The 44,896-nt window shown below is 46.2% G+C and carries 46 protein-coding genes, 1 tRNA gene and 2 pseudogenes (1 of these 49 cut by a window edge); 28 read left to right on the top strand and 21 right to left on the bottom strand.

The features are described 5' to 3' along the window. The first annotated feature begins 551 nt into the window (after positions 1-551). The 4 genes from HZB31_06180 to HZB31_06165 all read left to right on the top strand — a co-directional run bounded on the left by HZB31_06180 (position 552) and on the right by HZB31_06165 (position 2,754). On the top strand, positions 552-1,571 hold the full coding sequence (locus HZB31_06180) for a P63C domain-containing protein (protein ID MBI5847527.1): 1,020 nt from the start codon (positions 552-554) through the stop codon (positions 1,569-1,571). A 237-nt stretch (positions 1,572-1,808) separates the two neighbouring features. Continuing rightward, complete coding sequence (locus tag HZB31_06175) at positions 1,809-2,150, top strand: type II toxin-antitoxin system RelE/ParE family toxin (protein MBI5847526.1); 342 nt, start codon at positions 1,809-1,811, stop codon at positions 2,148-2,150. Further along, on the top strand, positions 2,128-2,433 hold the full coding sequence (locus HZB31_06170; GenBank protein ID MBI5847525.1) for a helix-turn-helix transcriptional regulator: 306 nt from the start codon (positions 2,128-2,130) through the stop codon (positions 2,431-2,433). The genes HZB31_06175 and HZB31_06170 overlap by 23 nt, the downstream gene beginning before the upstream one ends. A 12-nt stretch (positions 2,434-2,445) precedes the next feature. After that, positions 2,446-2,754: a helix-turn-helix transcriptional regulator gene (locus HZB31_06165; GenBank protein MBI5847524.1), complete on the top strand. Its 309-nt coding sequence runs from the start codon at positions 2,446-2,448 to the stop codon at positions 2,752-2,754. A gap of 48 nt (positions 2,755-2,802) precedes the next feature. Here HZB31_06165 and HZB31_06160 read toward each other — a convergent pair whose 3' ends face one another. The 8 genes from HZB31_06160 to HZB31_06125 form a co-directional block, all read right to left on the bottom strand. After that, positions 2,803-3,318: a hypothetical protein gene (locus HZB31_06160; protein ID MBI5847523.1), complete on the bottom strand. Its 516-nt coding sequence runs from the start codon at positions 3,316-3,318 to the stop codon at positions 2,803-2,805. Positions 3,319-4,067: 749 nt separating this feature from the next. After that, complete coding sequence (locus tag HZB31_06155) at positions 4,068-4,385, bottom strand: SET domain-containing protein (protein MBI5847522.1); 318 nt, start codon at positions 4,383-4,385, stop codon at positions 4,068-4,070. Between the two features lie 43 nt (positions 4,386-4,428). Then, positions 4,429-5,028 carry an SET domain-containing protein-lysine N-methyltransferase gene (locus tag HZB31_06150; protein ID MBI5847521.1) on the bottom strand — a complete coding sequence of 200 codons (600 nt, stop codon included), beginning with the start codon at positions 5,026-5,028 and terminating at the stop codon, positions 4,429-4,431. 29 nt (positions 5,029-5,057) lie between these two features. Then, positions 5,058-5,507, bottom strand: coding sequence for an SET domain-containing protein-lysine N-methyltransferase (locus HZB31_06145; protein MBI5847520.1), 450 nt, complete (start codon positions 5,505-5,507; stop codon positions 5,058-5,060). Further along, entirely contained in the window at positions 5,504-6,145 is a 642-nt protein-coding gene (locus tag HZB31_06140) for a YkgJ family cysteine cluster protein (GenBank protein MBI5847519.1), read from the bottom strand. Before HZB31_06140 ends, HZB31_06145 begins: the two co-directional genes overlap by 4 nt. Before the next feature lie 8 nt (positions 6,146-6,153). Beyond that, a complete protein-coding gene (locus HZB31_06135) occupies positions 6,154-6,912 on the bottom strand; it encodes a hypothetical protein (GenBank protein MBI5847518.1) in 759 nt (252 codons plus the stop codon). Positions 6,913-6,921: 9 nt separating this feature from the next. Beyond that, positions 6,922-7,470: an arginine decarboxylase, pyruvoyl-dependent gene (locus tag HZB31_06130; GenBank protein ID MBI5847517.1), complete on the bottom strand. Its 549-nt coding sequence runs from the start codon at positions 7,468-7,470 to the stop codon at positions 6,922-6,924. 508 nt (positions 7,471-7,978) lie between these two features. Continuing rightward, entirely contained in the window at positions 7,979-8,392 is a 414-nt protein-coding gene (locus tag HZB31_06125) for a helix-turn-helix transcriptional regulator (protein MBI5847516.1), read from the bottom strand. Positions 8,393-8,543: 151 nt separating this feature from the next. Between HZB31_06125 and HZB31_06120 the strand changes: the two genes are divergently transcribed. The 12 genes from HZB31_06120 (at position 8,544) to HZB31_06065 (ending at position 17,573) form a co-directional block, all read left to right on the top strand. Beyond that, positions 8,544-8,963: a hypothetical protein gene (locus HZB31_06120; protein ID MBI5847515.1), complete on the top strand. Its 420-nt coding sequence runs from the start codon at positions 8,544-8,546 to the stop codon at positions 8,961-8,963. Positions 8,964-8,976: 13 nt separating this feature from the next. Further along, positions 8,977-10,284, top strand: coding sequence for a hypothetical protein (locus HZB31_06115; protein ID MBI5847514.1), 1,308 nt, complete (start codon positions 8,977-8,979; stop codon positions 10,282-10,284). Between the two features lie 483 nt (positions 10,285-10,767). After that, positions 10,768-11,049 (top strand): hypothetical protein, encoded by a 282-nt coding sequence (locus HZB31_06110; protein ID MBI5847513.1) that lies wholly within the window; start codon positions 10,768-10,770, stop codon positions 11,047-11,049. 14 nt (positions 11,050-11,063) lie between these two features. Then, positions 11,064-11,267, top strand: coding sequence for a hypothetical protein (locus HZB31_06105; GenBank protein ID MBI5847512.1), 204 nt, complete (start codon positions 11,064-11,066; stop codon positions 11,265-11,267). Between the two features lie 299 nt (positions 11,268-11,566). After that, positions 11,567-11,866 (top strand): hypothetical protein, encoded by a 300-nt coding sequence (locus HZB31_06100; GenBank protein ID MBI5847511.1) that lies wholly within the window; start codon positions 11,567-11,569, stop codon positions 11,864-11,866. Positions 11,867-11,989: 123 nt separating this feature from the next. Then, positions 11,990-12,418, top strand: a complete 429-nt coding sequence (locus HZB31_06095) for a hypothetical protein (protein ID MBI5847510.1) — start codon at positions 11,990-11,992, stop codon at positions 12,416-12,418. A gap of 132 nt (positions 12,419-12,550) precedes the next feature. Further along, positions 12,551-13,369 carry a putative metal-binding motif-containing protein gene (locus tag HZB31_06090; protein MBI5847509.1) on the top strand — a complete coding sequence of 273 codons (819 nt, stop codon included), beginning with the start codon at positions 12,551-12,553 and terminating at the stop codon, positions 13,367-13,369. Next, the gene (locus HZB31_06085; GenBank protein MBI5847508.1) at positions 13,366-14,274 is read left to right on the top strand and encodes a hypothetical protein; all 909 of its coding nucleotides are present in this window, start codon (positions 13,366-13,368) and stop codon (positions 14,272-14,274) included. Before HZB31_06090 ends, HZB31_06085 begins: the two co-directional genes overlap by 4 nt. Before the next feature lies 1 nt (position 14,275). Continuing rightward, positions 14,276-14,602, top strand: a complete 327-nt coding sequence (locus HZB31_06080) for a hypothetical protein (GenBank protein ID MBI5847507.1) — start codon at positions 14,276-14,278, stop codon at positions 14,600-14,602. 10 nt (positions 14,603-14,612) lie between these two features. Next, positions 14,613-15,215, top strand: coding sequence for a hypothetical protein (locus tag HZB31_06075; protein MBI5847506.1), 603 nt, complete (start codon positions 14,613-14,615; stop codon positions 15,213-15,215). Further along, positions 15,182-16,318 (top strand): hypothetical protein, encoded by a 1,137-nt coding sequence (locus HZB31_06070; protein ID MBI5847505.1) that lies wholly within the window; start codon positions 15,182-15,184, stop codon positions 16,316-16,318. Before HZB31_06075 ends, HZB31_06070 begins: the two co-directional genes overlap by 34 nt. A gap of 178 nt (positions 16,319-16,496) precedes the next feature. Next, positions 16,497-17,573, top strand: coding sequence for a site-specific integrase (locus tag HZB31_06065; protein MBI5847504.1), 1,077 nt, complete (start codon positions 16,497-16,499; stop codon positions 17,571-17,573). 24 nt (positions 17,574-17,597) lie between these two features. On the opposite strand, the gene HZB31_06060 is transcribed toward HZB31_06065, so the two are convergent. Beyond that, positions 17,598-17,673: transfer RNA gene (locus HZB31_06060), tRNA-Lys, on the bottom strand. Positions 17,674-17,743: 70 nt separating this feature from the next. After that, positions 17,744-19,687 (bottom strand): aconitate hydratase, encoded by a 1,944-nt coding sequence (locus tag HZB31_06055; protein ID MBI5847503.1) that lies wholly within the window; start codon positions 19,685-19,687, stop codon positions 17,744-17,746. Positions 19,688-19,810: 123 nt separating this feature from the next. On the opposite strand from HZB31_06055, the gene lysA reads away from it, so the two are divergent. Genes lysA through HZB31_06040 form a run of 3 tightly spaced genes read left to right on the top strand, consistent with a single transcriptional unit; the run spans position 19,811 to position 22,801 of the window. Further along, a complete protein-coding gene (gene lysA, locus HZB31_06050; protein MBI5847502.1) occupies positions 19,811-21,067 on the top strand; it encodes a diaminopimelate decarboxylase in 1,257 nt (418 codons plus the stop codon). After that, positions 21,064-21,894 (top strand): diaminopimelate epimerase, encoded by an 831-nt coding sequence (locus HZB31_06045; protein ID MBI5847501.1) that lies wholly within the window; start codon positions 21,064-21,066, stop codon positions 21,892-21,894. The genes lysA and HZB31_06045 overlap by 4 nt, the downstream gene beginning before the upstream one ends. Before the next feature lie 31 nt (positions 21,895-21,925). Beyond that, the gene (locus HZB31_06040) at positions 21,926-22,801 is read left to right on the top strand and encodes a 4-hydroxy-tetrahydrodipicolinate synthase (protein ID MBI5847500.1); all 876 of its coding nucleotides are present in this window, start codon (positions 21,926-21,928) and stop codon (positions 22,799-22,801) included. An 82-nt stretch (positions 22,802-22,883) separates the two neighbouring features. Here HZB31_06040 and HZB31_06035 read toward each other — a convergent pair. The 9 genes and pseudogenes from HZB31_06035 to cdhC form a co-directional block, all read right to left on the bottom strand. Continuing rightward, positions 22,884-23,069: pseudogene (locus HZB31_06035) on the bottom strand (short-chain dehydrogenase). Between the two features lie 155 nt (positions 23,070-23,224). Then, a complete protein-coding gene (locus HZB31_06030; GenBank protein ID MBI5847499.1) occupies positions 23,225-23,848 on the bottom strand; it encodes a DUF3786 domain-containing protein in 624 nt (207 codons plus the stop codon). A gap of 39 nt (positions 23,849-23,887) precedes the next feature. Beyond that, the gene (locus HZB31_06025; GenBank protein MBI5847498.1) at positions 23,888-24,541 is read right to left on the bottom strand and encodes a DUF1638 domain-containing protein; all 654 of its coding nucleotides are present in this window, start codon (positions 24,539-24,541) and stop codon (positions 23,888-23,890) included. Between the two features lie 116 nt (positions 24,542-24,657). Next, the gene (locus HZB31_06020; protein ID MBI5847497.1) at positions 24,658-26,124 is read right to left on the bottom strand and encodes a radical SAM protein; all 1,467 of its coding nucleotides are present in this window, start codon (positions 26,122-26,124) and stop codon (positions 24,658-24,660) included. Positions 26,125-26,259: 135 nt separating this feature from the next. Then, complete coding sequence (locus tag HZB31_06015; protein MBI5847496.1) at positions 26,260-26,739, bottom strand: PaaI family thioesterase; 480 nt, start codon at positions 26,737-26,739, stop codon at positions 26,260-26,262. Positions 26,740-26,763: 24 nt separating this feature from the next. Beyond that, positions 26,764-28,104, bottom strand: coding sequence for an SCP2 sterol-binding domain-containing protein (locus HZB31_06010; protein MBI5847495.1), 1,341 nt, complete (start codon positions 28,102-28,104; stop codon positions 26,764-26,766). A 51-nt stretch (positions 28,105-28,155) separates the two neighbouring features. Continuing rightward, the gene (locus tag HZB31_06005) at positions 28,156-28,605 is read right to left on the bottom strand and encodes a winged helix-turn-helix transcriptional regulator (protein MBI5847494.1); all 450 of its coding nucleotides are present in this window, start codon (positions 28,603-28,605) and stop codon (positions 28,156-28,158) included. 149 nt (positions 28,606-28,754) lie between these two features. Beyond that, positions 28,755-30,725 carry an anaerobic carbon-monoxide dehydrogenase catalytic subunit gene (cooS, locus tag HZB31_06000; protein ID MBI5847493.1) on the bottom strand — a complete coding sequence of 657 codons (1,971 nt, stop codon included), beginning with the start codon at positions 30,723-30,725 and terminating at the stop codon, positions 28,755-28,757. A gap of 9 nt (positions 30,726-30,734) precedes the next feature. Beyond that, the gene (cdhC, locus tag HZB31_05995) at positions 30,735-32,939 is read right to left on the bottom strand and encodes a CO dehydrogenase/CO-methylating acetyl-CoA synthase complex subunit beta (GenBank protein ID MBI5847492.1); all 2,205 of its coding nucleotides are present in this window, start codon (positions 32,937-32,939) and stop codon (positions 30,735-30,737) included. A gap of 330 nt (positions 32,940-33,269) precedes the next feature. Here cdhC and HZB31_05990 point away from each other — a divergent pair, with 330 nt between their 5' ends. Beyond that, positions 33,270-34,013, top strand: coding sequence for a TetR/AcrR family transcriptional regulator (locus tag HZB31_05990; GenBank protein MBI5847491.1), 744 nt, complete (start codon positions 33,270-33,272; stop codon positions 34,011-34,013). Between the two features lie 83 nt (positions 34,014-34,096). Here HZB31_05990 and bioD read toward each other — a convergent pair whose 3' ends face one another. Continuing rightward, positions 34,097-34,804: a dethiobiotin synthase gene (gene bioD, locus HZB31_05985; protein ID MBI5847490.1), complete on the bottom strand. Its 708-nt coding sequence runs from the start codon at positions 34,802-34,804 to the stop codon at positions 34,097-34,099. Positions 34,805-34,847: 43 nt separating this feature from the next. Next, positions 34,848-35,570, bottom strand: coding sequence for an SDR family NAD(P)-dependent oxidoreductase (locus HZB31_05980; protein MBI5847489.1), 723 nt, complete (start codon positions 35,568-35,570; stop codon positions 34,848-34,850). A 105-nt stretch (positions 35,571-35,675) separates the two neighbouring features. Between HZB31_05980 and HZB31_05975 the strand changes: the two genes are divergently transcribed. The 8 genes and pseudogenes from HZB31_05975 to HZB31_05940 all read left to right on the top strand — a co-directional run. Further along, positions 35,676-36,323 carry a winged helix-turn-helix transcriptional regulator gene (locus tag HZB31_05975; protein MBI5847488.1) on the top strand — a complete coding sequence of 216 codons (648 nt, stop codon included), beginning with the start codon at positions 35,676-35,678 and terminating at the stop codon, positions 36,321-36,323. Between the two features lie 119 nt (positions 36,324-36,442). Further along, complete coding sequence (locus HZB31_05970) at positions 36,443-37,324, top strand: ABC transporter permease (GenBank protein MBI5847487.1); 882 nt, start codon at positions 36,443-36,445, stop codon at positions 37,322-37,324. After that, positions 37,321-38,613 (top strand): ABC transporter ATP-binding protein, encoded by a 1,293-nt coding sequence (locus HZB31_05965; protein ID MBI5847486.1) that lies wholly within the window; start codon positions 37,321-37,323, stop codon positions 38,611-38,613. Before HZB31_05970 ends, HZB31_05965 begins: the two co-directional genes overlap by 4 nt. After that, positions 38,610-39,710 (top strand): FkbM family methyltransferase, encoded by a 1,101-nt coding sequence (locus tag HZB31_05960; protein MBI5847485.1) that lies wholly within the window; start codon positions 38,610-38,612, stop codon positions 39,708-39,710. The genes HZB31_05965 and HZB31_05960 overlap by 4 nt, the downstream gene beginning before the upstream one ends. Before the next feature lie 85 nt (positions 39,711-39,795). Beyond that, the gene (locus HZB31_05955; GenBank protein MBI5847484.1) at positions 39,796-40,920 is read left to right on the top strand and encodes a DegT/DnrJ/EryC1/StrS family aminotransferase; all 1,125 of its coding nucleotides are present in this window, start codon (positions 39,796-39,798) and stop codon (positions 40,918-40,920) included. A 9-nt stretch (positions 40,921-40,929) separates the two neighbouring features. Further along, positions 40,930-41,796 (top strand): sulfotransferase, encoded by an 867-nt coding sequence (locus HZB31_05950; protein MBI5847483.1) that lies wholly within the window; start codon positions 40,930-40,932, stop codon positions 41,794-41,796. A gap of 41 nt (positions 41,797-41,837) precedes the next feature. Further along, complete coding sequence (locus HZB31_05945; protein ID MBI5847482.1) at positions 41,838-42,872, top strand: glycosyltransferase; 1,035 nt, start codon at positions 41,838-41,840, stop codon at positions 42,870-42,872. 92 nt (positions 42,873-42,964) lie between these two features. Continuing rightward, positions 42,965-44,896, top strand: a pseudogene (locus HZB31_05940) (glycosyltransferase); it runs 81 nt beyond the window's last position.

Here is a 44,896-nt window from a genome sequence, read left to right as displayed (position 1 = left end):
CCTTATAATTGTTGGCGTCCCCAGCGGGATTCGAACCCGCGTTACCGCCTTGAAAGGGAACTGATCGGGTTTATTAACAATGGCTCTGGTAACGGTTTTAGCATAACACATTGATTTAATATAATTCTATGCCTTCTATTGTTTCTCTCAATTCTTGCTTTTCTCTCCTTTACGCAGAAAACTACGACAATTCTACGACAGTCGGCTAAGGCTTTGGCATCTGTTTTGCGATTCTTTTTTTGAGGGAAAGTAACGAAAATCTCTATGTCTTATCGGCATAGCGGAGCAAATCTTTTATGCCGATACCGCTATATTTTCGTTATAAACTCAAATTGCCTTCAGTAGGATCACACTGACCGCCAAAAAGAAAAAGGGCTGTTTGTAAGCTGTGCATAGTCGATGTCTTTGCTGAATGCATCTTCTACGGCCCACAGATAAGCGTTTTGGCCGTCTATTGTCAAGTTCCTTTGCAAGGAATAATGACAAACATGCTTGCATTTTATCTGACCTGCCTGTATAATGCAAGCATAATATTAAAAAGGAGTGCAAGCATGGAAAATGAAGGCAAGGCAAAAGGCGGTTATGCAAGGGCTGAGAAACTTTCAGCCGATCAACGATCCGAAATAGCTAAAAAGGGGGCATCAGCGCGATGGAATCCAAATGAGAAAATATTAAAGGCGACATGGGGATCAACTGACAGGCCCCTGAAAATAGGTGATCTTGAAATACCGTGCTATGTGTTAGAGGACGGGACAAGAGTATTGTCAGGTAGAGGCATGCAAACTGCTCTCGAACTCGGCCAAACACGTGGGCAAAAGCTTAATAAGCTAATAAATCATCCTGGCATAAAACCTTTTATTAGCAAGGAGTTATCTTTGGGCATTTCTGAGCCTATAAAGTTTACTGTAAAAAATATTCCAAGAGTAGTTTTTGGATATGAAGGGAATGTATTAGTTGATATCTGTGATGCTGTTCTTCAGGCAAGAAAAGAAAATAAAGTTCCAGCGAAATATTCACTGGTAGCAGAGCAATGTGAAATTTTGGCGAGAGCATTAGCAAAGACGGGAATTATTGCCCTCATAGATGAAGTAACTGGCTATCAAGCCGTTCGACCACAAGATGCCCTGCAGAAATATTTAGAAATGCTTGTGCGTAAAGATCTTGCAGCGTGGGCGAAAAAATTTCCTGATGAATTTTACGAAAACATATATAAACTGAAGGGATGGGTTTGGCCCGGGATGAAAAAAAATAGATTTAGTGTTGTTGCTCATTATACGCGTGATTTGGTCTATGAAAGAATTGCTCCTGGGTTATTGCATGAACTGGAAACAAAAAGTCCTAAGGATGAAACTGGGAATAGGAAAAATAAGTTTCATCAATGGCTAACAGAGGATATTGGTGATCCGATGCTATCGCAACACTTACATTCTTTGATTATGTTTCAAAGGTTGGCATTGTCGAGCGGTTACGGTTGGCATAGGTTCGTTAAAATGGTAGATAAAGTATTGCCAAAAAAAGGAACGAATCTCGAATTTTCTTTTATGAACGAGACTGAGCCCAACGAGCCTTAGCCGCTTGCTTACGGTAATATGCTTTTCTTGGATGTATCTTTATTGTGGTAATGTCTGTGCACTCTTGAGCTGTGGCCGAAAGTGTGATTTCATTAATTTATGAATAGAGACGAGGCGGGAGCTTTAGCCCGGAAGCCCTTAGCCCTCCCGCAACGAAAGTGAGGACAGTGCGATATCGTTAATGTGATTTCTTTTAAAGAGATTGCTTCAATATAGCAAATACGCTATAATATCAACGTGACCTGGACAATCGCCTATTACAGTGAATCCGTGCAAGAAGAAATCCTTGCCCTTCCCGCAGGCTTTCTTGCTCGGTATCTTCGATATACTGACAGGATGGAAGTTTTTGGTTCGGATTTAGGCATGCCTCATACTCGGCCAATGGGTGAAGGACTTTTTGAGTTGCGGCTGAAAGCCTCAGAAGGAATTGCACGTGTCTTTTACTGCACGATGGTTGGCAAAAAGATCATGATGCTTCACCAGGTCGTTAAGAAAACAGAGAAAACACCGCCCAGGGAGCTTGCAACAGCTCGCCGGCGTATGAAGGAGGTAAAAAATGCTCACACACAAAGAACTTAAGGCTCGTGCTCTCAATCGTGTAGACGTTAAAGCTGAATATGCCAAACTTGATGAAGAGTTTTCTCTTCTCGATGAATTTCTGAAGGCACGTTCTTCAGCCGGTATCACTCAGGCCGAGGTTGCAGACCGTATTGGTACAACTCAGTCCGCAGTTGCACGTCTGGAATCCGGAAAAGGAAAACACTCGCCATCACTGGCCACATTGCAGAAATATGCTCATGCTCTCGGTTGTCGTCTTGAGTTGCGTTTGGTCAATGAAACTGTAAAAGCAGGGCGTAGGTAAAAGGAGTTCGTTATGAAAAAGGCTTATGTTAGAGGAAGAACATTGGATGAACACATTGCTGAATACATGAAAGTCCCTGATTTCAAGAAGGCTTGGGATGACCTTGATCCTGAATTTCAGGTATTGAAGGCCATGATAAAGGCTCGCGAAAAGTCGGGGGTCTCCCAGGCTGAACTTGCCAGACGGTGCGGGACTAAGCAGAGTGTAATTTCAAGGCTCGAACGCGGCGCATTCAGCAAGGCCACGCTTGAGACGATCAAGAAAGTTGCAGATGCTCTTGATATGCAGCTTGAAATAAAACTTCATCACAGGAAGGCGTAATCTATGATGGTAATTCTATTTTGAGCCCAGCGCAGGTTCCGTCTTCTGCTATCCTGCAACAGCCTTCCAGACCCACTCAAAAAGTGATATACCCATAAAAACTGCGAGAGTCCAGTACACATTACCTACAATCACACTTGATATGAAAATCAGCCAGTCCCTTTTACCCATACCGCCATAATTATTTCTGCCATGTCGCATGTATGTGGTTGTGATAAAGGGATCAAGGTTTATGCATAAAAAAAGGAAGATAATAAAATCCCCTTTAGTCAGGACCCAGGCAGTCAACTTGCCAAGGCGCTTAGTTCCTTCGTATTCCCTCAGCCCCTTCATTGCCTCTATTCCAAGCCAATCCCGCTTTGACCAATCATAGAATTTCATCATTCCAATGCAGGCCAGCATTGAGAGAAGGGTCATAACAACGCCGCCTTTAACAGGCCCAAGCCAATAAATCACGGCGGGATAAAGAAACCAGTCAAATGATCCGCTTATCAGGCTCTTTGCCGAAACACCAATGGCAAGTTCTGTGGCCCTTTCTTTGTAATGGTATTGTTTTATTGCCATACCGTTGCTGTCAAACTCATTATTTGCCATCCTCATGCTGAAGGCAAAGCTTCCGCATGTCTAACGACATAATATGCAGGTTCTTTTTCCTAAATTCCGGATCTTTCCAGTCATTGCCGGTTATTGTACCCCGGCAGCCCGGCGAGCCACATTTGCACTCAAGCATGAAAGCTGGGTTTGTTATGATAAGACCATAATCGAAGCACAGCTCTTCGCCAGCGCTCACACTCTTGATTGTTGTGAAATTGTCTTCCGCATCGAAGGCAACGTTTCCGCGACAACAGTGGTTCAAGTGGTACGCTGGCGGGATATGGTTTATGTCATCGGGGTACCAAAAACCGTGCTCTGTGCTCGCACAGAATTTATCCACTTGCCTCTTTGTTACCTTATCGAGCTTTGCATACTCAGCCCATGTATGAAATGTATCACCAAATTTCTCCGTATGACCCACAATCGTTCCCTTTTTTAAATGGCGAACAGCAAACACACCGATTTCTCCCTTAAGTAATTTTGAACATCGTATTTCAATTAGGGCAGGAGGTAGTTCTCTGTTCTCTGTTCTCTGTTCTCTGTTTCATGGCTATCTCCGTTTTCGTATTCTTTCTATCTTGTCCTGCAAATACCATTGGAAGTATCCGTCATATTTTTTTTGCAATTCCGGTTTCTTCCAGTCATTATCCGTAATAACCTTGCGACAGTTTTTTGCGCCACATTTGCACTCCAGACGATATGGTGTAGCACCCTTTGTCTTATCCCCCCCCCCCCCCCCCCCGAATTTTTTGCATGGCAACCAGAAATATCTGCCCTTTGAATCCAGCGTTAGGAGAACAGCTGTGATTGATATAGTCAGCTGGCTCAATCTGGTCTCGGCTGATTTTTCCGAGACACAACTCTTCGCTGATCATCACACCAGCGTCACGAAAATCTTCGGGAAGCGTTTCTTCCTCAAGTCTGGTCATGACATACCCACCGAATACTGAAAGCAACTCTCCTTTGCGAATATCTGCTTTCGTAAATAAGCCCCTTCCATAGCTGCCGGTATCTCTTATTTCGAGCTTCGGATTCATCCAGCTATGATATTGACGTTCCGCTACGCTTCTCAGCATGCACTTATAATCCATACCCTATCGCTTTTAGTTGAACCTTGATATAGTCCTGCAGCGCACCCTGCTGTATATAGTTTCCTATTTGATCTTCAGGAATTGATAAAATATTGCCAATACGTTTTCTGCAATTCTTTGCCCCGCAATTACATTCCATTGTCCACATATCAGGAGTGATATTGATGCCGACAACAGCAGAATAGTCAAAAGTTATTTCTTCGCCAGGCATGATATCTCTGAGAGCAAAAAGCTCGCTCTTTTTCCGCATGCCTGAATTAGGATCGCAGCTATGGTTAAAAACCCTTGATAATTCATCTAAATCTAAAAAAAGATCATCCTCAATCTGCAGCGGATCATCTATATTTTCTGCGCCGGATTTTATTCTTTCCGTACATTCCGCAAAGGTCAACACCTCTCCATCAAGCACTTTAATCACCTGCCCTTGCGCAATTTGTTGGCAGGCAAAGGAACCCATGTCGTGCCTTGCAGTTTCCCTGATTTCGAGAATAGGGTTATCCATGGCGAACTCTTGAACTCTTGAACTCTTGAACTCTTGAAGTTCCGCAAGCAAAGATGCAGATGTCTTGAATATTAAATTGGGATTCATTGAATTATGCCTTTCCTCTTAAGAATTCCTCATTTAGGGATTGCGTAATTTCTTTCTGTTAGTTGTACTTTGATATAATCCTGCACAGCACCTGCCTGAATGTAGAACCTTAACTGGGCCTCTGTGATTGATAAAATATTGCTGAGGAGTTTGCGGCAGCCGCTGGCCCCGCAATTACATTCCATTGTCCACATATCAGGCGTAATATTTATTCCGACCACTGACGAATAGTCATAGGTTATTTCTTCGCCAGGCATGATATCTCTGAGAGCAAAAAGCTCACTCCTCTTTCTCATGCCTGCATTAGGTTCACAACTATGATTAAATGTCCGCGATAATTCATCAAGGTCCAGAAAAAGCTGATCGTCAATCTGTAGGGGATCATCAATATTTTCCGCACCGGCGGTGACACGTCTCATACATTCATCAAAAGTGACCACCTCTCCATCAAGCACCTTAATCACCTGCCCTTGGGTCATTTTCTGACACGCAAAAACGCCTCGGCCGTGTTTTTTGTTTTCCCTGATTTCGCGCTTAGGGTTATGCACGCTGAGTCCTGAGGCATAAGCCCTGAAGCCACATATTTCTGAATGCTTCTCTGATAGATATGGAACGGCTCATTGCCATAAACATGCCGTTCTCCACGCACAATCTCGGCGAAGACTTTTCTTTGCTGCAAAGTGAATATAATTTCGTCTATGATTTCTGGGGCAATTTTCATGCTCTTGCACATTGCAGGACAGATTTCTTTTGAGACCACTATTAGCGCCACGTCTCTGTCCCTCTGTCCCTCTGTCCCTCTGTTGGCATATGCTATCCTGAAAGGCCAAAGTTCGCAGTCCAATGGCCTGACGCCATAGATTCCGCATTCATGAGACTTCTCTATGAGAAAAGCACACGAGCTATATTCATTATTCTTCTGAGGTGACTGTAATAAAGGGCGATAGTAGCCTGTGTCATCCATTTTCAGTTTTTCTTGAAGCTGCGGAGCAATGGCTTCATACTCTTTCTGGGTAAAGCATGGCGTGCAATCTGCTTCATCCTGATCGAAATAACAGCAAATATCACACTTAATACAGTCTGCGCTATGGACAATGTTGTTAATTTTATAGGTCAAGGTCGCTCCTATTCATCCTTCAACAAGAGCGCCTGACATTGGAGAACTTCCTGCTTAATATTACTGTGATAACATATCCAATATTTGCTGGATTGTTCACTTTCGTCGCCGAGCAGCACGATAAGCGGTTTCAGACCAAAATGCTCGCGCACTTTTTCGATGGCCGGGGCCACAACGCTCTGAGCAAAAGCTTTTTCTTCGTCATTGGTTATAAAGTTTTCGAATAGAATGCCATGGCAGATAAAAAATGCCAGGTAATAGGGGTAGTAATGTTTGGCGGAATTCCCGTTAAATTTGTGCCATAAGGAGATATCAAACAACTCAATGCCCTCGGAATGCAGCGGCAACAGCCTGTGATGAAAATCAATGAGCTGCTCTCCCCATAGGGTCTTAATCTCATTAATCTGTCTGTTTTCGCAGCCCATCAGGTCAAGAATGCGGTTGTACTGAATAACATCACGGTCGTTCTTATCTTTTTTCTGAAAAATAGGCAGCCGTCCTAAACTGACCTTATCCATATTCCGTGTGCAGAAGCGATCTGTAACATATTCCAGACCCAGCGGACTAAGATTGATCTTCTTCGCCGACTCAAGAAACTTCAGATACTCAAAATTCGGCGTCATGATATTTCTAAATAAAACAGCACGAGGTTTTTCTTCAAAGACTACAGGTAATTCTCCTATAAACTGCTGGACTTCCCGGCGAAGGACTGGATTGTTCCATCTTGACCAGAGTTCTTTTTCTGCTTCTTCAAGGGGCGTATACATAGAGCTAATTCAGTCCATGACAAAGACGGCAGTAGACAACACAGTGGTCCAGAGGCCGTCTTTATTTCCTTCCGCTGACTGGCAGATGTTCTGAGTTCTGAATATATGCCCGCTCGCTGTATATAGCTGTTTGCGTTCATCCCACGCCTGATCCGGGTCAAACGGAATGCCCAGCGTTGTCGCAAGCATTGTTGCAGCAAGATCCTCCGCGTATTCCCCGGAGATTATGGCCTTTTCGCCATAGGCATGGTGTTCAGAGAGATACCCGTAATTGGAACAGTCCTTAGGCATGGCCACACCGACAGCCGCAGAGATGAGCCTGTTAGGCTCATTTGTCTCATTCCGGGACATTACGCAATAGGTAATCTGTCCGGGACTCAGAAGTTTTAGACCAGCAGATTTTGAAAGGATCTTGCACTCAGGCGGAAATATGCTTGACACATAAACAAGATTGCATTTTTCTATACCTGCACTCCTTAATGCAACCTCGAAAGATGATAACTTGTCTTTATGGACACCAACCCCTTTTGTAAAGAAAACTTTTTTTGGTGTCAATATCCCCCCCCCACATTCAGAATATGTCGTTATAAAACAATCTGTTGCGCTATGAAATCATAAGGCAGGCTCTACACCTCTGTCAATCCTTATTTTGATCACGAGGCGAATGCAGCAAATTTCCACGCACATGTCAGTTGGTATCTGGAGATATTGAGGGTCACGATGACATTAAACGTTTAACACCTCAACAGACATCAACACAATTGACGATTTGCCAGTTTCATTGACTTGTGTAGACAGGGATGCTGCATAGATGCTGGGAATGCACTCATTCCAGGGTAAAAGTGAGAATCAATCAATCCGCATGCAGGTAGTAGAAATTGACGGCGCTTTCCTTTTCTTCCGTTTTCGTAGTAATCAACTACGAAAGCGAGGCACCTTCTTTGTCATTGTGATTCGGACAGATATTTATGCTTCTTCAAATGCATCGATCGTTCTCATAGTCGCTTTCAGAATTTTTTTCAATTGTTCATATTTGCTCTTGTAAAAACATTGGTTGCATTTGTCATTAAGCGCTTTTGAGTCTTTTTTTTGTCTCCCCTTTAACTGCAGTATTACTGCCATGCTTGGTTTCCCCTGTGCTATTTTTTTTGTCCCCTAATTCATATGCTTCTGATATTTTGATCAAAACTTCTTTGCTTTCTGGTTGTTCTCTTAATGTTTTGATGATTTTTAATTCATCTGAATTGTTGATTATCGGCGTATCAGATTCAAGGTAAAATTCTGCTGGTTTTACTTGTAATGCAGTGCAAAGTTTTGCCATTAATTCTTTGCCAAGTCCTTCTTTACCATTTTCAAGAGCGCTAATTTTTGTTTTGGCGTTATTGATTAGTTTTCCAAGCTTTTCTTGGGATAGGCCTTTCTCTGTTCTGATTCTTTTTAAATTAATTCCGATCAAAACATCGATATCGTGCGGGTTCATGGTTAATTATATTTCCTAAGTTACCTATTTTAATAGATGCTCATAATGATTAACAATAGTATAACATATTACTTACTATAAGATATTGCGACGTAAGCTATAATAATTTACTATTAGACAGTTGTTAGTCATATCTGGTAACTTGCCTTTAATGAAAAATATTTTATTAAGGCGTTTACCGAAAAATGATTTCATCGGTATTCGTGTAAGTAAGCAGCTCAAAGAGCGTATTCGGCGTGAAGCCTGGAAGCGCCGAGTTTCGCTTTCTGATTTAGTTGAATCTCTTTTTCAGGATCGTAAGGTCAAAGTTTCTACTGAAAGCGCCTTATCGCTTCGTATTTCTTCTGTTGAATCCAAGCTTGATCAAGTTCTTTCCTTTCTCCAGGCACCTCAAGGATCGCTTGTAATCAATCCCGATGTTATGCAGGACGCTATTCGTGCTCATATCATGGGAGATCGTGGGCCGATAGATGCACTTGAGAAAATTTGTCAGCTTCAGGAGAACGCTTCAAGAACTCCTATTAGTAACACAGTCGGAACGTCTACAGGTGTAGACAAGAAAACGGTATAGGAAAACCCCTTAAATGCTTGATACGGTTGGATTTTACGTTCCAATAAGTGAGGAAATAGCCTTGATGATAAAAAATTGTGGAATTCGGACATCAAAAATAGACCATTTGACCGGTGAAATTCACTATGAAAAGTCCGGGCTGGTCTATTCCGCGTCTTGGTCTTCGAAGATCAACATACAGCTTCTTGAGGAAAAATATCAAAAAGACCTTCGAACAAACAAATCCTATCTCAGTGCCTGCCCTCCGTATCTCAAGATTGAGTTTTCAGCCTGTAAATACTTGCTTGGTCATAACATCGAGTCTATTCACTTGGGCTTGATAGTCGATGTTGTATTCAAGCTGCGTGCCGATCTTAATACTCATTTCGGGTTTCAATTGCCAGGCATTAAATCTTGGTATGTGTATCGTCTTGATACCTGCGTGAATTACGAAATGCCTTCTTTGTCGGCTGTCACCAATTATCTGACCTATATTAAGCGCCTTGACTATGGCCGTAGAAAAAAGACTGAGCATCGTCAGCTTGATTATGCAGAGCAAGATATGGTGGGTTCTGGCTTCTACTGTTCCTCTTCATACGATACCTTCAAGGTCTACTCCAAAGGCCTCGAATTCAAAAAACACGATATGCTGAAGTTTCGTGATCCGAAGCTTGCTTCTGAACTGCAGGCTAAGGCCGATAGAATCCTCCGCTTTGAAGTTGAAAACAAAAAGTCCCTTCTCGAAGTTCGTCGTAAGGCTCAGGGTCGGGATCGTCGTCAGCACTTCAACGAAAAGATCAAAGAGTATACCCGCTATCTGAAGAGTGGTACGCGTGCTGGCGTTGCTCTTGGCAAAGAGGAATTGCAAAAAATAGGCGATAAGCTGATGGTTGCGAAAAATCGTCTCAGTGAAATAAAGATTCAGTATTTTGTGCTCTTTAATGGCTATCTGAATGTAATGGACTTGTTAACGCATTTTGACTTTTATGAGGTTATGACAATGAAAATGAAAAAGTTTCTCAATGGCACTGAATCAAGGGTTATGAAATCTGCGGATGTGGAAAGAATCCTTTGTGAGAAGCACGGAGATACATCAGGCCGATATTATTTCTCCATGTATATGCTTCTGATCACTCAGGGTCAGAATTACGTTAAAACGCGATTCCCTCGCGCAACATATTACAAGGGCCTGAAGGTATTCCGGGAACTTGGCATTTCCTTCTTTGCCTCCGACATCAAGAAAATTGATCTCGGCATTGACCGGGGATTTCCGAAAGACTTTTCTCTTTTGATCTCTCCTGAAAATAAATATTATCAGGTTCCCTTGGACTTGGCGGCTTGATTATGGATATGGAATTGAAGGCAAAAGTTTGTTCTTTGTGTGATTGCTATTACATTGCGTCTGGTGTTGTTGCTTGTCCGCACTGTGGCGCTGATCATACATACCAGATGCTTGAGGAAGAGGAATTATGATGAAGACTGATTTGGATTGCAAGCGTTGTTATGCATATAAACAGTGCATGCCTCTCTCTGGTCAGATAGATACATGTAAGGGGCCGTATAAGTCCCTTGCTCATTATCTGGTAGTTGCTCAGAGGGTAACGAATAGAAGTGGATGTAAGCGAGTCTGGCGAACGAGCAAATGAGTATCAGTGAGATGAATATAAAGTGCCGCTGCTGTTATGCCTTTGCTACATGCATGTTAACGGAGATCATGACGATCAATTGTATTGGTCCTTTTAAGGACCCTCTGGATTGCATGAGAAAGATTAATAACTCGTCTTTAGGGCGACTCAAAGTCACAAATAAAGGGAGGTGAACAAAAATGAGAAGAATACCTAATGCGGTGATTTCTGGTGTGGTTATGAGTGTGTCTGACAAGCCTGCTGATCCAGAGAAGGACAAAAAAGCTTTCAGGCTGGTGAAGCTTTCACAGATCGGCAAAGAGGGTGACGCTGAAACAATCGAGATCAAGGTTTTCAACGGTATGAAGGTCGAGACCGGTAAAGCGCAGACTTTTAACTGCGAGTTGCGTTCGTGGATGATGAAGGGAGATCGCGGAGATTATCTTTACGGTCTGACTGCAACAGCTATCGAGGGCAAGTAAGAGGGAGGTGTGTTGTGCAGTTCATTATTGCTGTATGGTTCGCAATCGTAGCACTTTTTCAGGTGCCATCACAGGCCTTAGCAGCCTGGACACCGATGATTACATCATCGATGTTTGATGGCATCATGGCTGACGTTCAAACTACGGCGGGCGGTATTGTCTCTGTGTTGCTGATCATTGTTGGCCTTAGTTTGCTTGTGCGGGCTTTCTCGCGCTGATCTTAAATCTATACAAAGGAGGAAACCAAAATGGATGCTCTCTTTACTGCAGTGGACATCAGTACTCTTTCGGGTAATGTCTCTACGCTGCTTATCGGCTTCATTGGTGTGGGTCTGCTTTTCCTTGGCTGGCGCTACATCAAGCGTTCAGGCGTGAGGTAGACGGTCTTTCAGGGGTTGGGAGCGTGGGCGCTACCGGTAAGGGCAAGGAAGTCTCTCAGAGACAAAATCAGCCACGTAAAACTCCGGGATATCCCGCGCTCCCTTCTTAACTTAACGGTAATTGGAGGTTGCAGCAAATGAATCCATTAAATATCATTTTTCAATCTGTTTCTACCCTGACCGGTGGTTTGGTCAATGATGTTACCTCCTTGATTGTTGCCATGGTTTCCATTTCATTTGTGCTTATGGCTCTGGATTTGATCAAGGATGCCTTGGATAACAGCATTTCAAGTCATAACGAGAAAGCGAGAAGAGAGGAAATTGAAGAGGAAGCGGAAGCACGGTATTTGGATGTCATGGCTGCTGAAGGCAAGGGAGATGTTGTTGCTATCGATCTTGCGAAAAGCCGTTATAAAAAAGTAATCAGGAAGGCGTGAGGATCATATGAGCTATTTTGATTTGACGTATTTTCAGTATGGTGTCGGCCTGGTTGTGATGGGCTGGTTTATCGGTGTTGTTATCGGAATCGCTTTTGATCTTGTTCGGCGCGTGGGTTCGATATGAAATCAATAATCATATTCATGATATTTTTCTTGCTCTGTCTTTGCGCGACTGCTTTTGCAACTCAGTTTGACAGCATTGTTGTTTGTCCTGTTGCTGGTGAGCTTGGTCAAATTAAATTCACTGTTCGCTCTGCAGGTAATCCGGCAAATGATCGCATGTTGATTGCAACGAACGTGGAAAGCCGGGAGATTGCATTTATCAATGGTGTTGATCGTGTTTTTTATTTTGATGCTTTTTGTGAATCGTCGTTGAATGCGCGATTGTCGGCGAGTTATTCATATGCAGGAGCTATGACTGTGCTTACTTCGTGGGTGCCTGCTGTTATTCCTGCCGATGTCTCTGGCAATAAACAAATCGTCTCCTTGATGGTTGGTGCTTTAACGGGTATTGCTTTTTCGTTGGCAGTATCTAAGGGGGTTTCGTGATGCAAATACCTCCGGGTTTTAATGTATCTGCTTTGTTCGCTGATTTTGTTCGTGTGTCTGCTCCACTGATCGGCATTGTTTTTATTGTTGCCGTTTTCAGTTTGATAAATAGAGTTTTGAAAAGAGGATGATATGAGATCAAGGCTTCTTTATTTGGTTGTTTCTTTGGCTGTAGCCCTGTTTTATGTCTTTCTTTTAGCTGTTCCTTGCCATGCTTATACCAATCTCTGTTTTCTTGAGTATGGAAGCGTTGACTCTCTTTACGCTCGTATTCGTTATACGTGCGCCGCTGCTCCTACATCCGGCAGTCTGGGAGGTGGCTATAATTATTTACGTGATGATTGCACTTATCAGGCTCAGTATCAGGCTTTCGGCACAACGTCATATATCCCATATGCTGATCTTGGTGGCGGGGCTGCGATATGTGGAACTGCAACGGAGACATACGCGGGTAAACCGCTTGTTCGTTATTACTTTACGCGGGCTAATTGGTCAAATGTTTTGAAGTGTAATACGTATACGAATCTCGGAGACATGCATTGTCCTTTGGTTCCCAATATTTGCAATGCTAACAGTTTTGATACTTCACGCCTGATTATCTCAAGTTGTGGGCCGATTGTTTTAAACCGTAGTGATGCGACATTGCAGTATATGGGTTGTTTTGCCGGTGCTCTACACACTGTTGACTGTCCGGATTATGATTGTGACGGCTCTCCTAATTCTTTAGATTGTGCCTCTTGCGATGCTAACCGTTATCCAGGTGCTGTTGAGATTTGCGGTAATAGTAGGGATGAAGATTGTAACGGCTCTGATCTGTCTTGCAGTGTTTTCAATCCTAATGCCGGTACAGGAACTATGGGTATTCGGGCAAAGGGAACTGCTCAATTTAAAGAGGGGCGAAAAGGACGCGGGGCAGGTGGTTATCAAATTTTGAAGAATATGCAGCCATGAAGGTAAATATGGCACAAAACAGTAACAGCGGAATGCGTGTAGTTCGATTTGCGGGGCTTTTAGCGTCTGTCCTTGTCTGTGGTATAGGGCTGTTTTGCTCCTTTGCTGAGGCCGTGGACGTTTGCGGAGATAAGATATATCTGAACATCACAGCAACGAAAGAATGCGGCCCCACTGGTGGAGCGTATCCAGGCACCTTGTCTGCTGGTTGCACGGCTCCAATTTTAGAGGAAACTTGCGGTATGGTGGTTTACCATGTTTGCTGTCCGATAGATGTAATTGTTGAGTATGCTGACGCTTCGCGGGCGAGTGTTACCGTTACCAATGTTGTCTTGGGTAATGAACAGGCTACGGCTGATACTCTTTGGAATCAGTTTGATGCTGGTACTCCCTATAAGACGCCTGCAGAGGGCTTTGTTGTCAGCGGTTATATTGATGGTTCTGTTTGGGTTGATGAACCCGGAACAGTTCCAGGCACAGTCAATGTGAAATGGTCGGGTTTCAAGAATGGCATCTTTAAAAAGCAGGGTGCGCCCGGTGGTGATCTTGTCCCTGTTGAAAATATTGGCGGCGGTGCAGCGGGTAATTTTACGGGTGGTTATGGAGTGAATACTGATTTTAATTTTGCTCCTTCTGCTGATCACAATAAAGACCTCGGCACGTCGCTGACGCAGTTTAGAAATGATGTGCTTGCTACGGGTGCAGGTAGCATGATGAATGTATTTGCGGGTGGCATTCCTTCTGCTTATGGCAAGTCAACTGTGGTTTCTTTTAATGCCGGGAGCCTCGGTAGTCATAGTTTTGATTTTTCTCAATATGCTACGTTGTGGGCAACTCTTGGCAGCATTATTATGGTGATCACGTCTTTTATCTGCGTCAAAATCATTTTTAATGGGGGCAGTTGATATGCAGGCATTAATTGATTTCATAAATAATTTTTGGGAGTCTTGCAAGAATTTTATTAATTGGATTTTTGAGCTTCTTATTCCGGTTCTTGCAAAGGTTTTCCAATTCATTATGGATATCGTTTTTCGTGTTGTGAAGGAATTTCTATCTGCTCTTGATTTTGGTAGTTACGGTCTTTCTTATGCCTCGCATTGGCTGTCTCTTCCTGATCAGCTTATCTATCTTCTTAATGCTTGTATGGTTCCTCAAGCCTTAACGCTTTTGGCGGGTGCGTATACGCTTAGGTTCGTGCTTAATTTGATTCCTGCGTCATTCACGCGGGTATAGAAGGGATATCATGAAAATTAAACGATGCTTTGCTTTTTTGCTTTTTTTTTCATTCTTGTTTTCTCCTATTATGGCTTCTGCGGAAGTAAGTATTACTTACCCTTGTGATTTTAATTATTTCGGGGTTGTTCTTTCAGGCTGTGGTGTTCAAATAGTCGGACTTGATGCAGGGCTTTTGAATTATCGTTTGACTGCGGAACTGCCTTCGGGTCAAATAGTTTTGCCTACTCAGTCCGCTGAGAATAGTAATGTGGGCTTTGTAACCTATTCATTTGGCGGTGTCGAATTAACTGGTGCGGTTTTTACTTTTAGTACTGGCTATGCGGGTGCTGATGCTCCTTATAATCTGGTAACTCACAGTTTTGGTTATGGTTCAAATGGGTTCAATCCTCCTGTAATAAATCCCGTTGATAGTATGTTTGCAAGCACGACGCTTCTTGGTCTTAATACAAATCTTCTTGCGTTGCTTCTTGCTTTTGTTGGTATCGGTCTGCTGTTTCTTGCTTATCGGTATATTTCCCGCATTTTGCGTTGGAATGCGATGATCGAGAGACGCAATAAGGATATGGGGTCTGACGGTTGGAAATATGGGAAAAGGGGTTTTTGGAATTAGTCATGTTCATTATGTTCGAAGGAACTCCCGGAAGTGGTAAGACATATGAGGCGATAATACGTCTTGTTGATAATCTGCGTCTCGGTCGAACTGTCTGGACGAATATTGAGGGTGTGAATGAGAAGCCTCAGAGAGAGCAAATCAAATATCTTGCCGGTCTTTCCGATTATGAGCTTGAAACGCAATTGCACTTTATCCCTGAGCATGAAATATATACCTTTTATAAAACCCTGAAGAATGGGGCTTTTATCATTCTTGATGAAGTTCATAAGTATTTCGGTAATCGGGATTGGGCCTCTGGTGAAAACAAGGCATTTAATTCTTGGGGCTCAACTCATCGGCATCATGGCCATGATGTGTTGTTGCTTTCCCAGGGCATAGAAAAGCTTGATACTCATGTTCGTGGCCTTATTGAATGGACCTATCGTTTCAAGAAAAACAATATGTTTGGTTCTGCTGCAGAACGTAGTTATCGCATGACCGCTTTTTATCAGGATGATACCACTAAGGCTATTGACCGTCCGAAGATAAAGACCTATAAAAAGAAATACTTTGGCTGTTATAAATCCTACATTGGCGCTGATGTTAAGGAACTCAAGATTATGCCGAATATCAATATATTGAAACATCCGATCTTCTATCTTATTCCTTTGGTTCTTCTTTTCACGCTCTATATGTTTTTCTTCAAGAGCTCTATTTCAAGCGGGGATCTGTTCGGTGCTCAGAAGACGTTATCGAAATATACGCAGTCGGCGAAGGATTTAAAGGCTGGTGTTGCCCCTGTAGGGCTCCCTAATATTAAGCAGCAGATTAAGACGGTTCCTGCTGAGAATATTTTTGCAGGAGGGCAAAAACAGGTTTCTGTGCATCCTGAAGGGGTGTTGCCTGTTCATGCAGATGTTATTTCTTTGGGAAAGATTGTTCCTGGTGGCGAAGACCGGAAATTCTGCGGTTTTGTTGTTATTGATGATGTTCGTAAGGATATTTTGTGTAAGCCTGTAGCTAACAAAAAAAGCGGTGTTCTTTCTTCTTTTGTTGATACCCCTGGAGAGGCTTCCGCTGCCCGTGAAACGGGTGCGGTAGACTCTCCGGGTGTATTGTGATGTTTCTGCCTGAGTATTTCAAAGGAGATGTATGATGGAAAATCTTATTACAGATAGAGGCGTTGTCTCAGTGGATTAAAGAGAAGAGGCAGGGGTATGATAGAACCGCTAAAACCGTTACCTCGAAGCCCAAGAAAGGAAGGTGATTTTCACTATGGGCATTTTCAAGAAAGGTAACATGTACTGGTTCATTAAGCAGCACAAAGGCAAGAGGGTTGAAGAGTCTCTTAGTACCGACAATAAGCGACTGGCAGAGAAGTTTTATGCCGAGAAACTTACCGCAATCTTGGACGGGTCCTATTTTGTGAGGAAGGAAGATCCTAAAATGAGCGAGGTCATAGATCGTTATATGACAGAGGTTTCACCATTCCAGAAGAGCCACGAGCGCAATGCCGAGATTGCCGAGAAGTTTAAAATCTTCTTTGCTGATACTCCTCTTTCCGAAATCTCCGTATCGTTAATGTCTTCTTACAAGACCCGTCGCCTTACTGGCGACATTAAACACGGGCGAGGGAAGGGCAGGACAGCAGGAGAAAGCACTGTCAAAAAAGAGCTTTCGTTTCTTCGTCAGGTGTTCGCTCGGACAATCGAGGAATGGGAACTTTGCGAAACCAACCCGGTAAGGAAGGTGATCAAGGGTCTTAAGGACACTAAGCGCGTCCGCTATGTCCTGGCTGACGAGGCTGTGAAGCTCTCAGCAGCGCTTTCACAATCGAAGATGTCCTGTCTTAAGGATATGGTTGTAATCGCCTGTTCTACGGGACTACGTGAAGGTAAGATCGTCAATCTTACCGTGTCGCAATGTGACTTTCACCGGGACCAGATCAACATTGCCGGAGACGAGATGAAGAACGAGCAGCCCTTTTCTGTCAAAATGACGGCAGAGGTAAAGAGCACCCTGCAAAGAGTCATAAAGGAAAGAAAACTGATAAGCCCCTTTATCTTCGTCAATGAGCAGGGAAAGGCCTTTACTGGTGAAACCGTCTCTATGTCCTTTAAGAGAGCATGTGAAAGGGCAGGAATCCGCGATCTGAGATTTCACGATCTGAGACATGACTTCGCAACGGTTCTGATCAACAACGGGGCTTCCCTTTATCAGGTTCAGCATGCCCTTGGACACAAAGATCAGAGAATGAGCGCGCGGTACGCTCATCTGATGCCAGAGATGCAAAACGTCGTAGAATTCGTAGAGGGTAAGGAAGGTATTACGACGACTTCGAACCCGCGTTACCGCCTTGAAAGGGCGATGTCCTAGGCCAGGCTAGACGATGGGGACATCTGGTGAGCCGCGTTGGACTCGAACCAACGACCCACGCCTTAAAAGGGCGTTGCTCTACCAACTGAGCTAGCGGCCCTGACACATTAGGAAGTAATAAAATACACTGAAATAACCCCTGTTGTCAATTCAGGGGAGGGTGGTCCTTGCTATGCTGTCTGCTCCCTGGTATAGGGCAAAAGGCCTCCTTTTATGACAACATCCCTCTCCCGATCGTTCAGCGTGGACGTAACCGTAAAGGTAAAGCCCTTTGTCGTATTCTCGACCCGATATGTCTGCGTCCCGTTGATGGTCCCGAGGATGTCACTGATGCGCAGCCGGTCGCCTTTTTCGATCTTCTCATAATCAGCGCTGTTTTCAAACAGCAGCGGCAGTATACCGAAATTGATCAGGTTTGAACGGTGTATCCGTGCAAAGGATTTTACGATCACCGCCTGAACGCCGAGGAACATCGGCGCTATGGCCGCATGCTCCCGTGACGAGCCCTGGCCGTAGTTCTCTCCGCCGACGATGATGCCGCCGCCATGTCCTTTTGCCTCCATTGCCCTTGCGCTGAAGGTATTGTCTAAATTCGTGAAGACGAATTTAGAGATCGCAGGGATGTTCGACCTGAAGGGCAGGACAGCAGAACCGGCAGGCATGATGTCGTCAGTCGTTATATTGTCGCCAAGCCTCAGCAGCACCTCTGCTTCGATCCTGTCGGTCAACGGTCCTTTGACAGAAACCTCCTTGATGTTCGGGCCTTTGATCACCTTACCGTCACGGGTATCGGCCTTGGGTGCGATGAGGAAGTTCCTGTTGATCAGATAGGCTGACGGCTCCTTGAATTTCTTTATGGTGATGCCGGATTCGCGCGGATCGATGATTTCTCCCTTGAGTGCAAAGACCGCGCAGGAGACCGGGCTTGCAAGATAGACTGACGCATCCTTGGTACCGCTTCTGCCCTTGAAGTTACGGTTGTACGAGCGGACAGAGACCTGGCCGCTGCCCGGAGCGCTTCCCATGCCGATACAGGGCCCGCAGGACGATTCGAGCATGCGCGCGCCGGCAGCTATGATGTCAGTGACAAGGCCTTCTTTTGCGATCATCTCGTACACCTGCTTTGACCCCGGATTGATGAGGAGATTTACTTTTTCGTCGACAATGTTTCCTTTCAATATGGCAGCAACAGACTTCATTGCCTGATATGACGAGTTTGTGCAACTGCCGATACAGACCTGGTTCACCTTTGTTCCCGCAAGGCTTTTGACCGTGACGACATTGTCAGGGCTGTGCGGCTGCGCGATCATCGGTTCGACTTTGCTCAGATTGATCTTGATCACCTCTGCGTACGAGGCATCTTCATCCGCAACCAGTTCAACCCAGTCAGCTCCTCTGCCCACAGCCTCAAGATAGAATTTTGTCCGTTCATCACTCGGGAAGATCGAGGTTGTTGCGCCAAGTTCTGCCCCCATATTTGTTATGGTTGCCCGCTCCGTAACATTTAAATCCTTGACGCCGGGACCGCTGTATTCGAGTATTCTGCCAACCCCGCCCTTAACGGTCAGTCTTCTCAGAATCTCCAGAATAACGTCCATGGCAGTTACATACGGCCGCTTCAGTTTGCCCAGAAGCTGGATATTTACGACCTTAGGCATGCTCAGTTCAAAGGCCGAGCCGCCCATAACGGTTGCAGCATCGAGGCCTCCGACACCTATGGCGATCATGCCCATGCCGCCACCGGTCGGTGTATGACTGTCTGTTCCGAGTGCGATCCTGCCGGGCGCAGCGAACTGCTCGAGATGCACCTGGTGGCAGATGCCGTTACCGGGGCGGGAGAAATATGCGCTGTATTTTGCTGCAGCTGTCTGGAGGAAGAGATGGTCGTCAGGGTTCATGTAGTCCTGCTGCAGCATGTTATGGTCAACGTAGGAAACGGCAAGCGGGACCTTGACCCGGTCAAGTCCCATGGCCTCGAACTGGAGCCATGCCATCGTGCCTGTTGCATCCTGTGTATAGACCTGGTCGACTTTCAGGCTTATTGGAGAGCCCTCCTTCAGTTCCCCTGCTGCATGATGCGCTTCAAATATCTTTTCAACAATGTTTCTGCCCATGTACACCTCTTTTTTTGACGGGAATTTAGCGTGATGCGGCGAAGGCGTATTTTGACTTTGCCTTTTTTATTATGTAAAAATATAGAGAAAAATCAAGCATAAATAACTTTCCGGAGAGAAAACATGTATTTTTTTCAGTACCGTGGCAATGAATTATATGCAGAGGATATCCCTGTCAGGGAACTGGCCGAAAAATACGGGACGCCGCTCTATATATACAGTTATAGCACGCTTCTCAGGCATTATAAGGCGTATGAAGACGCTTATCATGCATTTCCTCATATTATCTGTTATGCGCTGAAGGCCAATACGAACGGTGCTATCCTGAAGCTGCTCGCACAACAGGGCTGCGGCGCGGACATTGTGTCGGGAGGCGAACTCTTCCGCGCCCTGAAAGCGGGCATATCTCCGAAAAAGATCGTTTATGCCGGCGTAGGCAAGACAGAAGAAGAGATCCGTCGTGCACTTGCCGCAAGGGTCCTTATGTTCAATGTCGAATCAGAGGATGAACTGCGCGAGATCGACAGGGTTGCCGGTCTCATGAAGACAAAAGCGCCTATTGCTCTGAGGATCAATCCTGACATTGACCCCCAGACGCATCCCTATATATCGACGGGCATGAAGGAGCATAAGTTCGGCATATCTATAGATCAAGCCGTTGAACATTATCGGATTGCCGCACGACTGAAAAACATTGAGGTCGTGGGTGTGCAGAAGCATATCGGTTCGCAGATAACCAAGATGACGCCTTTTGTGGATGCACTGAAGCGGATATTGATCCTGCTTGACGAACTGAAAAAGCAGAAGCTGAATATCCGGTATCTCGATATCGGCGGAGGGCTCGGCATTACTTATCTGACGGAAAAGCCGCCTGTGCCTGCTGATATAGCGAAGAGACTCCTGCCGCTGCTGAAGGGACGGGACCTTACCCTGGTCATGGAGCCGGGCAGGTCGATCGTCGGCAATGCAGGCATCCTTGTAACACGGACGCTTTACCTGAAGAAGGGTGAAGGCAAGACCTTTGTTATTGTGGACGCAGGTATGAATGACCTGATGAGGCCTTCCCTGTACGATGCATATCATCATATCCTCCCGGTGAAGAAGTCCAGACGCGGAGAGATCAAGGCAGATGTTGTCGGCCCGATCTGCGAATCGGGTGATTTCCTCGCAAAGGGGAGAAAGATCGAAAGGGTGAACAGAGGGGAGTTCCTTGCGGTGATGAGCGCCGGCGCGTATGGCATGTCCATGAGTTCGAACTACAACAGCAGGCCAAAGGCAGCAGAGGTGATGGTAAACGGAAAGGCCCATGCGCTGATCGCGCGGCGCGGCACGTATGAGGACCTTGTTCAACATGAACTGATACCGGGATTTTTGAAATGAATCTTCCTTTTGTAAAGATGCATGGCATCGGAAATGACTTTGTTGTCATTGACTGTCGCGACAAGGCTGTAAGCGATCAGCTGTCGGACATCAGCGACATAAGCAGGCGTCTCTGTGACCGGCGCTTCGGCATCGGCGCTGACCAGATCCTGCTTCTGCAGGATTCAATTACCGCAGATTTCAGGATGAGCATCTATAACGCCGATGGCAGCGAGGTCGAGATGTGCGGCAATGGCATCCGCTGTTTTGCAAAATATATATGGGACAGGCACCTGTCGTCAAAACAGGTGCTTGAGATCGAGACGCCTTCCGGAATTATCAGGCCGGAAAAAGCCGGCGACATGGTCAGGGTTGACATGGGCAGGCCTGAACTTGAGGGTCGCAAAATCCCGGTGAACCTTGACGGCATTGTCAAAGACTACCCGCTGGAGGTAGATGACAGGGAGTTTGCGATAACCTGTGTTTCGATGGGCAATCCCCATGCGGTAATCGTAGTCGATGACGCGGATACCTTTGATGTAAAGAGGTATGGGCCTCAGATCGAGACGCATGCGCTCTTCCCGAGGAAGACCAATGTCGAGTTCATTCAGGTGATCGACCGGCAGACGATCAAAATGCGCGTTTGGGAGCGCGGCTCAGGAGAGACCCTTGCCTGCGGCACCGGGGCATCTGCTGTTGCGGTTGCAGCCAATATGAAGGAAATTATCGATAAAAAGGTTACGATAAAGCTGCCGGGCGGAGATCTGGTCATCGAACTTCATGAAAATGGGCATGTGTATATGACCGGTCCTGCTGAAGAAGTATTTACAGGAACTATTAATCTGTAGCACAACTCTGTTATACAAACAAGGAGGCTTCATGTTTAGAGGATCAATCGTCGCGATCGTCACACCATTTCGCAATGGCAAGGTGGATGAAAAGGCCCTGGGTAATCTTATCGAGTGGCATATAAAGGAAGGGACCGATGCTATTGTGCCCTGCGGCACAACGGGGGAATCTGCCACTCTTGACTACAAGGAGCATTTCCGGGTGATCAAGTTCACGGTCGATGTGGTGAACAAGCGGGTTCCGGTCATAGCAGGCACAGGCGCAAATGCTACTGACGAGACGATCATGATCACTAAGGAGGCGAAGAAGTCAGGCGCTGACGGAGCGCTGCTTGTCTGCCCATACTATAACAAGCCGACACAGGAAGGCCTGTACCGCCACTACAAGGCTGTTGCCGATGCCGTGAAGATCCCGATCGTGCTCTACAATGTCCCGGGCAGGACCGCCGTGAACATGCTGCCGACAACGGTTGCGCGGCTCGCCGAGATAAAGAATATTGTTGCGATCAAGGAAGCGACCGGGGACATGAAACAGGTGAGCGAGGTGATCAGGCTCTGCGGAGACAGGATCGCTGTGATCTCCGGCGATGATTTCACGACCATCCCGCTTATGGCATTGGGCGGCAAGGGTGTCATCTCGGTCTCTGCCAATGTGGCGCCGAAGCTGGTTGCACAGATGTGTGCGCATTGGGAGCAGGGCAGGTATGATGAGGCACGGAAGATCCATTTCAAGCTCGAACCTCTTAATAACGCCATGTTCATCGAGACGAACCCGATACCGGCAAAGACAGCGCTCGCGATGATGGGCAAGATCAAGGAAGAGTTCAGGCTTCCGCTCTGCGAGATGTCCAAGGCCAATAAGGACAAGCTGAAGGCTGTGTTGAAGGGAATGAAACTGGTTAAGTAAGGCCGTGAAACGTAAAACGTAAAGAGATACCATATATCGACAAGGTCCGGAGGGTGATTCAATCAGAGTCGCCCTCCGGTTTTTTATTTTGTTCATCAGTAAGAGAGCCCAGACGATGACCGGATTGCGAGGCGATGACCACACCGGCGCCTCCGGCCGCTATGATATTTCCAAATTCCTCAAGCACGAGCGCTGTGCCATACACGTTAACCGACAAAATAGCCTTCGGCGAAGCTTGCGAGGGTGAGACTCCGGCAGCGTGGATAACTGCAAAGCTTACCGCCAATATGCAGGAGGAAGTAATGATGCATATCCAGGAGCAAAAGCAGGAAGTTGAAACTCAAGGTATGACAAGCGAGCTTGAAGTATTAGGAAAGAACATTGCCCGATGGCCCGATAGAAGACAGCTTGGAAATTACACTATTAATCCCAACCAACAACATCGCCATATTGCGCTGTGTTAATTAGTGCACGAACAAAACATCCCACCATAAAAGCAAGACATTCAAATTCCAAAAAATTAAGAGCGGTTCTATCCAGCATGATTTGTATATTGATCGGGAACTCGTCATCAGCCTCATAGAAAACGATCTTCACTGGAATCTTTGGAAGAACGTTAAATCTCCACAGATGTGTGCCCGAAAGAGACTCTTCTTTAATACCACCAAGTTTTACCGCTGTTTCACTGAATTTGACGTAGTCGTTGCCGAAATATCGTTCCAGAGGAGTATTCATCAACCGGCCTTGAAAGGTTAGCCCACTAATCATTCCTGGAATACTCTCAAATAAAACGTAAGAGTTTTCAGGGTCTCCCCGACCTTTGGAAAGAAGGTAATAGAGAAGAACACTGCGGTTATTTACATTGACAGGCTGGCCGTCCAGAGGCTCAACGCCATTTGCGGTAATGCGATATTCTCTCTTCAGAAAACATACCTGAATACCTCCCTCAATATATTCGAGACCAAGTCGATCAGCGCTTTCCTGGAAGTCACATTCAGGAAGCCTGCTGATGAGTCCGCGGTAGATTGAGGAATATCCGCTATTCATAGGTAATAATCCGGTACAATGAATTCATGTGCATAGAATCTATGATCCGACCGCTTTTTTGACAGCCGCCAGGATCAGATCGCGGAAACTTCCAAGGCCGGCATAGTCAACCTCAATGGGGACGCCGGCTACATCGAAAAACTCAAGTATCTGCTCATCTTCGATCTTGACGGAATCATTGGAGAGGAGCAGCATACGTTCGAAATATCCGAGGTTCTGCCGCATCGAAATCTCATCCAACCCTAAATCTCCGGCGAATATTTCCTTCCAATTCATTACCCAGCCGGGAGTTAAATAAAAAGTCTTTGGGTCTAAAATACGTGACCCGCTGTCGCTGGACAGGATGCTTATACAATTTTCCCCTTCGAAGCGCACCACCTCATGGTTCTTCGAAAGCTCCTCAAAATCCGCATGGCATCTTGAGCCAAACAACAGAATGATCTTTTCGTCTTTTCTCTCGTCAAGGATTGAACGTACTTCTTCCTTCAACGTGGAAAGCCGCGAATGGAGGCCTGCCTTCAGGCAAGTCACCTCTACTTCACAATCAACTGGTATTTCTCCCTCGAGTTGGCTGAGCACGTGTGAAAGCTCGGTCTGAAATACGGCACAGGTTACGATGCGGATTCGGTTCATGTGCCCGACTCTTCCTGTGCCCTCGTCCCGCAATGGCGTTTCCTCTTTCAATTTTCGCATCTCTCCGTTGTTTTTCCTCCTCCCGGGATCATTAATCGCTATTTATGCTATACCTTGATTGTTATTTGCCCGCATAAATGCTGTGTGTTTTGATTGATGAGTTGGCATTTCACGCATTATTGAGGATGAATGTCAGCCGGCATACCGTGCGGCGGCATCCCCTCCCCGAGAAAGTCAAAGCGGTTGCCGTAGTCCTTCATCATCTGCTTGAACGCGCTCAGCATGTAGCGCCGCTTGAAGCCGTCTTCAAGCCTGGACACTTCCTGCATCTTCTGGCTGTAGAAACCCATGTAGCACTTGGCAAGGGCACGATACACATCGTCGAGCGACATCGCGTACGGCTCAATGATGGGGGTCATGAGGTTGTACTTGGAGTAGTCGAACACACGAATGCGCTCTTTCATTTCCTTATACAGCGGGGTGAAAGGCATGGGGGTAATAACCGGGAACACCGCAATATCCGGGTTCAGTCGTATGGCTTCGGCCACCGTTTTGTCGATGCTCTCCCAGGTCTCGTTTGGGAAACCGATCATGAACGATGCCTCGGTCATAATCCCATGCTCGCGCAGCAGGTCGATGGCCCGCTTGTTCATGTCTACGTCCGTCCCCTTGTTCAGGCTTTCGAGCATTGCGTCGGAACTGCTTTCCGCCCCCAGGTACATATGGATGATCCCGGCGTCTCGGTACTTGGGCAGTATGTCCTTATCGCGGATGATGTCTTCCACCCGCGTCTCCATCAGCAGACGGACGTTGATCTTCGCCTCGATAAGCAGGTCAAGCTGCTCTTCCCACCGCGCCCGGTCTTTGGTCGGATACGGATCGACCAGTGTGATGAATTCGACCTGGTACTCGTCAACCAGATGCCGGACCTCGGTTATTACCTTTTTCGGATCTCGGGCGCGCCAATCGCTGCGCCAGAACACCCGGTGCGAACAGAACGAACAACCCATCATGCAGCCGCGCGTCGTCAGAATCGAAGCCATCCTCCCCCAGGGCTCGATGTTGTAGTGGTAATCGCTCCAGTCGAGGAGGTGCCAGGCCGGGGAAAGGGTGTCAAGATCAGCGATGTGGGGGCGCATGGGGGTTGCAACTATCTTGCCATGCTCGCAATAGGCGATTCCTGCCATAGTTTGCCTGCGTTCCTCCGGTAGGGCGGAAAGCAGTTCGCGCAGGGTCTCTTCCGATTCTCCCCGCAGGATAAAGTCGGGGCGACCATCCGGGTTCGAGAGTCTCTCTTCGTACATGAAGGTCGGGTGCGGTCCGGCAAGCAGCGTGATTATATCCGGATTGACCTCCTTGGCTATGGCGAGTGTCTGGAGCGCTGCGGGAACGGTTGCAGTGCTGACCGCGCCCGACACCGGCAGAAAATCAAGCGACATGACATAGTCCGGTTGGTAGCGCTCTATTTCCGCGCGAACATCATCGAAGGTGTAACCCTTATTCATGGCGTCGCAGATTTTAGCCTCGTGTCCGGCTTCAAGCGCTGCTCCGGCAAGGTAGGCGATCTGCAGCGGCGGCCATGTCCCGATAATTTGAACTCCCCAGCAATAATACGGCGGGGCGATAAAGAGTATCTTTGACACTATTTAGTCCTCCAAACCTGACACACGTCCGATACCCGATGACACTCCCGTAACAACCACGACCTTTGAATTAGACATAATGACTCCTTTCTTATTGCTGGATCTTGGTGGTACTGTTCTTTCATTCTGCATATATTAAGCAGGAGATGGATAGGATTCATACACCAGCCAATTACTCGTTGCGGTTGCGACCAGCTTCTCATTGCCGTTGACTGCTTCCGCAGAGAGCTGGAACAGCTTCTTCCCCCTCGCTTTGAACACCGCGTGGATAACGACGAACGATCCGGGCTTAACAGGCCGGATGAAGTTCACGGTCATATCTATGGTCACACAGGGTTTGTGCAAGGAAGCAAAACACAGACAACCAAAAGTTTCGTCGAAAAAACTGGACAGGATACCGCCCTGGAGCGTCCCGATTGGATTTGTCTGAAACTCGCTGACAGGAAAAGCGATTGTTATGCTTTTGCCGGACTCGAAAGAAAGAATCTTCCCTTGGTGCGCAGTGAATATCGCTGACGGCAGTTTAATCCCTGGATGTTTGGCAAATTCGGGATCAAGAAAAAAATCAGTGTAATCGCTGTCAGGCGTCGGCGCGGCCTTCATTTTTTCTACCATAACCGTTTCCTTTTATAAAACTGCTTACGCAAAACACCTGCCGAAAGCCTTGAACAATTTCATCGGCCCTTTGACGCGAATTTTCCTCAAAACGATCTCCTTGACCATCGAACTTTCCTTGTGTAGCACACGCAGCCAGGTTTTTGTATCGGCATACACCTGTACGTCCGGGGTGCCTCCATGTCCTGGTTCTATGCTGATCGATTTGTCTTTAATAGTGACCGTTGCTTCGGCCTGTTCAATGCCGGTGAAGGTGAAATGATAGGTTGCACTTAGCCCTTCCGATTTATGGCGCTGGAAGGCGATCGGCATGGATGCAACAAAAGCTGCTACGGACGGCGGTCTGATGCCGTTGCCCACGCGCTTTATCTTTTTATGCGGAAATTTATTCTGGACATGACTCTCTGCATCTGAACCGGGCAGCACATAGACCGTCTCGGTTTTCTGCTGAAGCGGTTTGACCACATCCTCGATAAAGGTTTTTTTGTCCTCCAGATACTGCGGAATCACTTCGTCGCCCGCAGGGCAGACGGCCATACAATAAACCGATTTGTAGCACGGCTTGTACGCCAGGCTCTGCCACATGGATACGGTCTCGGAATCGCTTATTCTGGTCCTGTAATCGACTGCGTTTCTGCTATCGGCTATGTTTTCAACCAAGTCTGTAAATCCACCAACCATGTCACGATAGGTATGCGTGAGGCAGTTTATGGGATTGAAAAAACCATCTGGTCCTATGGCTCCTGTAGGACAGGCAATCGAGCAGAGCTTGCAGTCCAGGCAAGGGTTATAGTCCAAAGGACTGTCATATTCGTCTACTTCAGCGTCGATAAGCACGGTACCCAGCAAAACAAAACTCCCGAACACCGGGTGAATAACATTGCGGTGGAGGCCCATTTTCCCCATTCCAGCGGCAACGGCTATGGGCTTGTGCGATACGACAGCCATCTTGCCGGGCCATTGGTCCGCTTCCATCGGAAACCCGGCGGCCGGGGTTGCAGCGCGAACGCCTTTCCGTTCAAGTGCTGCTGCCAAGGCCTGGGCAGCGTGGTTCAATCGTGCTTCCACCTGTTGCAGTTCGAGGCTTGCAATGGAGCGTGCCGGACTTCTCAGGTTTTCCCTGGTGAGCCGTCCGACAAAACTGATGAGTGACTTCGTCCAGGGGAATGCCTTCAGAATGTCCTCTCTCAGGTCATCCAACGACGGACGCGCGAGCTCAACAAAACCCACGTCATCAACGCCGAAGTCCAGGCACATTTCGCGCAACTGTCGGGCGCTCAGTTTCGAAGCGGGTGAGGGAAGTGCCGTTGATGTTTTTCTTTCGTTATAGCGTTTTACTGTCGGGTGTTCATTTAAATTCGTCATGCTGTTCTCTTTTGGATAGTTGTATATGCAACTTAATGGCTAAAAAAAAGTCTAATTCTTTTTCGATCTCAGTTTGCCATGAAGCAGCCGGACTGCGGAAATACCATCATCGCCAAGGAGTTCCGCTGCCTCCTTTTGCGCTTTTTCCCATTCCCCATGCGAAGCTGCCATGAGTTTCCTGCCTTTCGGCGTGACAGTGACTACCTGGGCCGGCCCATCGACCTGCCGCGCGACACTGATCCAGCCATTTTGCTTCATCCGGTCCAGGGTGCGGCTTACGGTCGACTTCTCCATCAACAGCGCTCTGCCGATGTCTGCAGAAGATGCGCGCTCGGTAAGCGAGAGCATAGTGAGAATACTCCCCTGATTGATCGTGATGCCGAAAGGTTGCAGTACTTTGTCATAAATGCCGGTTATGACGCGGTTCAAAAGCCGCACTCGGTATGCAATGCATTCGTCGGCAACTGTCTTAGCAAGTGCTGAGGCTTCCTTTTCATTCATAGCAGTCTTCATGTTGTATATGCAACATTGTATCAGACCTTCGTCTGCAAGTCAATGTAATTTCGGCGATTACAAGCGAGCAGCCGCGGTTCTGCATAAATATCAAACAATTCAGGTTGTAACTTTGGAGCCTGGTCCTGAACTTCTTATCAGAGGTGGGTCTGCTTTTCGAGCCGTCTTCTTTCCGCCATGCCCATAAGCAGCCTTTCAGTTCCGAACTTGCCCGGCTCGTATTTCTTGAGTTTCAGGGCCTCACGTGCCTTATCAATGTAGTCGATGGCCAGTTCCAGGATCCTCTCGGGATCGGGTTCGAAGTGCAGGGCGCCCCTGAACCTCTCGAACCAGACCTCGGTCATGATCCTTGTCACTTCTTTGCTGGCACTGACAGGTGATTCGCCGCCCATTATGACCGGAACTCCCGATACTGCAAAGTAACTTCCGATAGCGATGGCCTTCTCAGACATCCACTCAGGGGCGATGCCCACGGCAGGCATGCCGCCGATCTCCTCCGAGAGCCCGCCTTCTGCTGCCATGGCACTTGCGATAGTAAGTATCCTCGTGTTGTCCACACATGATCCAAGATGGAGAATAGGCGGGATGCCAATTGCCTCGCAGACCTCCTTCAGCCCCGGCCCAGCGTGTTCAAGCGCTGTTTCGGGGGTCAAATAGCCCGTACTCCCCATGGCCGCAGCCCCGCATCCAGTAGTGAGGACGAGGATGTCGCTCTTTATCATCTCATAGGCAAGATACTTATGAATACCGGTGGCGACGACTCGCGGATTATCACATCCTATGATAGCTGCAACGCCCCTGATCCTACCCGCCATAATGGCATCGTTCAGCGGTCTGAAGGAACCTCTGAAGTATCCGCCCTGCATATACTCGATGTACTCATGGGAGAAACCGGCAATGACCGGATATTTCTCGGTAACGTGACTGCCGGTTGCCTTTCTATTGGGGTAGTTATCGATCGCGACCTTGACGATCTCCTTGGCCTGTTCCCGTGCCCTGTGCTCATCGAATTCCATATGGACAGCTTCCGGTATATGGACTTTCGGAGAGGTGGTGATAAACTTCGTATGGAACTTCTTCGACAGTTTGGCCAGGGAAGGCATGATACACTGCACATCCACGATCATGGTGTCAATCATTCCGGTCATGATAGCGAGTTCCTGGTTGGTAAGACCGCCCGCCGTCGGGATACCATGCCTCATCATGACCTCATTGGCAGTACAACACATGCCGCCCAGATTAACGCCCTTTGCACCCTTCGTTTTTGCGTATGCCACGATCTCGGGATCGTTCACCACATCCACAATCATCTCTGCAAGGGTCGGCTCGTGGCCATGGATGATGACATTGACCTCGTCTTCTTTGAATATGCCCAGACTCGCTTCCGCCTCTATGGCCCCTGGCGTCCCGAAGAGGATATCGGTAACCTCGGTCGAGATCATGCTCCCACCCCAGCCGTTCGACAGCGCAGTCCGGAGGCCGTGGAGCAGAAGGGAATCAGGATCGGCGTCCATACCCATGGTCGTCCTGTCCATGGTCTCAACAACCTCGGTGCTTAGACCCCGCGGCATGATCCCCCACTTTCTCCATCTCTCTTTGGTCTTTTGGGGCGCTCTTTGCAATAAGTTCATCTCGCCCCTCTGGCGGCTGAAATCTTCGAGCAACCGTGCGGCAACATCCTTTGCCACATCATTCACCATCCTGCCTTCAAATTCAAGCCCAAGTGTGCCGGCTGTCTTATACAGTTTTCTAACGTCTTTGATCTTATAGTCTGTCGCTTCGCCGTTGGCTACCGCAAGCAAAGTAAAAACCATGTCTTTTCCATGGCTTCCATGGCATGAGGTCCCACCAGCGATCATCCTGATAAAGTTTCTTGCCACGACGGTTGATAGGCTTGCTCCGCAAACACCGCGTACTTCCTCTTCAGCGTTCTTTCCCACCAGTCTGCAGGGTCCCATATGGCACATTTTACAGCAAGCCCCCGACCCGCCGATGGGGCATGGTTTCATCTTCTCTGCCCTGTCAAAGCAGGTGTCAATCTTTTCAGTAATACCCCACTCCAATATCTTCTGAGCTGCTTCATTGGCGCTTTTCCTATGCCTGTCCATTATTGCCTCCTATATGATTGATGCCATTTCTAACGCAGGATGTCCTACATTTGTAAGATGCTCCACAAGCTTCTCGGAATCCTCACAAATAGTTTCATCTGCTATCTTGTCGAGCAGATCAGGCACACCTGCCTCTGCAGCCCTCTGGTTAAAGGCGGTCTTCAGGCTTTCCTTCAGGTTCTTTGTCATCCAGACTATTCTCTTAAGTCCTCCATCGCCAAAAAGAAACTTTTTGCTCGTTATAAAGTTTCTTCCAATGCCCATAAACCCCGGAGCCTGCACCCCTCCGCCGACACTGCCTGCAAGAGTAGAGAACTTCATTCCGGCAGGGGTCATTCCGGTGTGTCCGCGCTCAACAAGCATTACTCCATTGGCCTCTGGCACGATAGCGACAATGCACTCGAAGCAGCCGCAGGAGGTCATCGGGTTTTCCATGATAGTGTAGAGATTAAGGGTCTCAACAGCTCCGCCAGACGCCTTTTTCAGGTAATCATCAACACCGGAATAGCGGCCGTACCTCGTATCGAGGGCCTCTCCCTTGGTGATGGGCTGGTTACCACCCGTAGGGTCGATCTCAAAAGCTGCTTTGCCGTCCAGCCAATTATAGGCCCCGCAAAGGCCCAGTCTCTCGGGCGTAATTACGCAGACATGGGCAGGAGCAAAGGACTGGCAGAGGAGACAGGAATAGAAGTCCTCCACCGCCTCATCAGTAAGACTGCCGAGCCGTTGGTCACGTTTTTTGTAGGCGGCACGTGCCTCCTCCTGTACCTGCCTGACCTCATCTTCGCCGATGTAAAGCTTGACCTGAATTTTGTCCACAATGGAGCGGAAGCGATTGTGGATTACAGCCGTCTGGATGACGCCCAGGTGTTCGAGAGTGAAGCCGTCTTTCTTGGCTGCATTGCTGATACGGATCCAGTTGATATCGCGCTGACCCATATGCCATACGCCCTGGGCCTCGTTGATGTTGGCGTGAATCTTCCGCTCAATGACGGACTCAAAGTCCTTCTGCATCTTTCTGCCGGCCACTTCTATGACAATGCCCAGGGGCAGTTTGCCGCCTTTCTCATAAAGCTCCTGCCAGTTGTCCCCAACAACAATGACCTCGTTGTCTTCCGCTATGTCCTCAAGCTCAACCATCTTGACCCACTCAAAGGCAGGCGTTCTCTGTCCGCCAAACTCGATAAAAGTGTCTTCCTTCCTGATCCTCTCGCCCTCAAAAGCAGGACCAAAGGCAACGGGAATGGGCGGCTTCTCGATGATGATCTTCAGGCCCCTCTGCTCAATGGCCCTCTGCACGATCTTGCTGTGGTCCAGTTCCTTGTCCACTTCCTCATAGGTGCAGACGCCCGTGGGATGGATAACCGGTATGTCCGTATCACCGATGGCGGGGAAGCCCATGGTAAGAGCCCCCGCGCCTGTGCTCCACTTGAGATCATCAAATTCGCCCAACACCATGGCAAAAGCAAACAATCTGTCTCTTTGATATTTTAGATGGGATTTGAAATCACCCGGTTTTTTCCCTCCAAAAATACACGACGCCCGTATTGCCCAGTCGAGCACAAATACCGTATGTTCGGTATCAGGCCCTACAGGAACTATCCGTGTTTCCCACCCCAGCTCCACACCTTTTCTCAGAAGCTGTTTGGTGACACTGTTACCATCGGCTGTATGCCCCGACAAGAAGGTCAGTATGTTCTTCTCCTGCAGTTCCCTCACGATGGTCACGGCTATATCGTCGGTCGGGGCAGCGCCAATTATGGCAGCAAACCCCGGCATGGAGCCGTCCACCAGCTGTATACCCAAATTTCTCTGTATGGTGTCGGAGATGAACCCGTTATACACATACCCTGTCTCAGGGTCTGTGCAGGGCTCAAGTCCGTTTATATACCTGAGAGCAAGGATGATCTCCTCGGCAAAAAGCGTGGCCATGCCTGAATCGAGAGTCTCGCCCAGATAGGGTTTCCACACGCGCTTCCGCGGCTCCTCATGAAGCAGCTTTCCGGCAAAACTTAGTGCCCTTGTCATATCATCAAGGGTCTTAACCGCAATGCCTGTCATTGCATAAATCATGGGGAGATGGTACGCCGTATCAGGGAATTCGAAAACAAAGTCCTTACCTTTCTCAGCAATAGCCTTTTCGAGCATCTCATCGGCCCTTGCTACAAGCGTATTCGCGCCTCTAATGGCTGCAACAGCAATAGTTCTGGACATGTTTGCCTCCTTGAAAGCCGTATATCATGAGTTCGGCTGCTTTAATGAGAACAACATTAAATAAATGAACAAAGCTCATTTCCTTTTCCTTGAACATCATGCAGCTGCTTCGGCAGCATCAGGATATAGGGTTCCGTAAGCATTCTCTCTTTCCTTCTGCCGAAGCGTAAACCCTTGAGGCTGGTTTCACAACAGCAATAGTATCTTGCCCGTCGCTCAAAATGAGTATATAATGTGAACGGTGGTTACAGTCATCCAGCTTCTATGTTAACAACTATAACATCTAATGTTGTATGTGTCAACATTTAGCCCCCGAACGGAGATACCATTATGATAAAACGCAGGAAAGCGCCAAACAAAGCAAAGGCAGCCGACAACTACCATCACGGTGACTTGAAGGCTGCGCTTCTAGGCACTGCGCTCAAACTGTTGAAAAAGCATTCGCCTGCGGAAATTTCTTTAAGAGAACTTGCACGGATTGCCGGAGTGAGTCAGGCCGCACCGTATCGTCATTTCAAAGACAAGGATGATCTGCTCGCGGAACTTGCAAGGCAAGGATTTGATATGATTTCTCAGTATATGAGGGAGACCATACTGAAGCACAAGGATGATGCCTTGAACATGTACTACGGTTGCGGACTCGCATATTTTCGTATGGGGCTTAATCATCCGCAGCATTTCAAGCTGATGTTCAATTCAGACGTAAAGCCTGGCGACAAATACCCTGCATTGCAAACCGCGGCATCCCAGACACTCGCCCTCATCCGGGACATGGTCGTGTATTGCCAGAAAAAAAAGGTCTTTGGCGAAGGGGAGCCCTTGCATATCGCTTTTCATTGCTGGTCGATCGTAAACGGGTTTACATCACTTTTTGCGGATGGCAGATTGGAATATGTCGGCGTTACTGCTGCTAACGCAGAAGAGGCGCTAAAGCAGCTCATGTCACAGTTCTTGATCGGAGCGAAGAGACCTTTGCAAGAGTCTCATTTTGGGTTTAAGATATTTGAAACATCAGAGTCTAAGTATTATCAGCAAGCAATAAATACCTTCCCCATAGTAACAGATGATTTTTAGCCAGTTTTGCGGGAATTAGTCATGGCTATCTGCCTGATGCCTCATTAGTCAGGTTTTTAAGGGGTTAGGCGTAGCGTATTTCCCTACAGGATATACTTCTTCAGAACTTCAAGATCGAGGTTGCGGAGGGCGGTCTTTTCGAGTACATCCTCGCCCATAGCCTTCAGATAGGGGAAGGTGCCGATTACCGGCACCGGGCAGATCTCTTTTAATATCTGAGGATTTGTTTTTTCTGCAAGGCTGTTTTCGGGCGGCCGGCTATAATTGATGATGAGGCCTGCAACTTCAATCCCTGCCGAAAGCGCAGCGTTTATGGTGAGCATGGTGTGATTGATAGTGCCGAGTCCCGGCTTGGTGATGATGAGCAGCGGAAGGGAAAACTCCCGGACAAGGTCAAGGATATAGAAGTCTTTTCTGATAGGCACCATAAGACCACCAACGCCTTCGACGACAATCGCTTCATATGACTTATAGAGCTTGTAATATGCCTTCTTGATCTCGTCAATGCTGATCTTTTTCCCTTCAATTTCTGATGCTGCAAGAGGTGAGAGCGGACTTTCGAAGCAGAAGGGTGTCACCTGCTTAATCGGTTCATCCATGTGTGCTGCCTGTTTGAGGAAGGTGCTGTCATACGGGATAAGGATATCACCCTCTTTTCCGCATCCGCTCTCAATGGGTTTCATGGCGCAAGCCTTTATGCCAAAAGACTGCATCACTTTGATTATCGCCCCGGCAATCACGGTTTTTCCAACGCCTGTATCAGTGCCGGTTATAAAGAATCCCTTGAACATCGTTCCTCCTGAAAAAACTGCAGCCTTCATGTGAAGTATTGCACTAAAGGTTTCTGCTGTCAAGGCTGAGGACCTGGCCTGTGATATAGTCCATCCCGGCGATGGATACAATGCTTCGTGCGACTTCTGAAGGTTCTGCGAGCCTCTTCAGGAGGCTCGCCTCTTCAGCCTTTTTCATGGCCGATATTGATTTGGCTCCCATCCCGGTAGTCATATATCCCGGCAGAACTGCATTTACCCTGATATTGTATTGGGCGAGTTCATGAGCTGCAGAGATGGTCAGGCCGATAAGCCCTGCCTTGGACGCGCTGTATGCTGCCTGTCCTGCCTTTCCTTTTACGCCTGAATAGGAAGAGATATTAATGATATGGCCGCCGCCTGAGCTGATCATGAGAGGTGCTGCAGCACTGAGAAGGTTGAAACAGCCAGTGAGGTTTGTTCTGATTATCGCATCCCACTGTGCTTCTGTCTGTTTGATCAGGAGGCTGTCTTTTGCGACGCCGGCGTTATTGATTAGAACATCGAGTCTGCCGAAGGTCTGTTCAATGCGCCAGACCATATCCCTGACCTGCGATGAGTCTCCAACATCTGTCCTTAATAAGATAACGCGATCCCCTGCCTTAGCCGAGATTTCCAGCGCTTTTTCTTCCGAATTGAGGTAGTTGAGTGCAATATGATACCCCTTTTCAAGAAATACCCTGCTGATATGACTCCCTAGTCCACTGGCCCCACCTGTAATCAGAGCGACTTTCATCGGATTGTCCATAGTCTAATATCAGTTTTGCACCTCTCCCAAGTCAAGCAATTAGCTGGATATTATCTTGACTTAACTTTGCCTTCATGGTATGTTCAAAACATGAACGTTCATAATATGAACGGAAAGAATGCTGAAAATCAAGATAGTTACAAATCATTGCTCCTGCTTGACGAGATCTCAAAGGGCGAGTCCTTGTCACAGAGGGATTTGAGCAAGCGGCTGAACATTGCTCTGGGGCTCGTGAACTCTTATCTTAAAAATCTCGTTTCAAAGGGTTATGTCACGATAAGTCAGATCCCGGCAAAACGGTATGCATACTACCTGACGCCGACCGGCTTTGCGGAGAAGACCCGGCTTACCTATCATCTGCTCCAGGATTATACCAGCATCTATCGAAATGCCCGGCGCGACTTTAGAAAGCTTTTTGTGGATCTGCAGAAGCAGGGGATAGGAGAAGTCTCCTTTGCCGGGGTGGATGAGGTGACCGAGATTGCCTATCTTTCTCTTCAGGAAGCAGATATTGAACTCCGGAGAGTTTATGATGACGACAAAAGAGGAAAGGTCTTCTTTAAGACGGCGGTGACACCGTTGATTGACCTCGCTGATACAGACGGCAACATCATTATTCTTACGACATACTTAAAAAGAGCAACTGTTTATAAAATGCTTCTGGATCATGGGATTGCCCAGGAGAGGATATTTTCTATCTATCCTCTTGAATCCATGATCGGGGAGAAAGCCGTGCCGCCTTCCATCACGTAAGCACGTAAGCGAGGCGACATTGTCATTGAGCTGGATACCAGGCGTAATGACTGGAATGAGAAGATGAATGAGCAAGAAAAAGCGGGTTTGCACAACCTGATCGGCGGTAGCCCGTCTCAATGAAGGCAGCTGAAATCAACAGGCAGATGGAAGCACTGCAGGAAGAAGAGTGGACAAAGGTGATCAGCCCCAAAAAAGGCTGGTTTGATCTCAACCTTTTGAACCTCTGGAATTACAGAGACCTGATAATGCTCTTTGTAAAAAGAGATTTTACTGCATTTTACAAGCAAACGATTTTGGGGCCGATCTGGTTTCTGCTGCAGCCCCTCTTTACGACGATTGTATTTACGGTCATCTTCGGCAGGATTGCCAAAATATCAACTGATGGCCTCCCCCAAATGCTTTTTTATATGTCTGGAATTGTGGTCTGGAACTATTTTGCCGATTGCCTGAATAAGACCTCTGACACTTTTGTGTCTAACGCTGGCATTTTTGGCAAGGTCTATTTCCCTCGCCTGACAGTACCTGTCTCGATTGTGATAACGAACCTCATAACTTTTTCTATCCAGTTCTCACTTTTCCTGGTATTTTGGACCTATTATTATCTTAACGGAGCTGTGGTTAAAGCCAGTCTGTGGAGTCTACTTACTCCGCTTCTGCTGATTCAGATGGCGGCCCTCGGCCTTGGACTCGGAATACTGATTTCCTCTCTTACCACAAAATATAGAGACCTGAGATATGTCATTGGGTTCGGCGTGCAGCTGTGGATGTATGCAACGCCTATTGTGTACCCGATGTCACAGATACCGGAGAAATGGCACTGGATATATGTGATGAATCCCATGGCTTCAATTGTCGAAACAGCGCGTTATGCCTTCCTCGGCGCTGGCGCAATACGGCCAATGCATATGGTAATAAGCCTCGGGATGACGACAATGGTATTAATCGTCGGCATTCTCATGTTCAGCCGCATAGAAAAGACTTTTATGGATACCGTATGAGCGATGTTGTAATCAGAGTCGAACACCTCTATAAGGAATATCGACTTGGAACGATCAGTCACGGAACGCTGTATAAAGATCTGCAGAGCTGGTGGGCCAGGATGCGTGGCAAGGAAGATCCAAACTCGATTATATCGGCGGTTCACGTTCCAATCCTCAACTCTCGACGCTCAGATGAAAATCCTCACATGCTTGCTCTAAATGACGTTTCATTTGAAGTAAAGGAAGGAGATGTTTTAGGGATCATTGGCAGAAATGGCGCAGGCAAGTCCACTCTGCTGAAAATACTTTCAGAAGTGATATCCCCCACAAAAGGTCAGGTGAAAATAAAGGGCAGGGTGGCAAGTCTTTTGGAGGTGGGAACGGGGTTTCATCCTGAACTGACCGGCCGTGAGAACATTTATCTTAACGGTGCCATATTGGGCATGACAAAAAAAGAGATCGATAATAAGTTTGACGAGATTATTGCCTTTGCCGAAGTTGAGAAGTTCATTGATACGCCGGTGAAGCGCTACTCGTCTGGCATGTACGTACGACTTGCTTTTGCAGTAGCTGCCCACCTGGAACCGGAGATATTGATTGTTGATGAAGTCCTTGCAGTAGGGGATGCAGCGTTTCAGAAAAAATGCCTGGGAAAGATGGGTGATGTGGCCAAAGAGGGAAGAACGGTTCTGTTTGTAAGTCATAATATGACGGCTATCAAAAACCTTTGTAATAGAGCCATCCTGCTCAACTGCGGTAACTTGAAGGAATACGGTGAAGCATACAACGTTATAGACAAATACCTGAGTAATTCTTCTGACGTATACAGACAGGTCTGGAATGAGGCAGAAAATGCACCAGGGAATCACGAAGTGAAAGTGAAAAAAATAGAGTTAATTCTCCAGTCCCAACATGGTGCCGGGGAAATAACGGTGGAAAATCCTTTCGATATAGAGTTTGATTTCTGGAATTTCAAGAAAAACGCCATGATTAATTTGAGTATGCATTTGTACTCTATCAGTGGAGAGCTGGTTTTTGCGGCTACTTCACCAAGTCTGACCTTGCCCATCGGGATATCTTCGTTTTCGTGTCACATCATGGGTGGTTTGCTTAATGATGGACATTATAAGATTTCTATGATGATCGTCGAGGAAGGGAAACCGCTTTTTACCTTGAATGACGGTCTTGTTTTTAAAATTCATGATGCTCAGAGAAAGGGGTATTGGTTTGATAAGTGGCCGGGTGCTGTCAGGCCTAAACTGGAATGGAGGGTTCCTGCAGTTGACCGGATCGAGGAGGACTTATGACATTTATTGCCGCCATCAAAGAGTTGTTAAAAGAGAGTCTTAATAATGATTTTCGTGACAATTATGATTATTTTCGTTTCGGCGAGCTGGTTGTCCCTGAACAGCATAGTCTTAATCAACGGTTTGCGGTGCACGAAATCATCAGCAGAATAGCTCCCGGTTATTATATTTCGTCAATAGTAAGAAAGCATCAGACTCTCATTGATAAATTTAAATATCTTTACGAGCTTCTTGCTGATAAATCATCGAAAGAATTATTGATAAAGATTCTTGTGTATCGAATCCTTGGTCACAAAAAAGTGAAGCTCCCTACTAATACCTCCGATTTTTGGAATGCCACTGCAGACCTCGCCAATAAAGCCGACAAAAAAAGTAGTATTCGATTGGATTTCATGGCTTGGGTGCTCAATATATTTGATCTGGCGCAGATAGGCTGGCCAATAAAAGTTTACAGTAGTCCTCGGTCAGTATATAACACTTTTGTTGCGAGACAGTACGAATATCATTCTCAATCTCATGTGATTAAGGTTGAACGGGGCGATATTGTAATAGATGCGGGGGGTGGGTGGGGTGATACTACCCTAAGATTCGCCCATCAGACCGGCCAATCGGGCAGAGTCTATTCGTTTGAAATTGTTTCTGCTAATCGTGATATCATGCATGCGAATATTACGCTGAACCCTGAGTTGGCGGATAGGATTGATATTGTACCTGATGCGTTGTGGAATGAGTCGGGTCTTTTGGTTCCCGTTGCTGTTAATGGCCCAGCAAGTAGAATAAATATCGATCGGATTGGCATTGATGTCAGAACGATTACTGTCGATGATTTTGCAGCTGCGAAAAAATTGTCGAATGTGAATTTTATAAAAATGGATATTGAAGGGGCTGAACTAGAAGCTCTCAAAGGAGCTGAAAATACGTTACGGAAGTACAGACCAAAATTGGCAATTTCACTTTATCATAAGGTGGAAGATTTTGCAGATATCCCTAAATTCATCGAGTCACTAGGTTTGGGCTACAGATATTATCTTGGGCATTTTACAATTCATGAAGAAGAGACCGTGTTATTTGCCATGGCAAATACTAACCAATTGTGATATGTCCTATGATCTGGCTAATTCCACAGTTCAACTTTCGGCAGAGGCTAAACACCGGATTCAAAATCTAACGTAGGGAGATAATATGAATAACGCAAAAAAGACCGGAGGAATATTTGTCACGAGACCGGATCTGCCGCCGCTGGAGGAATTTGTTAAGTCTCTTGAGGAGATTTGGGACAGCAGGTGGTTAACTAATATGGGGAAATTCCATCGGGAGTTTGAAGAAGCCCTATGTGAATACCTTGGCGTGAAATATCTTTCGCTTTTTACCAACGGAACGCTTGCGCTCATTACTGCTCTGCAGGTGCTGCGCATAACCGGTGAAGTGATAACGACACCCTTCAGTTTTGTTGCGACGACCCATGCCCTTCACTGGAACGGCATAAAACCTGTTTTTTGTGATATAGAGCCTGACTATTTTAATTTGGATCCTGAGAAGATTGAAGCTGCCATTACACCAAAAACAACTGCAATCCTTCCCGTACATGTTTATGGCAATCCCTGTAATGTGGAGAGGATAGCCGGCATAGCGGATACCTACGGGTTGAAAGTCATTTATGATGCCTGTCATGCCTTTGGTGTCAGGGTGAAGGGAGAATCTGTGTTGAACTTTGGCGATCTGTCCGTACTCAGTTTTCATGCAACAAAGATATTTACTACCTTTGAGGGAGGTGCTATTGTCTGTCATGACGAAAAGACAAAAAAACGCATAGATTATCTCAAAAACTTTGGATTTGCAAACGAGACTACGGTTGTGGCTCCTGGAATTAATGCGAAGATGAGTGAGTTCCAGGCCGCGCTGGGGTTGTTACAACTAAAATATGTTGATAAGTTTATCGAAAAAAGAGGGCAAATCGCTGAGATATATAAGAACAAGTTGAGGGATGTAAAGGGAATTAGGATAATAAAAGATATTAAGGATCTGAGGCGCAACTACGGATATTTTCCGATATTAATTGACCCGAAAGAAAGCGGGAAGACGCGTAATGAAATTTATCAGGAACTCAAAGACCAAGGCTACCTTGTCAGGAGATATTTTTTCCCACTAATCAGTCAGTTCCCGACCTACAGGGGATTGCCGTCCGCATCGTCAGATAACTTGCCAGTTGCTGAAGACGTTGCGACCAATATATTGTGTCTTCCTATATATTCTAGCCTTTCAGGTGATCATGTTGAGACAATTTGTTCCATTCTGGGCGCTCAGTGAATTTGCTATATGAACAATCCTCTATTCATAATCGGTAATCCACGATCCGGCACAACTCTATTAAGGCTGATGCTTAATAATCATCGTAATATTGTTATTCCTCCTGAATGCGGGTTCATGATTTGGTGGTATTACAAATACGCATCATGGAATGAATCCTGTGTGAACAATGTGCGGCATGTGACTTCCTTTCTTGAGGATCTTCAATTATCGAGAAAGATAGAGACGTGGTCATTGAATATTGCTAAGCTCAATAACTATGTCCTGCAGAACAAACCTGCATCATATTCAGACCTGGTATCGTGCGTATATGAGTTTTACGGTGAGTCGAGGGGCAGAACCTTTACGAAATGGGGTGATAAGAATAATTTTTATTTGCATCATATAGGCACACTCAAAAAACTATTTCCAGATGCTTTCTTTATTCATATTGTTAGAGATGGCCGGGATGTAGCCTGCTCCTACATGCGTTTGAACAAAAAAAAGATTGTTTCGCAATATGCCCCCAACCTGCCTTGCAAAATAGAAGATATTGCTTATGAATGGGTCGGCAACATCAGGGAAATAAGAGAATCCTTTAATTTGATCAACTGGGATAATACGCTTGAAATTAAGTATGAAGACCTTGTTGCTAATCCGGAAAGCAAGCTGAAAGAATTATGCTGGTTTATTGGTGAAGAATATGATCCATCGATGCTGGAATATTTTGTATCCCAATTGGATGAGCCTGCAGACTTTCTTCAGTGGAAGGATAAACTCTTGGAAAAACCTTCGAGTTCACAGGTCGGCGCTTACAGACGGGAATTGAGTGGTAATGACATTGCACTCTTCAAATCAATAGCTCATGAAATCTTGTCAGCTTATTTCTATGATTGACAGCGAAGAGCGCCTATAGGAATGATAATGCTTGGAGTCCCATGAAAAATAGGCCATTATCAACTGTCGGCGAGGCGAAACCTTTCAGAAATGGGAGGCCTAAAGTGAGTGTTAGGGTTATGTGCTATAACCAGGAAGATTACATAGCACAGGCAATTGACTCTATCCTTATGCAAAAAACTAGTTTTGACATGGAAATAGTTATCGGTGATGATTTTTCTGACGATGGCACACTGCGAATTATTCGCAAATACGAGAAACAATATCCGCATATTATTCGTATATTAGAGAGAGAAAAGGGCGACATTTATTATCAATCAAGGATAAAATTTGGACGTCTATATAATTTTGTCGATATCCTTAAGCGCTGTCGGGGGGATTATATCGCGCTACTGGATGGCGATGACTTCTGGGCCGATCCGCTAAAGGTGCAAAAGCAGGCAGATTTTCTTGATTCCCATCCAGAGTGTGCAATCTGTTTCCATCCAGTAAAGGTTATTTCAGACGAAGATTTGTTGGTGCCTTCTTTTATTCCTATTAATCATGAAAAACAAATTTCAACTATTGAAGATTTGGTTGTCGAAAATTTTATTCCAAGCTGTTCAACAATGTTTAGAAGCAGATTGTTTGAATCGTTTCCCGATTGGTTTTATTCGTTGAATCAAGGGGATTGGTCGCTGCATATCCTAAACGCTCAACATGGAGATATCGGTTATATTGACGAAAATATGGCTATTTGTCGCATGCATTCTGGAGGAGTATGGAATAGAACGAAATTAACAGAAAGGATCGAAGCGGTTATTGGGTCGCATCATACCATTAATAAACATTTAAAATATAAATACCGTAAGTTTATAAAACCAAAAATTGCTGAGTATTATTTTGAATTGTATACATTATATAAATCGAGTGGTGAAATAGAGAAAGCCAGAGTATGTCTCTTAAAGTATATTTTCAGTTCTTTTCAAAAAAGAGAAGGGACAAATTATACATTATTTGTATTAGCAGCAAAACTTTACGTCCCATTTTTGTTCAAAATAACTGCATATATCCGCAAGAAATTGCAGAAATATTAGCAGAAGCGAAAATTTTGAATAGTTGATGTCCGTTGCGCCGGCGGAGGTATATCAACGGCCGCTTAAATGACCAAATTCATATTTCTCATTATATGACACGCAGATATATACATAAAATTTACAGAAAATTAATAAAGTCTATTCTTTATATTGATAAAATTCTGTTCGGAAAAGATATTGCAGTTAACACTTATGAATGGCCTCACGAAAAGCCATTCATAAGTGTTATTATCCCCTGTTTTAACTATGGACGGTATATTAATGAGACAATTGAATCTGTATTATTACAGACATATGATAATCTTGAAATTATCATTGTGGACGGTGGGTCGACGGATCGAGAGACCATCACAACGCTGCAGTCTATAACACATTCTAAAGTAAAAGTGTTTTTTCGTGAAGGGCTTCATCTGGCAGGCGATAACCGAAATTTTGGAATTGCACATGCTCTGGGAAAGTATATTTGCTGTCTGGACGCGGATGACAAACTGCATGCGACCTATCTCGAAAAGAGCGTATTCTATGCCGAAAGCGGCAATCTCAGCATCGTTTATCCCTGGGTGCAGTGTTTTGAAGAGAAGGAGGATATCTGGGCTCCTGGTGAACCCGATTTATATTCATGTGCTATGGGTGCGACGATTCCGACAATTGCGCTTTTTAGAAAAAATGATTGGGAGCTTGTTGGGGGATTCAGGGATTGGGGGATTGGAAAAGAGCATGTGCCGGAGGATTGGGATTTTTGGACCCGTATGCTTGGGCATGGCTGCCAGATAAAGGTGCTTCCTGAACCGTTAATGTTCTACCGGGTGCATGGCGAAGGGCTTACCGCACAGAACCGAATGAGTTTATCGAATCAGAGAGATAAGCTTATTAGCGCCAATCGGAAGCTGTTTTCTCGCAGCAACCGCGCGCTAATCAGAAAGAGGCGCCGGGAGCGATATATTGTCAACAATCCATTTGTTAACCTTTTGAAGAAAGATACCGGGAAAGTTAACGTGCTGCTTGCGCTTCCCTTTATGGTAACCGGGGGGGCAGATGAGGTTCTATTGCGCATCCTCGGGCATCTTTCTCAGAAGAACTTTGCCTTTAGCTGTATTACGACTCTTCCAACGGACGCGAAGTTTTCTGGCGACAACTCGCCCCGTTACGAACAAATTACTCGCGAAGTCTACCATCTTCATAAATTCATTCCAGGCAAACAGGAGAAAAAGGATTTTATCTTCTATCTGATAGAGACCAAGCTGATTGATATTATTTTTATTGTTGGATGTAGTTTTATGTACCAGATGAGCACGGAGATAAAAGCAAAATATCCCCATGTCAAAATTGTTGACCAGTTGTTTAATCCTTTTGGACATATAATAAATAACAGGAGATATGCAAAACAGATTGACTTAAATATTGTCGCCAATGAAGGTATTGAGAAGATACTGATAAGCAAGTTTCGAGAAAAAAAAGAAAAAATTAGCGTTATTATTCATGGCGTCGATGTGCACAGGGAGTTTTCTCCTGAGATTTTCAGTAGCAAATACCCAAGAAATCCGTCATGGAAATTACGCCCGGATGATTTTGTTATTGGTTATTTCGGTCGTTTTTCGAAAGAGAAAGGTCCTGCAAAGTTTGTTGATATTGCTGTCAAACTGAGGGGCTTGGGCGGCATAACCTGGGTGATGACTGGTGGAGGCGGCGAGTTTGCGGGGGTCAGAGCCCTGATCGAAAGACGTGGTATGGGAAATTCGATTCTTACGATGGGGATCGTTGACGATGTTAAGCCGTTTTTGGCGGCCGCACATGTGGTAGTTATCCCGTCAATAATTGAGGGCATACCGATTGTGTTACTTGAGGCTATGTCATTAGGCATTCCCGTTGTGGCCTCCTGTATTGGGGGGATACCTGAGATCATTACGGATGGGCATAATGGATTTCTCTGTGCTTCAAGCGACATAGACGGTTTTTCCTCCCGAATAAAAATATTATATAACGATCGGAACCTGTGGGGGAAAATGGGGAAGAACGCCAGAGCA

It is taken from the genome of Nitrospirota bacterium, assembly GCA_016235245.1.
Lineage (GTDB): Bacteria > Nitrospirota > Thermodesulfovibrionia > Thermodesulfovibrionales > UBA6898 > UBA6898.
Note: the sequence above shows the minus strand (reverse complement) of the source record. Positions and strands in the feature narration are given on the sequence as shown.

Coding starts and splice junctions, on each gene's coding strand:
- HZB31_06180 (MBI5847527.1), top strand. CDS start 552: ATGGAAAATGAAGGCAAGGCAAAAGGCGGTTATGCAAGGGCTGAGAAA.
- HZB31_06170 (MBI5847525.1), top strand. CDS start 2,128: ATGCTCACACACAAAGAACTTAAGGCTCGTGCTCTCAATCGTGTAGAC.
- HZB31_06165 (MBI5847524.1), top strand. CDS start 2,446: ATGAAAAAGGCTTATGTTAGAGGAAGAACATTGGATGAACACATTGCT.
- HZB31_06160 (MBI5847523.1), bottom strand. CDS start 3,318: ATGGCAATAAAACAATACCATTACAAAGAAAGGGCCACAGAACTTGCC.
- HZB31_06155 (MBI5847522.1), bottom strand. CDS start 4,385: ATGAATCCGAAGCTCGAAATAAGAGATACCGGCAGCTATGGAAGGGGC.
- HZB31_06150 (MBI5847521.1), bottom strand. CDS start 5,028: ATGAATCCCAATTTAATATTCAAGACATCTGCATCTTTGCTTGCGGAA.
- HZB31_06145 (MBI5847520.1), bottom strand. CDS start 5,507: ATGACCCAAGGGCAGGTGATTAAGGTGCTTGATGGAGAGGTGGTCACT.
- HZB31_06135 (MBI5847518.1), bottom strand. CDS start 6,912: ATGTATACGCCCCTTGAAGAAGCAGAAAAAGAACTCTGGTCAAGATGG.
- HZB31_06125 (MBI5847516.1), bottom strand. CDS start 8,392: ATGAACCCGCACGATATCGATGTTTTGATCGGAATTAATTTAAAAAGA.
- HZB31_06120 (MBI5847515.1), top strand. CDS start 8,544: ATGAAAAATATTTTATTAAGGCGTTTACCGAAAAATGATTTCATCGGT.
- HZB31_06115 (MBI5847514.1), top strand. CDS start 8,977: ATGCTTGATACGGTTGGATTTTACGTTCCAATAAGTGAGGAAATAGCC.
- HZB31_06110 (MBI5847513.1), top strand. CDS start 10,768: ATGAGAAGAATACCTAATGCGGTGATTTCTGGTGTGGTTATGAGTGTG.
- HZB31_06100 (MBI5847511.1), top strand. CDS start 11,567: ATGAATCCATTAAATATCATTTTTCAATCTGTTTCTACCCTGACCGGT.
- HZB31_06095 (MBI5847510.1), top strand. CDS start 11,990: ATGAAATCAATAATCATATTCATGATATTTTTCTTGCTCTGTCTTTGC.
- HZB31_06090 (MBI5847509.1), top strand. CDS start 12,551: ATGAGATCAAGGCTTCTTTATTTGGTTGTTTCTTTGGCTGTAGCCCTG.
- HZB31_06085 (MBI5847508.1), top strand. CDS start 13,366: ATGAAGGTAAATATGGCACAAAACAGTAACAGCGGAATGCGTGTAGTT.
- HZB31_06080 (MBI5847507.1), top strand. CDS start 14,276: ATGCAGGCATTAATTGATTTCATAAATAATTTTTGGGAGTCTTGCAAG.
- HZB31_06075 (MBI5847506.1), top strand. CDS start 14,613: ATGAAAATTAAACGATGCTTTGCTTTTTTGCTTTTTTTTTCATTCTTG.
- HZB31_06065 (MBI5847504.1), top strand. CDS start 16,497: ATGTACTGGTTCATTAAGCAGCACAAAGGCAAGAGGGTTGAAGAGTCT.
- HZB31_06055 (MBI5847503.1), bottom strand. CDS start 19,687: ATGGGCAGAAACATTGTTGAAAAGATATTTGAAGCGCATCATGCAGCA.
- lysA (MBI5847502.1), top strand. CDS start 19,811: ATGTATTTTTTTCAGTACCGTGGCAATGAATTATATGCAGAGGATATC.
- HZB31_06045 (MBI5847501.1), top strand. CDS start 21,064: ATGAATCTTCCTTTTGTAAAGATGCATGGCATCGGAAATGACTTTGTT.
- HZB31_06040 (MBI5847500.1), top strand. CDS start 21,926: ATGTTTAGAGGATCAATCGTCGCGATCGTCACACCATTTCGCAATGGC.
- HZB31_06030 (MBI5847499.1), bottom strand. CDS start 23,848: ATGAATAGCGGATATTCCTCAATCTACCGCGGACTCATCAGCAGGCTT.
- HZB31_06025 (MBI5847498.1), bottom strand. CDS start 24,541: ATGCGAAAATTGAAAGAGGAAACGCCATTGCGGGACGAGGGCACAGGA.
- HZB31_06015 (MBI5847496.1), bottom strand. CDS start 26,739: ATGGTAGAAAAAATGAAGGCCGCGCCGACGCCTGACAGCGATTACACT.
- HZB31_06010 (MBI5847495.1), bottom strand. CDS start 28,104: ATGACGAATTTAAATGAACACCCGACAGTAAAACGCTATAACGAAAGA.
- HZB31_06005 (MBI5847494.1), bottom strand. CDS start 28,605: ATGAATGAAAAGGAAGCCTCAGCACTTGCTAAGACAGTTGCCGACGAA.
- cooS (MBI5847493.1), bottom strand. CDS start 30,725: ATGGACAGGCATAGGAAAAGCGCCAATGAAGCAGCTCAGAAGATATTG.
- cdhC (MBI5847492.1), bottom strand. CDS start 32,939: ATGTCCAGAACTATTGCTGTTGCAGCCATTAGAGGCGCGAATACGCTT.
- HZB31_05990 (MBI5847491.1), top strand. CDS start 33,270: ATGATAAAACGCAGGAAAGCGCCAAACAAAGCAAAGGCAGCCGACAAC.
- bioD (MBI5847490.1), bottom strand. CDS start 34,804: ATGTTCAAGGGATTCTTTATAACCGGCACTGATACAGGCGTTGGAAAA.
- HZB31_05980 (MBI5847489.1), bottom strand. CDS start 35,570: ATGGACAATCCGATGAAAGTCGCTCTGATTACAGGTGGGGCCAGTGGA.
- HZB31_05975 (MBI5847488.1), top strand. CDS start 35,676: ATGAACGGAAAGAATGCTGAAAATCAAGATAGTTACAAATCATTGCTC.
- HZB31_05970 (MBI5847487.1), top strand. CDS start 36,443: ATGAAGGCAGCTGAAATCAACAGGCAGATGGAAGCACTGCAGGAAGAA.
- HZB31_05965 (MBI5847486.1), top strand. CDS start 37,321: ATGAGCGATGTTGTAATCAGAGTCGAACACCTCTATAAGGAATATCGA.
- HZB31_05960 (MBI5847485.1), top strand. CDS start 38,610: ATGACATTTATTGCCGCCATCAAAGAGTTGTTAAAAGAGAGTCTTAAT.
- HZB31_05955 (MBI5847484.1), top strand. CDS start 39,796: ATGAATAACGCAAAAAAGACCGGAGGAATATTTGTCACGAGACCGGAT.
- HZB31_05950 (MBI5847483.1), top strand. CDS start 40,930: ATGAACAATCCTCTATTCATAATCGGTAATCCACGATCCGGCACAACT.
- HZB31_05945 (MBI5847482.1), top strand. CDS start 41,838: ATGAAAAATAGGCCATTATCAACTGTCGGCGAGGCGAAACCTTTCAGA.